Here is a 57671-nt window from a genome sequence, read left to right on the forward strand (position 1 = left end):
AGTTTGGCGCGTGGCGGAAATTACCGATGCTCAGGAAGTGCGCGCGATCCTCAAAGGGTACGAAGTCTGCGCTCGGCGGATCGAGCATCAGCGGGCACCAGTGCAGGGCGCTGGCCGGCAGGCTGAAGTGTTCCAGCAGCAACTGAATCTCGACTTCCGAGATCATCAGGTTGAGGTCGCAGCGAAACAGCGCGGCGATTTCCCGGCGGGCCAGGTCGGTGTCCGCCATCAGTGCGAACTCTTGCGCCAGGGCCGGGGCGAACAGTGAACTGAAGTCGTCCTGGTCATCGCTGGCCTTGAGCCGGTCTTTCAAGCGCTGATGGCGGGCATGCCGCAGGCTTTGCAGGTCCGAGGTTTCCAGCACGCGCACGGCGTCCGGGCAATGTTTCTCCACGCGCCAGCCGAACTGCTCCTCCATCATGAACTGGTCGAACAGCACGATGTCCGGCGCCAGTTCGCTGACGAAGCGGTCGAAACTGCTGTTGTTGAGCTCGATGGCGCATTCGCGAATGCCCATCGCCTGCAGGTCGGCCTTGTGCTCGCCGGGTCCGGCGGGGCTGCTGAAGGTGATGTCCCAGCCGGCCTTGAGGAACGTCTCGAGTATCTGCATGACATGCCCGCTGGCGGCGGACGAGCGCGGCTCGGGCCAGACGTAACCAATGACCAGGACCCTGGTTGCGCGAGACTGACTCATGAGCGGTATTTCCTTGAAACGACGGGGGGCGGCGGGCGAAGCGCGCTATTAAACCACAGGCCGCGGCCGCTCGATCAAGGCGTTGCCAGGATGCTCCTGACCTTGTCGCGCAATTGATCGATGGAGAACGGCTTGCCAATCACGTGCATTCCGTCAGGTACATCGATGGTCTCGGCATAACCGCTGGCGAACAGGATTGGCAGGGCCGGGCGCAGTGCGCGGGCCTGGTTGGCGAGCTCTTTGCCATCGATGTCCGGCAGGCCGACATCGGTCATCATCAAGTCGATCGTTTTGTCGGGGTCGCGCAGTATCGCCAATGCCGCTTCACCGTCGTCGGCTTCCAGTGCCTGGAATTCAAGTTCTTCCAGCACATCGACGATCAGCATGCGCACGATGTCATCGTCTTCGACTACAAGGAGAGTGGGATTGGCGTTAGACATAATGTGAGATCTCGACATGGGTGAGCGCAGGCGGGCAAAAAAATGACCCTAATGCCGCCCCTGTAGGAGCAGCATTAAAAACACAGTCCTTTTCATCAGTAAGTTGCAGGTCCCGACAAGTTCCCCAGGCGGTAAAAAAAGACCTTTGATGCAGTTCCCGACAGGATACCCGTAGCGCTGCAGGAATGGAGGGTAATGTAGGAAAATGCTGGCTAAGCTGTCAGAAAATTGCATGTCGAGCGCAATTTTGCGGCAGACTCCTTCATTTATGCCCGTTCACCAAGGTCTGCAAATGAACCCTTCAGCATCCGTCGATGAGCAAAGCTTCCGCAAACTCCTGAGTCGCAACATTGGCTTACCCTTGGCGGTGGGCGCGCTCAGCGTGGTGTTTTTCGTGGCGCTGATCACCTATTTGATGTCGACCATCCAATGGGTCGAGCACACCGACCGGGTGATCAATAATGCTAATGAAGCGGTGAAACTGACCGTGGACCTGGAAACCGGCATGCGCGGCTATCTGCTGACCGGCGACGAGCATTTTCTCGACCCCTACGAAATTGCCCGCCCGCGCATCATCGTCTCGCTCAAGACCCTGCAGGAGCTGACTGCCGACAACCCGGTGCAGGTCGACCGCCTGCGCCGGCTCGAAGCCATGCAGGAGCAATGGAACAGCTACGCCCAGGAAATGATCGAGTTGCAGCGCAGCAGTGGCGATTACCGCTCCGAGGTGCGCAACGGCCGAGGCAAGCGCCTGACCGATGAAATCCGCAAGCAGTACGAAGATGTCATCGACATGGAGCAGCAGTTACGCACCGCGCGCAATGAAGAGGTGCGACGCACCACGCTCTGGAGCATTTCCCTGTACGTGCTGTTCATCATCGCGATCAGTGGTTTGCTGGCCTACATCGGTCGTCGCGACTTGCTCAGCCTGTCCGCCAGTTACGCTGCCAACCTGGCGGCCCAGCAAAAGAGCGCGCGACGCCTGGAGCAGCAAGCCTGGTTGCGCAGCGGCCAGACCCAACTGGCGGAGCAGGTGCTCGGCCAGCTGTCGCTGAATCTGTTGGGGCGCAATATCCTGCAGTTCTGCGGGCAATACATGGGCACTGCGGTCGCCGCGGTCTACGTGCGCGAAGACCACGGCGGCCTCAGTCGAGTGGCGACCTATGGCTTGTCGCACGAACAGGAAACGCATGAGCAGGCGCTCTACAACGGCGAAGGCATTGCCGGGCAAGCGGTCCAACAGGGACGAATCATTCGTCTGGACGAGCTGCCGCAGGACTACTTCAAAGTCAGTTCCGGGCTCGGAGACGGCCTGCCGCGCAGTGTGCTGGTGGTGCCCACCCGCGATGACGGGCGAGTCAACGGGGTGATCGAACTGGGGTTCCTGCGTCCCCTGGAAGAGCGCGACATCGAGTTGGTGGAGTTGATTGCCGGCAACATCGGCACCTCGATCGAGGCCGCGCGCTACCGCCAGCGCCTGCAGGAAGTGTTGGCCGAGACCCAGCAGCTCAACGAAGAGTTGCAGGTGCAACAGGAAGAGCTCAAGACCGCCAACGAAGAGCTGGAAGAGCAATCGCGGATTCTCAAGGAGTCCCAGGCCCATCTGGAAACCCAGCAGGTGGAGTTGGAGCAGACCAACGAACAACTCGCCGAGCAGGCCGAAACCCTGGCCGAGCAGCGCGACGCCATGGACCTGAAAAATACCGAGCTCAACCAGGCGCAGATTCAGCTTGAAGAGCGTGCGCAGGAGCTGCAGCGCTCCAGCAAGTACAAATCCGAATTCCTCGCCAACATGTCCCACGAACTGCGCACGCCGCTCAACAGTTCGCTGATCCTGGCCAAGTTGCTGGCCGAGAACCCCCAGGAAAACCTCAGCGCCGAACAAGTGAAGTTCGCCGAGTCGATCTACTCGGCCGGCAACGACTTGCTCAACCTGATCAACGACATTCTCGACATTTCCAAGGTCGAAGCCGGCAAGTTGGAGGTACGCCCGGAAAACACCAGCGTCGCGCGCCTTGTAGATGGTTTGCGCGGGATGTTCGAACCCCTGGCTGCCGACAAGCACCTGGCGTTCACCGTGCAGGTGCAGGCGGACGCACCGTCCTTCCTGTTCACTGATCGCCAACGCCTGGAGCAGGTCCTGAAAAACCTGCTGTCCAACGCCATCAAATTCACCGACCAGGGCACCGTCAGCCTGGTGGTCAGCGCCCAGCGTGGCGGCGGCATTGCCTTCGCTGTACGAGATTCGGGAATTGGCATTGCCCGCGATCAGCACGAAAGTATTTTCGAAGCCTTCCGCCAGGCCGATGGCACCACCAACCGTCGCTTCGGCGGCACCGGCCTGGGGCTGTCGATTTCCCGTGACCTGGCGACCTTGCTCGGGGGCACCATTACGGTCAGCAGCGAGCCGGGGCAGGGCAGTCTGTTCACCCTGGTGCTGCCTGAAGAGTTCGCTGAAAACGCCGAGGCGCCGGTGGCGCCGTTGATCAACGAGCCACTGCCCCTGCTGCCCGTGGCACGACCGCCCGCGCCGGCTGAAGTGAAGATTGCGCGTTTTGCCGATGACCGTGACCTGGCGCCGTTCAACAGCCGCTGCATCCTGGTGGTGGAGGACGAAGCCAATTTCGCGCACATCCTCTACGACCTGGCCCATGAACTGGGCTACCAATGCCTGGTGGCCCATGGCGCCGACGAAGGTTACGACCTGGCCAGCCAGTTCCTGCCCGACGCCATTCTGCTGGACATGCGCCTGCCGGACCACTCCGGACTGACCGTGCTGCAGCGCCTCAAGGAACATCCCGAGACCCGGCATATCCCGGTGCATGTAATCTCGGTCGAGGACCGTGTCGAAGCGGCCATGCACATGGGCGCCATCGGTTATGCCGTGAAGCCGACCACCCGCGAGGAACTCAAGGATGTGTTTGCGCGCCTGGAAGCCAAGCTGACGCAGAAGGTCAAGCGTGTGTTGCTGGTCGAGGATGATGACCTGCAACGCGACAGCATTGCCCGGCTGATTGGCGACGATGACATCGAAATCACTGCCGTCGGCCTGGCCCAGGAGGCCCTGGAGCTGCTGCGCGAGAACATTTACGACTGCATGATTATCGACCTCAAGCTGCCGGACATGCTCGGCAACGACCTGCTCAAGCGCATGTCCTGCGAGGAAATCTGCTCGTTCCCGCCGGTGATCGTCTACACCGGACGCAACCTGACCCGGGATGAGGAGGCGGAGCTGCGCAAGTATTCGCGCTCGATCATCATCAAGGGCGCACGTTCGCCGGAGCGATTGCTCGATGAAGTGACATTATTTCTGCACAAAGTCGAATCGCGGTTGTCCCATGAGCGCCAACGCATGCTCAAGACCGCTCGCAGCCGCGACAAAGTCTTTGAGGGGCGCAAGGTGCTGCTGGTGGACGACGATGTGCGCAACATCTTCGCCCTCACCAGCGCCCTGGAGCACAAGGGCGCGATCGTGGTCATTGGGCGTAACGGTCATGAGGCGATCGACAGACTTAATGAGGTCGAGGACATCGACCTGGTACTGATGGACGTGATGATGCCGGAGATGGACGGTTTTGAAGCGACGGTGGAGATCCGCAAGGATCCGCGCTGGCGCAAACTGCCGATCATCGCCGTGACCGCCAAGGCCATGAAGGACGATCAGGAGCGCTGCTTGCAGGCCGGAGCCAACGATTACCTGGCCAAGCCGATTGACCTGGACCGGTTGTTCTCGCTGATTCGCGTGTGGCTGCCGAAGATGGAAAGAATTTAGTGGAACGCGATACCGACATTGAACTGCGGCTGTTGATCGAGGCGATTTACCTCAAGTACAGCTATGACTTTCGCGATTACTCTGGCGCTTCGATCAAGCGCCGGGTCAATCACGCCTTGAATCAGTTCGAGTGCAAGACCATCTCCGCGTTGCAGGAACGGGTGTTGCACGACCCCCGGGCGTTCATGCAGCTGCTGCAGTTGCTGACGATTCCGGTCAGCGAGATGTTTCGCGATCCCTCGCACTTCCTCGCGATTCGCCAGGAAGTGGTGCCGTTGCTCAGGACCTGGCCCTCGATCAAGATCTGGATCGCTGGCTGCAGCACGGGCGAGGAGGTGTATTCGATGGCGATTCTGTTGCGCGAGGAAGGCCTGCTCGAACGCACTATCATCTATGCCACCGACATCAACCCGCGCTCGCTGGAAAAGGCCAAGCAGGGGATCTTCTCCCTGGAGAATATTCGCGCTTATACCCGTAACTATCAGCAGGCCGGTGGGCAGTGCTCATTCTCCGACTACTACACGGCGGCCTACGACTACGCGATTTTTGACAAGAGCCTGCGCGACAACGTGACCTTTGCCGATCACAGCCTGGCGACGGACAGCGTATTCTCAGAAACTCAATTAATCTCATGCCGTAATGTGTTGATTTATTTCAATAAAAAATTACAGGATCGAGCCTTTGGGCTGTTCCATGAGTCGCTCTGCCACCGCGGCTTCCTGGTCCTGGGCAGCAAGGAAACACCGGACTTCTCGGCCTACGGCAAGCGGTTCGAGCCCTTGGTCAAACACGAACGGATCTACCGCAAATCATGACGACACAGCCGCCAGGCCCGCGCATCGAGGCCATTGTGATCGGCGCCTCCGCCGGTGGCGTGGAAGCCTTGCTGAGTATTTTCAGCGCCCTGCGGGCGGGTTTTCGCTTGCCGATCATTGTGGTCCTGCACCTGCCGGAGCAGCGCAACAGCCAATTGGCGGACGTCATGGCCAGGCGCGTACCGATGCCGGTGATCGAGGCGGGCGACAAGATGCCGATCGAGGCGGGCACCCTGTATCTGGCGACTCCGGGCTATCACCTGTCGGTGGAGTTGGACCGCAGCCTGTCGTTGAGCCTGGAAGAGCGCCTGCACTATTCGCGGCCGGCCATCGATTACCTCTTCGAATCGGCGGCCGATGCCTATGGCGCCGGGTTGCTGGCGGTGCTGCTGACCGGGGCCAACCACGATGGCGCCCGGGGGTTGGCACAGATCAAGCACCTGGGCGGCATCACTGTGGTCCAGGACCCGGACGAAGCCCAGGTCTCGACCATGCCTGACGCGGCGCTGGCCTTGCACGATCCCGATCATATTCTCCCTTTGCACGGCATTGGCCGTCTGCTTGTCGAGCTGGAACGAACCTCATGCTAAGTACTGTCCAGGCCAAACTACTGATTGTCGACGACCTGCCGGAAAACCTGCTGGCCCTCGAGGCGTTGATCAAGCGTGAGGATCGTGAGGTTCACAAGGCTTTATCCGCCGACCAGGCCCTGTCGTTATTGCTGCAACACGAGTTCGCCCTGGCGATCCTCGATGTGCAGATGCCGGGCATGAACGGCTTCGAGCTGGCCGAGTTGATGCGCGGCACGGAAAAGACCAAGAACATTCCCATCGTCTTCGTCAGCGCCGCCGGCCGCGAAATGAATTACGCCTTCAAGGGGTATGAGAGCGGGGCCGTGGACTTCCTGCACAAACCCCTGGATATCCACGCGGTGAAGAGCAAGGTCAACGTGTTCGTCGACCTGTATCGCCAGCGCACCGCGATCAAACTGCAGGTCGAAGCCCTCGAGCACAGCCGCCGTGAGCAGGAGGCCTTGCTCAAGCAGTTGCAGGCCACCCAGGGCGAACTGGAGCAGGCAGTACGGATGCGCGATGACTTCATGTCGATTGTCGCCCATGAGCTGCGTACGCCCTTGAACGGGCTGATCCTGGAAACCCAGCTGCGCAAGATGCACCTGGCCCGGGACAATGCCGCGGCCTTCACCCTGGACAAGATGCACGCGATGGTCGATCGCGATGAACGGCAGATCAAGAGCCTGATCCGCCTGATCGAAGACATGCTCGACGTGTCGCGGATCCGCACCGGCAAGCTGTCGATCCGCACCAGCCATTTCGACCTGGTGAAGCTGGTGGGCGATCTGTTGCACAACTTCGCCGCTCAGGTCGGAGCGGCCGAGGCGTCCGTGAGTTTCACGGGTGAGCAGCCGGTGGAGGGCGACTGGGACGAGTTCCGTATCGAGCAGGTGGTGTCCAACCTGTTGACCAATGCGCTGCGCTATGGCGGCAAGAGCTTGATCGAGGTGCGGGTCTATGCCCGGGACGGCCAAGCCTTTATCGAGGTTCAGGACCGTGGCATCGGCATCAGCGAGGAGAACCAGCAGCGCATTTTCCAGCAGTTCGAACGCGTCAGCGCCAAGACCGTGGTCGCCGGCCTTGGCCTGGGGTTGTTCATTTCCGAGCAGATTGTCGCCGCCCATGGCGGCGCAATCAGCGTCGAAAGTGCAATCAACCAGGGCGCATTATTCCGCGTGCGCCTGCCCCTGCAGGACTGTACGGAAAATTAAACGCAACCTCTGCATGACCGCATGGTCGTAATATCAGCTATTGACCGAACAAAGGCTTCCCATGAGTGATGATGCACGAGATGTCGTATTGATCGTCGAGGATGATCCATCGATCCTGATGGTCCTCAGCGCCTATCTGAGCGGCGAGGGTTACCGCGTCCTGGAGGCGGAGAACGCCGAGCAGGCGTTTGCGATTCTCGCCACCAAACCCAATCTGGACATGATGATCACCGACTTCCGCCTGCCCGGTGGAGTCAACGGAGTGCAGATTGCCGAGCCGGCGGTGAAGTTGCGCCCGGAACTGAAGGTGATCTTCATCAGCGGCTATGCCCAGGAAGTGCGCGAGACCGACAGTCCGATCACCCGCAAGGCGCCGATTCTCGACAAGCCGTTCGACCTCGACGAACTGCAGGATCTGATGCAGGACATGCTCTCCTGAGCCTCACGCGCTGATCATCTCGCGCACCTTGGCCGTCAGCAGGTCGAAGGTGAACGGCTTGGTGATCAGTTGCATCCCCGGATCGAGAAACCCGCCGCGTACTGCGGCGTGTTCGGCATAGCCGGTGATAAACAGGACTTTCAGATCAGGCCGGTACTGGCGGCCAATTTCCGCCAGTTGCCGGCCGTTCATGCCGGGCAGGCCGACATCGCTGATCAGCAGGTCGATGCGTTGTTCGGAGTCGAGGATCGGCAGCGCGCTGTCGGCATCCCCGGCCTCGACAAAGGCATAACCCAGTTCGCTCAAGACCGCACTGACCAGCACCCGCACCGCCGGATCGTCTTCGACAATCAACACGGTTTCGCCCGCTTCGGCGTTTGGCGCGTGCAGGGCCGTGGGCTGCGGCGGCTGGTCCAGATCGCCGCTGTAACGCGGCAGGTAGAGGTTGACCGTGGTGCCGACGCCGACCTCGCTGTCGATGGTCACATGTCCGCCGGACTGCTTGCTGAAGCCGTAGATCATTGAGAGTCCCAGGCCGGTGCCCTGGCCAATCGGCTTGGTGGTGAAGAACGGGTCGAAGGCCCGGCTGATGGTGCCCGCCGGCATGCCGCAGCCGTCGTCAACCACGCTCAGGACCACGTAGTCACCCGGTTGCAGATTGCCGTGGGCTTCGCTGAAGGCGTTGTCCAGGTATCGATTGAGCGTTCGCACGGTCAAGGTGCCGCCGTCGGGCATGGCGTCACGGGCATTGAGCACCAGGTTGAGCAGTGCGCTTTCCAGTTGATTGGCATCGGCCTCGGCCACCCATAGCGCCTCGCTCAGTTGCATATTGAGTCGGATGCGCTCATCGATGCTGCGCGTCAACAATTCGGACATCGACTGCACAAGGCTGTTGATGATCACGGGCCTGGAGTCCAATGACTGGCGCCGGGAGAACGCCAGCAGGCGATGGGTGAGGGCGGCGGCACGGTTGGCGGAGGTCACGCCGAGGTCGATCAGCCCGTCGAGATCCTCGGTACGCCCCCGGGCCAGGCGCCGGCGCAGCAGCTCCAGACTGCCGATGATACCGGTGAGCATGTTGTTGAAGTCGTGGGCGATACCGCCGGTGAGTTGGCCGACCGCTTCCATCTTCTGCGACTGGCGCAGGGCTTCTTCATTGTGCCGCAGCTGCGCGGTGCGCTCCTCGACTTGCTGTTCGAGGGTATCGAGGGCCTCCTTGAGGCGCAGTTCACTCTGGTACAGGTCGATCAGCCGGTCTCGGGCCTCGTATTGGCGGCGGCGGCCACGCAGGGCGGTGGTCACCAGGCTGATCAGGGTCACCGGATGAAACGGCCGTTCGAGGAAGGTGATGTTGCCCAGTTGCGGGCCGAAGCGCGAGATGGGATTGTGCTCGCTGCCGCCGTGGTGCGTCAGCAGCACGATCGGCAGGTCGGACCAGGTCGGTTGTTGGTCGATCAGGTCAAGCAAGGGACTGATGTCGACATTGAGCAGGGCCTCGGAAGCGATCAGCAACAGGCCGGCGCCTTTTTCCAGTTCATCGCACAGCGCGCTCAAGCCCGGAGTGATCAGGCCGTCATAGCCGGCCTGGTTGAGCAGGCGCAGGGCAATCTGGCTGTCCCGCCCCAGTGGCGCGAGGATCAGGGCACGCTCGGCCAGCACCTTGGACGCACTCAATGATCGATATCCATCAGTAGCGGGGCGTTGGCGCCAAGGTAGGTCGGCACGCCACGCAGCACGCCCTGGAACGCATCCAGCGGTTCGCCGATGGTCATGCCGCTACGGCTGATGCGGTATTCACGAATGGTCGACTCATGGGCGCCGGTGCGTTTCTTGATGATCGAGATCGCCCGGCGTACCTTGCCCAGGGCTTCGAAGTAGCGCAGCAGGATCACTGTGTCGGCCAGGTAAGTGATGTCCACCGGGGCCTGCATGTCGCCAACCAGGCCGTGTTGGGCCACGGTCATGTAGGTCGCTGCGCCCTTGCGGTTGAGATACAGCAACAATTCATGCATGTGCAGCACCAGAGCGTTTTCCTCGGGCATCGCCGCCTGGTAGCCGTTGAGGCTGTCAATGACTACGGTCTCGATTCCATGCTCGTCGACGCAGCGTCGGACCCGGTGGGAGAACTCGCCGGGAGTCAGTTCTGCGGCGTCGACCTGTTCGATGATCAGGTCGCCGGTGTCCTGCAACGCCTGCAAATCGATGCCCAGGTGGCGCATGCGCTCGTACAGCAGGCCCAGTTCTTCATCGAAAATAAACAGTGCGGCCTTTTCGCCCCGGGCAACCGCGGCGCTGGCGAAAATCATCGAAATCAGCGATTTGCCGGTGCCGGCCGGCCCCAGGATCAGGCTGCTGGAACCGGTCTCGATACCGCCACCCAGCAGCGCGTCCATTTGCGCAATACCGCTGCTCAACTGCCGGCGGGTATAGGTGCCGCGATGCTCGGCGGCCACCAGGCGCGGGAATACCTTGACTCCGCCTTCGACGATGGTGAAGTCATGGAAGCCGCCACGGTACTTCTGACCCCGGTACTTGACTATCCGCACCCGTCGGCGTTCGGCGCCGTAGCTGGGGGTCAGTTCCTCCAGACGAATGACGCCGTGGGCGACGCTGTGCACGGTCTTATCGTTCGACTCGGTGGTCAGGTCATCCAGCAGCAGGACGGTGGCGTCGTAGCGCACAAAGTAGTGCTTGATCGCCAGGATCTGCCGGCGATAGCGCAGGGAACTCTGGGCCAGCAGACGGATTTCCGAGAGGCTGTCGAGCACCACTCGGGTCGGTTTGATCCGTTCCACCTCTTCGAAAATCTGCTTGGTCGATTCACCCAACTCCAGGTCGGAGGAGTGCAGCAACGATTGATGCTGCTCGGTGTCGAGCAGGTTTTCCGGCGGCGTCAGCTCGAACACATGGATGTTTTCATCCAGATCCCAGCCATGTGATTTCGCACCCTGGCGCAACTCACGCTCGGTTTCCGACAGGGTGATGTACAACGTGCGTTCACCGGCGCGGGCGCCAGCCATCAGGAACTGCAAGGCCACCGTGGTTTTACCGGTACCGGGTTCGCCTTCGAGCAGGAACATGTGCCCTCGGGACAGGCCGCCAGCGAGGATATCGTCGAGGCCCTCGATACCGATTTCGGCTTTGACACTCAGCAACTCATTGGATGTAGACAAAAAACGCCCTCTCATGGCTAGGGAAGTGCTACAGCCTGACAAACAGGCTGACATTTCACTGGACCTCGGGGCGCGGCAAACAGTTCAACTCGGCCGAGCATTCGCCGCAGGCCCCGACCTGATGATCATAGACCCTGCTGTAATGCCGGGTCGTCGGGGTTCATCTGTTCCAACTGAGCCAGCAGCACCTGGACGTTCTGCAGTTGCCCGCTCTCTTTCCAGTAGTTGATCAGCAGCACTCGGGCCTTGCGGTCGGCGGGATGGCGCTGGACGATCTCCTGCAACTGTTTTTGGGCCGCTTCCAGTTCCTCGGCGGCGTGCAGGGTGGTTGCCAGGTCGTAGCGGTAGACCCGATTGTCCGGTTCGAGCTCCACCGCCTTGGACAGGCCGAGCAGGGCGAATTCTTCCTGGTCGTGATGCAGCAGCCAGAGGCCGAGGGCGTGTTGCAGGTAGGCGGAATTCGGTTGCTCTTGCAGTTGTTTGGCGAGCAATTGCTGGGCGGCATCGGTTTGCCCGAGCTTGTCCAGCACCTCGATCTGCATCACCAACGCCGGCAGGTTGCCCGGATCCAGTTGCAGGGTCGCATCGAGCGCCGCCTGGGCTTCCTTGAGCTGGGCATTGTGCAGGTGCAGGCGCGCCAGCTGGTATTGGTTGTGGGCCGTGGCGGGCTGCGCTTGCAAGGTTTTTTCGTATTCATCGATAACCTGTTCCAGCGGGCCGAAGTACAGGCCCAGGTCATCCGGCGACAGGCCGAGCAGGGCCTCGGAAGCGCTGAAGCGCACGGCTTGCTCGTCGTCGTCGAGCAACGGGCCGAGCAGCAGGCTGCGCTGGCCGCTGGGGACCAGGCCGACGATGCTGTGGATGGCGGCCTGGCGTACTGCGACCGAGGGGTGATGCAAGTCGGCGTCCGCCAGTTTCAGTGCCTGCGGGCTCGGGTAGTTGGGCAGTTCGGCGTGCAGCCAGAGGCGGCGTTTGTCGGAGATGTCCGGGCGCGCCAATTGCTGGTAGAGCACCCGCGCCGCGCCAGGCTTGCCATTGCGCGCCTGCTCCAAGGCTTCGCTGTAGCCGCGCTTGATCGCTTCCGGGATCTGCGGTGTGGCGCTGCGTAGGGAATACCACGCGATGGCGATGGCCAGCACGGTGAGCAGGCTGATAAACAGGTAGCGGCGCGGCTTGGACATTCGAAGGATCCGGGAACGGGCGGGCCAGACAGGGTTGCCAGCTTCGGTCAGTGTGGGGGTTGAGTCAAATTTCGATAGGGCTGCTTCAGGGTGCAACTATCCATTCCTGCAGTAGGGCGAGCCTGACTGTGGGAATGGATAGGTCCACCGTGAAAATGCCATCGCTGCCAGCCCACCTACAATCCCAACTCCGACAAGCCCGGATGATCATCCGGACGCCGGCCCAGGGGCCAGTGGTATTTGCGCTCGCTCTCCTTGATTGGCATGTCGTTGATGCAAGCGAAGCGGCGAGCCATCAGGCCGTTTTCGTCGAATTCCCAGTTCTCGTTGCCGTAGGAGCGGAACCAGTTGCCCGAGTCGTCGTGCCATTCGTAGGCGTAGCGCACGGCGATGCGGTTGTCGGTGAAAGCCCAGAGTTCCTTGATCAGCCGATAATCCAGTTCCCTGGCCCATTTGCGTGTCAGGAAGGCCTTGGCTTCTTCGCGGTTGTGGGCGAATTCGGCGCGGTTGCGCCACTGGGTGTCGAGGGTATAGGCCAGCGATACCCGCTGCGGATCGCGGGAGTTCCAGCCGTCTTCGGCCAGGCGGATTTTTTCGATGGCCGACTCACGGGTGAACGGCGGCAGGGGTGGACGAACTTCGGCAGATGACATGTGATATCTCCCAGTGACAGTGAGTGTTGCTACGACAAGCAGGGGGTTACAGATCCAACAACGTACGCGCCACCGATTGCGCATCGTCGGCGGCGTCAGGGTTACCCGTTATCAGGGCAACGGTAATCGCGCCATCGATCAGGATCAGCAACTGGCGAGCCAGTGCCTGCGGGTCCTGTACGCCATGTTCGGTGCAAAGCTTGAGCACAAAGTCGAACAGTTTCTGTTTATGTTGCCTGGCCACCTGGCGCACGGGATCCTCGGGATCACCGGTCTCGCCGCTGGTGTTGATAAAGGCGCAGCCGCGAAAGCCGTCGCTGGCAAACCAGTCCTTGAGTACTTCGAACAGGCCGAGCAAGCGCTCGCCCGAGGTCGGCGCCAGTTCCACCTGGCTGGTAAACCAGTTCATCCAGCGCAGGTCGCGGCGTTGCAGGGCGGCGACGATCAACTCGTCCTTGTTGGCGAAGTAGCGGTAGATGCTTTTTCTGGAGACGCCGGCGGTTTTCACCAGAAGATCCATGCCCGTGGCGGCGATGCCACTCTTGTAGATCAACTTTTCGGTGACATCCAGAATAATGTCGCGTGTGTCAGTGCTGGTTATCTGATTCATGTTTTCTACAGTAGAACGATCGTTCTCCTTGGTCAAGCGTGGATTCGAAATGTCCATTTGCGCGGACATGGTGTAAGCTCCGGGGCTCTTCGGATTCGACCCATTTGCGAGCCCTATGCCGTTGCTTTTCAAACGTTCCCTGCTGCCAAAACTGCGCAGTTTCCCGCTGTCTGCCGATGGCGTGAGCATTCTGTCCGGCGCCGCCGAGTTCCGTCGCTGCCTGCTGGAGAAGATCGCCCAGGCGACCCGGCGCATCTATATCGTCGCGCTGTACCTGCAGCAGGACGAAGCCGGCCAGGAAATCCTCGATGCCCTGCACGCCGCCAAGGCCGCGCGTCCCGAGTTGGACATCGTGGTGGTGGTCGACTGGTTGCGCGCCCAGCGCGGCCTGATCGGTGCCGGCAAGCAGCCGGGCAACTCGGCCTGGTATCAGCAAATGACCCGCGACCACGCCAGCGAAGTGCCGATCTACGGTGTGCCGGTGCAGACCCGCGAACTGTTCGGCGTGTTGCACCTCAAGGGTTTCGTGATCGATGACAGCGTGCTCTACAGCGGCGCCAGCCTGAACAACGTGTACCTGCACAAGTTCGACAAGTACCGCTTCGACCGCTATCACTTGCTGCACAACGAGGCGCTGGCCGACTCCATGCAGCACCTGGTGCAGCACGGCCTGGTCGCCTCCAAGGCGGTGCATCGCCTCGACCTGCCGAACCTGCCGACCACCCGCAGCCTGCGCAACGACATCGGCGATTTGCGCAGCCGCCTCAAGTACGCGGCCTACGACACCAGCCAGGGCCGGGTCGACAAGACTGGATTGTCGGTCAGCCCGCTGCTCGGTGTCGGCAAGAACAACCCGTTGAACCGAGTGATCTGCGAACTGATTGCCAGTGCCCAGAAGCAACTGACGATCTGCACCCCGTACTTCAACCTGCCATTGCCGATCACCCGCGAAATCAACCGCGCGCTGGCCCGTGGGGTCAAGGTCGATATCGTGGTCGGCGACAAGACCGCCAACGACTTCTACATTCCGCCGAGCGAGCCGTTTCGGGTCATCGCGGCGTTGCCGTACCTTTATGAGATCAGCCTGCGGCGCTTCGCCAAGCGCCATCAGAAGGTAATCGACAGCGGCCTGCTGAACCTGCATCTGTGGCGCGACGGCGACAACACCTATCACCTCAAGGGCATGTGGGTCGATGCGCGCTACACCCTGTTGACTGGCAACAATCTCAATCCGCGAGCGTTCCGCCTGGACCTGGAAAACGCCTTGCTGATCGACGATCCAAAAGGCGAATTACTGACGCCGCGCAGCGCCGAGTTGACGGAGATTTTCCGCCATACCAACCGCATCGAACGTTACCAGCAACTGGAAAGCCTGGTGGATTACCCGCCGGCCGTGGGCAAGTTTCTGCGTCGGGTCAGTCGGGTACGGATCGAGCGTCTGCTCTATCGCATCCTCTAGGGTTCAGCGCGCTGCCCGGCTCGGCCACAGCGCCACCAGTACCAGCAGGACGGCCGCGCACAGGTAGGGCAGGCGCGGCTCGATGGCGTAGACCAAAGTCCCGGCCAGCGGCCCGATGACCACGCCAAAACCCTGAGCGGCGCCGATGCTGCCGGCCGTGGCGCCTTGCTCGGAGGCCTCCACGGCATTCGCGGCAAGCGCGGCGAAAGACGGGAAGACCCAGCCCATACCCGCTGCCGAGACAAAAAAGCACAACCACAATCCCCAGGCGGTGTCGGCCAGCATGCTGCCGGCATAACCGCAGGCGGCGATCAGCGCACCGATGCGGATCAGCCGCTGCGGCGTCCAGTCCAGTCGGCGCACCAGCAATTGCGCGCAGATCAGCGCCACCCCGACCATGGTCAAGGCGATGCCGGCGGTTTGCGCCGCTTCTGCCGGAGCCATGCCCAGGCGATCGATGGCGTAGAAGCCGACGGTGATCTGCGCAATCGACACACAAAGCATGGCGACAAAGGCTACTGCCATCGGCCGGCGCAGGCGCGGATCGCTCAGCCGAACGCTGCGCGGTGTCTGCTTGAGGTGCAGTTCCTGTCCCTTGAGTTTGAAGCGCAGCACCAGGAACGCCAGCAACGGCAAAATCGCCATGGCATAGAACGGCAGGCTCAGGCTGTAACGGGAGAGCAGGGCAGCGATGGCCGGGCCGATCACCAGGCCGCAGGCGTTGGCCGCCCCTAGCGCCGCCATGGCGGAGGCGCGGCGCTGCGGTTCGATGTTGTCGGCGATCAACGCATTGCAGCCCACCGGAATCGCGGCGTAGAACACCCCGATAATCCCGCGTCCGAGCATGATCCCGATAAACCCCAGCAACGCCGACGGCAGTACCTGCAATGAGACGTCGATGAACAGACAGAGGGCCCAGTAAGCGAGGGTGAAGCCTGCGGTGCCGAGCAGCAGGATATGCCGGCGTCCACGGCGATCACTGGCCTGGCCCCAGGGCCGAGCAAGGAGCATCCACAACACCCCGGACACCGTCACTGCAGCCCCGGCCTGCCAGGTCGGCATGCCCAGGATCCGGGAGATCGGGCCGATCATCGAGACAAACGCCATCATCGCCATGGTGCAGGCCATGTTGGCGATGAGGAGCGGGCGCAGGTCGAAGGTGTGGAGGGTGGTGGCGGGTGTCGTCATGACAAAAATCTTCCTTGGAGCTCAAACAAGCCCCTGTGGGCAGCGCTTGTGGGCGCAATTAGATGCCTCGGAGCTTGCAGGGCCCTGTGGGAGCCAGCCTGCTGGCGATGAAGCTGATGGCCTCATCGCGAGCAAGCTCGCGCCGACAAGGGGGAGTGGCGTTCAGCTCTTAGATCACCACACCCTGGCTACGCAGGTAATCATCATAGGTGCCGCTGAAGTCGGTCACGCCGCTAGGGGTCAACTCGATGATTCGAGTGGCCAGGGACGATACGAACTCGCGGTCGTGGCTGACGAAGATCAGCGTGCCCGGGTAGTTTTCCAGCGCCAGGTTCAGCGCTTCGATGGATTCCATGTCCAGGTGGTTGGTGGGTTCGTCCATCACCAGCACGTTCGGCTTTTGCAGGATCAGCTTGCCGAACAGCATGCGACCTTGCTCACCACCGGAGATGACTTTGACCGACTTGAGGATCTCGTCGTTGGAGAACAGCATCCGGCCGAGGGTGCCGCGCACCAGTTGCTCGCCGCCCTGGGTCCAGCGACCCATCCAGTCGAACAGGCTCGATTCGTCTTCGAAGTCCGAGGCGTGGTCCTGGGCGTAGTAGCCGATTTCCGCAGCGTCGGTCCACTTCACGGTGCCAGCGTCCGGGCTCAGCTCGTTGACCAGGGTGCGCAGCAGGGTGGTCTTGCCGATACCGTTCGGGCCGATGATCGCCACGCGCTCGCCGGCTTCAACTTGGAAGCTGAAGTCCTTGAACAGCGTCTTGCCATCGAAACCTTTGGCCATGTTCTCGACCATCACGGCCTGGCGGTGCAGCTTCTTGGTTTGTTCGAAACGGATGAACGGGCTCACGCGGCTCGACGGCTTGACTTCGGCCAGTTGGATCTTGTCGATCGCCTTGGCGCGGGAGGTCGCTTGCTTGGCTTTCGAGGCGTTGGCCGAGAAGCGGCTGACGAACGATTGCAGTTCGGAGATCTGTGCCTTCTTCTTGGCGTTGTCCGACAGCAGTTGCTCGCGGGACTGGGTCGCGACGGTCATGTACTCGTCGTAGTTGCCCGGGAACAGGCGCAGCTCGCCGTAGTCCAGGTCGGCCATGTGGGTGCAGACGCTGTTCAGGAAGTGACGGTCGTGAGAGATGATGATCATCAGGCTCGAACGCTGGGTCAGCACGTTTTCCAGCCAGCGGATGGTGTTGATGTCCAGGTGGTTGGTCGGTTCGTCGAGCAGCAGCACTTCCGGATCGGAGAACAGCGCCTGGGCCAGCAGCACCCGCAGTTTCCAGCCTGGCGAAACTTCGCTCATCGGGCCGAAGTGTTGCTCGATACCGATACCCAGGCCCAGCAACAGCTCACCGGCACGGGATTCGGCGGTGTAGCCGTCCATTTCGGCGAACTCGGTTTCCAGCTCGGCCACGGCCATGCCGTCGTCTTCGGTCATTTCCGGCAGCGAGTAGATACGGTCGCGCTCGGCCTTGACCTTCCACAGCTCTTCGTGACCCATGATCACGGTGTCGATCACGCTGAATTCTTCGTAGGCGAACTGGTCCTGGCGCAATTTACCCAGGCGCACGTTCGGCTCGAGCATCACCTGGCCGCCGGAGGGATCGAGGTCGCCGCCGAGGATTTTCATGAAGGTCGACTTGCCGCAACCGTTGGCGCCGATCAGGCCGTAGCGGTTACCTGCGCCAAACTTGACCGAAACGTTCTCGAACAACGGCTTGGCGCCGAACTGCATGGTGATATTTGCTGTGGAGATCAATTACTTTACCTATCAATAGCTTAGGGTGCGCTTGGCTGGAGCCGGAACCGGGCTCGGGTCGTTCCAGCGCGCATGAGACGACAGCCGCATCGGCACGCCTTGGCCGTGAAGCTGGGAAATGAATGCGGGGTTGATGCCGGACATGAGGACTATTGTCGCATAGGTGTGACAACAGTTGTATGGCGGTCTGCAGCCCAACCCATGATTGAGCCCGCAAAACCCCACGAATGAGCTATACCCAAGGTCCCCCAACGCACTTCTTCCAATTCTGGAGGTCGGCAATGAAACCCTGTATCCCTCTCGCAACACTGTTGATCGCGGCAACTCTGGTTGGCTGCAGTAGTTCATCGAAACAATCCATGAGTCTGCCGCTGGCAGCCACCCACAACAATCCCGGACATATCGCCAATACCACCTTGACCGGCGTCGGCAATCAAACCAACTTCGACTTTTACATCACCGGCGTACCCGAGGGCACGCTGTTGCCCCCGCGCATTTATACCTTCATCAATAAAGGCGGCTGCCAGCAACCCGGGGCGACGGCCTTTGCCATGAACGACAAGGTCAATACCCAAAGTGCTGCCGGTACTAACGGCTGGACTTTTTATCGCAGTGCGCCTATTGCGCTGTCGGAGTTGATCTCCGGCAAGTATGCGGTGGTGGTGCGTACAGCCCCTGAAGACGGCAATCTGGATATTTTCTGCGGCGATGTGGCACACGCCACGCGATGACGCTGCCGTAGTCGCCGGCGATTGATTGCATGCAAATCTGTAATGACAACGTGCGACCAATCATCGCAATCGTCATTGGATTTTCAGCTCGGCACTAGACTCCTTCTGCGCCTGACCAGTACAGGGTCTTATCTGTACGCAGTACTTGGGCTATCGACTCGGTGGTCATTGCATCAAGGGTTGTGCCGTTGTGCACTCATCACCCGGTTGCCAACACCATGAAACACTGAGGAATCCTGGTATGGAACAGCTATCGGATCGTTTCAGGTTGTCTGTTGTATTCGCGGCACTGATGACACTCAGCGGACTGTCCCACGGGGCACAAACCGCCAAACCCAATATTCTGTTTATTGTCTCCGACGACACCGGCTATGGCGATCTCGGCCCCTATGGCGGCGGGGTCGGACGCGGCATGCCAACCCCGAGCATCGACGAACTGGCGGCAGAAGGGGTGACCTTCTTTTCGTTCTACGCCCAGCCCAGCTGTACCCCCGGCCGGGCAGCCATGCAAACCGGGCGGATACCCAATCGCAGCGGCATGACCACCGTGGCCTTCCAGGGCCAGGGCGGTGGTTTGCCGGCCGCCGAGTGGACCCTGGCTTCGGTGCTCAAGACCGGTGGCTACGAGACCTATTTCACCGGCAAGTGGCACCTGGGTGAAGCCGACTACGCGTTGCCCAATGCCCAGGGTTACGACGTGATGAAGTACGTCGGTCTGTATCACCTCAACGCCTACACCTACGCCGACCCGACCTGGTTCCCCGACATGGACCCGGAGACCCGGGCGATGTTCCAGCGGGTGACCCAGGGCGCGTTGTCCGGCAAAGCGGGGGAGAAGGCGGTCGAAGAGTTCAAGGTCAACGGCCAGTATGTCGACACGCCAGTGGTCGACGGCAAGCCCGGGGTGGTGGGGATTCCGTTCTTTGACAACTATGTCGAAAAAGCCGCACTGGAATTTCTCGACACGGCGGCCAAGTCAGACAAACCGTTCTTCATCAACGTCAACTTCATGAAAGTCCACCAACCGAACATGCCCGCTCCGGAGTTCGTCCACAAGTCGATGTCCAAATCCAAATACGCCGACTCGGTGGTGGAACTGGATACCCACATCGGCCGGATCATGGCCAAGCTCAAGGCACTGGGCCTGGATAAAAACACCCTGGTGGTCTACACCACCGACAACGGCGCCTGGCAGGACGTTTACCCGGACGCCGGCTACACCCCGTTCCGCGGCACCAAGGGCACGGTGCGCGAGGGCGGCAACCGGGTGCCGGCGATTGCCGTGTGGCCGGACAAGATCAAGCCGGACACGAAAAACCACGAGATCCTCGGTGGCCTGGACCTGATGGCAACCTTCGCCTCGGTGGCCGGGGTGAAACTGCCGGAGAAGGATCGCGAGGGGCAGCCGATCATCTTCGACAGCTATGACATGACTCCCGTGCTGACGGGCAGCGGTCCGTCGCCGCGCAAGGAGTGGTTCTACTTCACCGAGAACGAGTTGACGCCAGGGGCGGCGCGGGTGGGCAACTACAAGGCGGTGTTCAACCTGCGCGGTGACGACGGCGCGCAAACCGGTGGCCTGGCGGTGGATTCGAACCTCGGCTGGAAAGGCGCGGCAAAATACGTCGCCACCGTGCCGCAAGTCTTCGACCTGTGGCAGGACCCGCAAGAGCGCTACGACCTGTTCATGAACAACTTCACCGAGCGCACCTGGACCATGGTGCCGATCAGCCAGGCGATCGGCAAACTGATGCAGACCTACCTCAAGTACCCGCCGCGCAAACTGCAGAGCATGGGGTATGACGGGCCGATCGAACTGTCGCAGTACCAGAAATTCCAATGGGTACGCGAAGTGCTGCAAAAAGAAGGGGTCAACCTGCCGCTGCCGGTCGGCAACTGAGTCCAGCCACTGAACAGGGCGGCCCGGACAGGGGCCGCCGTTTCAGTAGGGGGTGCGTGGTCGCAGTTCGTGATGATCAGCGGCTCAAGATTGGCTTGGAATCGACAACGTCGCCCGCAAGCCACCTTCGGCACGATTGACCAAGGTAATGCGCCCGCCCAACTGCGTCGCGATGGTGTTGACGATGGTCAGTCCCAGTCCTGCTCCCTGGGCATTACCACGGCTGTAAAAGCGCTCGAACAATCGCTCGCGATCCGCTTCGTCAATGCCTGGCCCCTGGTCTTCGACACTCAGATGACAAAAGCCCTCGGCCTGTTCCAGCTTCACGGTGATGACGCCGTTGTCCGGGGAGAAGTTGGCGGCATTGGTGATCAGGTTGCCCAGGGCGATCTCGATGGCGGCGCGGCTGGATGACACCTGAATTGAGTGCTCGGTTTCCTCGAACGCCAGTTCCAGGTTTTTACTCAATAGCCACGGCGCCAGTTGCACCAGGCTGTTGCGCACGGTTTCGCCGAGGTCGATGCTGGGCATGGCGCTGGCGCCGGGCTTGGGCTCGAGACGGGCCATGGTCAGCAATTGATTGACCAGGCGACTGGTGCGGTCGACCCCGGCGATCAGAAACGCCAGCGACTCAAGGCGCTGCGCTTCGGTGCCGGCCTCCTGCAGGTTTTGTGCGTGGACCCGCAGCACCGCCAGCGGCGTGCGCATTTCATGGGCGGCATCGGCGATGAAGCGGCGCTCGCGACCGAGCACCTCCTGAATCTGCGCGAGCATGCGGTTGAGGGCCGCCTGCATCGGTTCCAGTTCGCTGGGTAGCGGGACCAGTTGCAGCGGTTCGAGCGAGCCACTGTGTCGGGCGCGCAGGGTCGCGGCCATGTCGGCCAGCGGCTTGAGGCCCCAGCCAATGGCAAACCAGACCATGGCCGCCAACAGCAGACTGCCTATCACGTTGGGCCACAGGGTGTGGCGGACGATGCGGTCCACCAGATCGGCCCGCACGTCATCGCGCTCGCCGACCCAGATGCGCAAGCCATTGTCCTGGTCCTGGAGCATAAAGGCGCGCCAATGCCGGTTGTTCAGGTCCACCACGTCGCTGAACCCCGGGATGCCCGGCGGTGTAGCGAAGGACGGCGCGCTGGCGGTATGGACCAATACGTTGCCTGCCGGGTCCCAGACCTGAAAGGCAATCTTGCGCTCGTAAGGATGGCCGTCGCCGTGCGGTACCGCTTCCCCCAGGGCCGCGTTGAAGGCTCGGTACAGGTCGGCGTGTTGTTGGCCCGCCAACGGCATGCGCATCACCCCTTGCAGCAATCGGGCGTTCTGCGCCAGTTGGGCGTCGTAGACTTCGGCGATCTCGTGATTGCTGTCGTGGACGTTGAACACGCTGAGCACCGCCAGCCCGGCCAGCAGCAAGCCGATGATCAGGGTCAGCGTACGTCGGCGGATCGAGGTCATTGGCGTTCCTCCACCAGATAACCCACACCGCGAATGGTGCGGATCAGATCGGTGGAGAATTTCTTGCGCAGGTGATGGATATGCACTTCCAGCGTGTTGCTTTCGGCTTCTTCGCTCCAGCCGTAGAGCAGTTGCATCAGCTGATCGCGAGTCATCACCCGCCCGGGTGGCGACAGCAGTTCGTGCAGCAGTTGATATTCCTTGGGGGTCAGCGCCACGGGCTGGCCGCGATAGCTGACCTGTTGGGTGCCGGGATTCAAACAGATGCCCGCGTGCTCGATCACGCTTTGCGCACGTCCGGCACTGCGCCGTAGCAGTGCCCGCAAACGCGCCTTGAGTTCCGCCAGATCAAAGGGTTTGACCAGGTAATCGTCCGCTCCGGCATCGAGCCCGGCGATGCGGTCCTCCGTGGCATCGCGGGCGGTGAGGATCAGCACCGGCAGAGTGGCGCCGCTGTCACGCAGGCGGCGCAGGACTTCAAGTCCATCCATGCGTGGCAGGCCCAGATCCAGTACCGCCAGATCGAAGGTTTCGCTGAGCAATGCATGCAACGCGCTGCTGCCGTCCTTCAGCCAGTCGACGGTATAACCCTCGCGGCCCAGCGCCTGGTGAATGCCTTCACCCAGCGCGAGATCATCCTCAATCAGTAGTAAACGCACGGAGACTCCTGTCATTCGAGTTTCTTGTTCACGTCCACCAGCAAGCTGGCAATTTCTTTGCGCCGCCCGGCGTCAGCACTTTCCCGGCCCGGTCTGGGCGCAGCTTGCAGGGCTTTGGTCAGCGCGGCCTTGGCTTCAGCGTAGCGTTTCTGACGAAACAGGTGATCGCCCCAGAAGTACAGGCTGTCGATGCCATCGGGATTGAGTTGCAGCGCCTGTTTCAGCAGTTGCTCGGCCTTGTCGCTGTCACCGAAGCCGATCGGCCAGCCTGGCACCCGATCATACAGCGCGGCGAGGCTGGTATAGGCTGAGCCTTGCAGGGCCTTGGGGTCGAGGGTCAGGGATTTTTCCAGATCGGCCTTGGCCTGCTTGGCCTTGCCCAGCGCGCCGAGACCGCCTTCGGCACCGGCCCAGCTGCTGGTGACGATGCCTTTCCAGATCCAGGCCTCGGCCACGGACGGACGCTCGGTGGTGAAGGTCGAGGCTTGGCTCGCCAGTTGCTCGAAGGCTGCGGCGCGCTGTTTTTCCGGGGTTTCATACTGGATGTGCGCCCAACTCTGCTGGATGCTGCCCAAGCGTTGTTGATCGGCGCTGTCCAGGGCCCAGCCACTTTGGCTGATAGCACCCAGCAGCAGGCATGCGAGGATTTTTTTCATGATTTTGGCCGCTCGTTTTCGGGTTTTTCACTCAGGCGACGGATCAACGGCAATTGCTTGCGCAGGCCGCGATCCACCAGGTTGGGCAACAGGCTGTTGAGGCGCACGAAAAATCGTTCCGGCCAGCCCAGGTAAAGCTCGCGTCGATCGCCAGCAATGGCATGTACCACCGCCTGCGCGACGGCTTGCGGATCGTCGACGTTGGCTTTGAGCGCCTCATTGAGGGCTTGTGCGGCGGCGCTGTTCATCGAGGTGCGCGTCGCGCGCGGGGCGACGTACAGGACGCTGACGCGAGTGTCCGCCAGCTCCCGGCGCAAGGCTTCGGAAAACCCGCGCAAGGCAAATTTGCTGGCGCAATAGCTGGCATAACCGGGGTAGCCGATCGAGCCATAGGTGGAGCCGACATTGACCACCATCGCGCTGTCGGCCTGCTTGAGCAGTGGCAGCAGCAGCCGGGTCAGGCAGATCGGGGCGCTGATGTTGACCGCCAGCATGGCGTTGATCTCGCTGTCATCGAGCTGTTCGAGCATGGCGAAGTGATTGACTCCGGCGGCGTTGATCAGCAGGTTGATGCCGCCGACAGCTTGCGCGGCGGCCAGCACGTTGCGCCGATCGTTTTCGACGGTCAGGTCGGCGGCGACCCAGCGCAGATGCTGCGGGTAACGCTTGAGCATCGGCAGCAGCGCTTGCGGATGTCGGGCGACGGCCAGCACCTGCGCACCTGCCGCGCACAGGGCGTGGGCGATGGCCAGGCCGATGCCGCCACTGGCGCCGGTCAATACCACGCGGGCGTCATGCAGCTGCATGCTGAGTCTCCACGTCGCGCGGCAGGCCACGGAACATATCGCTGTAGAGGCGATAGACGACTTTCGAGGCGTGGATCACCGCCGCCTGGTCGTCCGGATCCTGCAGTGTGTTCATCAGACGGCGGTAGGTGTGCATGTGTTCGATGTCCAGCGAACCGTGGGAATTGAGGTAGCTGAAGGCGCTTTCCGGCAGCGCCAGGCGTTCGCGAATGCTGCCCGCCGCGTGGGTCGCCAGGGCGATACTGGTGCCCTCGAGCACGTTGACCATGCCGAACAGTCCCACCGGGTTACCCCGGGCGATCTGGTCGTATAGAAAACTGACCATCAGTTCGATCGGCAGCGACGGCTGGCCGTCCCGAACGGCGTCGCGATCACCGCCACAGGCGGCGATATCATTGAGTACCCACTGTTCATGGCCATACTCGTCCTCGATGTACTCGCACACCGCCTTGCGCAGCCACTCCAGGCGAGTCGGCAGGCGTGCGCCACAGGCCATCATCAGGGGCACGGTGTGGCGCACGTGGTAGTAGGCCTGAGCGAGAAATGCCCGATAACTCTCCAGGCTGACCTCGCCTTGCAGGGCATCGCGGATGATCGGCAGATTGAACAACTCATGGCGTTCCTGCTGGGTGGATTCTTGCAGGGTGTCGAAAAAACTCATGATGGGGATTCCTCGTAAAGGGCGGATTCGGTCAGATGCTCGCGGTACAACGCGAGAATGGCCTCGCGACGCGGGCGTCCGTTGGCAGTCAGCAAACCGTTGGCGGCGCTGAAGGGGTGTGGCAGACGTGTCCAGTGATGGACCTGGGCGTAATCGGGCAAGGCTGCATTGGCCTCGGCCACGGCGGCTGCCAGTTCGGCATCGGTGCACTCCGCACGATGCGGCCAAAGCAGGGCGTGGTTGCGCGGCAGGGCTTCGCCATGGACGAACGCCTGGGCGATGAGGCTGCGCTGGGTCAGCTCCGACTCGACCCATTCCGGGTTGACGTTGCGCCCGTAACTGGTGACGAACTGATGTTTCTTGCGGCCCTTGAGGTAGAGAAAGCCGTCGGCATCGAACTCGCCCAGATCACCGCTCGGCCACCAGTCTTCGCCGGCCAGCGGCTCACCCAGATAACCGAGCAGCAGCGAGCCCTTGATCAGCACTTCGCCGTCCTCGGCCAGGCGCACTTCGACATGGGGCAGCGGTCGGCCGACGCTGCCCGGACGTTCGGCGTCGGGGCGGTTGAGGCAGACCACCGACGCGCACTCGGACAAGCCATAGCCTTCATAAACCGCAATGCCGACCCGTTGCGCGCGGCGCAGCAAGTCCTCGGCCACCCGCGCACCACCCACGGCGGCAAAACGCAGGGTGTGCGGATTGAAGGCGCGCTGTTCGGCGGCACTGACCAGCAGCAACAGCAACTGCGGCACCAGAATCAGGCTTTCGGGCTGACGGCTGGCCAGATAGCCAAGCAAGCGCGGCGCATCGACGCCACTGGCGCCCTGCAGGCCAAGGGTTTTCTGACTCGGCAGGCTCAGTGTCGCCGCAGCGTACAGCGCCGCGTAACAGCCAAGATTCTCCAGCAAAATCGCCAGCGGCAGCAGCGCCACATGGTGCTGTGGAGCCTTGGCGTGACTGGCTTGCTCCAGCTCCCGCGCGACCCGTAGCAGGCTGTCGGCGCTCAGGCACACGCCTTTGGGGGTGCCGGTGGTGCCGGAGGTGAAGGTCAGTTTGGCGGTGCCGGCGGGCAGGAGGCTGGCTCCGGTGAAGGCGCGACACCAGAATTCCCCCCGTGCCTCGTAGCCGGCAGCCGACAGTTCGGCGTGCAGGTGCGGCTCGGCAATCACCCGTTCGGCCTGGCTCTGCTCAAGGCAATGGGCCCGCTGCGCCGCACTGAAAAACGGTGGCAGGCTGACGCAGGTCAGGCCCTCGAACAGGATCGCCAGGTCCCAGAGCATCGCTTCGACGCCGTTATCCAGCGCGAGGGCGATGACCTGCACCTGCTCATCGCGCAAACGCTCCTGGCGATAGAGCAATTCGGCGTAGAGCGTGGTGTAGTCGATTTTCAGTGTGTCGCCCCAAAGGGCGACACGGCCGTCGTTGCGCCCGGCGTGGTCGCGCAAGGTTTCCTGGAAGCGTTGCAGTTCAAGCGACATGGAAGGCCCCTTCAAGCGAAGTTGGCAATCCCAGCCGGGTGAACAGTCCAATGTTGCGTAAATGGATGAAACCGGCGCGGATGTTGCCGACGTGTACCCAGGGTTTGCTCTCGTAGTAACTGCCCCAGTGGTGGCGATCTTCACCAAGGCGCTCCGGGTCGGCGGCGCACAGCGTGACCGGCTTCAGGCCCAGGCGATGAAAGCTGTTGACCAGACCGATGTTGCCGGTAAACGTCACCCATTCCAGGCCGCCCATGGCGAGCAGGTAGGTGATGGCGATGATGCTCAGGCGTGCGCTGCCGGTGTCGCTGGCGGCGAGGTTGCCGACTTCGACGATGTCCTGTCGTGGCACGGGACGTTCGGCGGTGGCACTGATCAGAGGTTCGATGGGATCGTCCAGGTAGCGCTCGAGAAACAGCGATTCAAGATGCGCCCGACGTACGCCGGCCACCGCGCACAGCTGGCCGCTGCTGTTTTGCACGCCGAACAACTCAGGCATGAACTGCCGGATATCGGCACCATGCGCCTTGCGAAAGCGCTGTTGGATGAAGGCCTCGAACAGCGCTCGCTGCGGATCGCCGGCCACAGCACCGGATAGGCTCATCTGCGGTGTTTCGGCCTCGCCGAAGTGCAGGGGCAGGGATAGGTTCCAGTCAGGATCGGGCATGGGCAGGACGCCTCCCTCAATAGGTTTGAGCGGAGTATCCGGTCCCTTTCTTAACGAAGTCTGAAGGTGAAAAAAGGTTAATGATTTGACCGTCTTCAGATTGGCTTAAGGCAGTCAGGGCAGGGTGGCACCGTCGGGTTGTCCTGCAACCGATTCGAGACGGCCGAATCACGAGGCCGTCGCTCACCCCATCACGAGGCGCTTATGACCCGCAACGTCGCCGTCACCCGTTATGCAAACCTGTCGATCATCCTGCACTGGCTGATGCTCGCGCTGTTCGTCGGCGTCTATGCCAGCGTCGAGCTCAAAGGCATGCTGCCCAGAGGCAGCAGCGCACGGAGTTTGCTGATGGGTTTTCATGGCTTGTTCGGCCTGAGTATCTTTGCCCTGGTGTGGCTGCGTTTGCTCGGCCGCCTGACCCCGCGCCCGCCGATCATCCCGAAGCCGCCCGCCTGGCAAACCGGTCTCTCCCATCTGATGCACCTGGCGCTGTACGGGCTGATGATCGCCACGCCAATCCTTGCATGGCTGATGCTGGCCGCTGGCGACAAAGGGTTTCCCTACTTCGGCTTCCACCTGCCAGCGCCGGTGGCCGTCGATCCGGACCTGGCCAAGCGCCTCAAGTACTGGCATGAACTGCTCGGCAGCAGCGGTTATTGGCTGATCGGCCTGCACGCAGCGGCGGGCCTGTTTCATCACTATTGGGTGCGTGACAACACCTTGAATCGGATGCTGCTTCAGCGTCACCGCTATTGAACCGAGCGGTTACGCCGGGATCCCCCAGCCGCGAGTCAGCCCTCGGCTCGATCAGCACCGGCACTGCGGGCCTCAGCGAGGGCGTCGCGGACCTTGACCAGCCGTTCGCTGATCTGGAACGGCTTGACCAGCATCTGCATGCCATCGTCAAGGGAGGGTTGGCGGTTGAGGGCATGGGCGATGCCGCCGGTGAGCTTGCCCAGGGCGTCGATTTTCTGCACCTGTAGGAGCGAGCCTGCTCGCGAAGAGCCTGAGACCGCCGCGCGTATTCAGGACAACTGCGTCATCGTTAACGACCATCGCCAGCAGGCTAGCGCCTCCAGTAGAGCGTTACTGCAGGGATTGAATATGTACACCGGAAAAATGCCATCGCGAGCAACGGAACGCCGCCCGGGCAACACCTACAGTTCAAAAATGCACCCACCACACGAAAAAAAAGGCCACCGCAACCCGACGTTGCGATGACCCGAGGGTGACACTTGGCTAACGCTCAGCCAGCAAACAATCAATGCGCCCCAGCGGCCTTGTTCAAATCGCTTTCCGCCCATTCGGTGTACACACAGGCATCCGCCGTGGCCCAGCGCACCCGCACCGGATCTCCGGCCTTGAGCGGCATGCCGGCAGCGGACAGCGCCTTGACGGTCATCGAGGTGCCGCCGGACGTCACCACGCTGCAGGTCTGGCTTTCACCGAGGAACAACACTTCCACCACTTTCGCCGAGACTTCGTTCCAGCCGGCGGCCAGCGGTTCTTCGGCGGCCTGGGCGACGCTCAGGGCCAGGGCTTTTTCCGGGCGGACCATCAGCAGGACATCCTGCTCGGTCTGCAGGCCGGCGGTCAGGCGGATCGACAGCGGTTGGCCTTCGAAGGAGGCCGCCGCGTTGCCCTGGGCCTTGAGCCGGAGGAAGTTGGAGTTGCCGAGGAACGAGGCGACAAAGGCGTTCGGTGGGTTCTGGTACAGGTCGTAGCCGCTGCCCAGGCCGACGATTTTGCCGTGGCTGAAGATTGCGATGCGTTGCGACAGGCGCATGGCTTCTTCCTGGTCGTGGGTCACGTAGACGATGGTGATGCCCAGGCGCCGGTGCAGCTGGCGCAGTTCGTCCTGCAGGTCTTCGCGAAGTTTCTTGTCCAGCGCGCCGAGGGGTTCGTCCATCAGCAGGATGCGTGGTTCGTAGACCAGTGCACGGGCGATGGCCACCCGCTGTTGCTGACCGCCGGACAGTTGCGAAGGGCGGCGATGGGCAAATTTGTCCAGTTGCACCAGCTTGAGCATCGCGTCGACCCGGCGCTCGCGTTCAGCGGCCGCCAGTTTGCGAATCTGCAAAGGGAAGGCGATGTTGTCGCGCACCGACAGATGGGGGAACAGCGAGTAACGCTGGAACACCATGCCGATGTCGCGTTTGTGCGGTGGCACGTTGACCAGCGACTGGCCGTTGACCAGGATCTCGCCGCTGCTCGGCGTTTCAAAGCCGGCGAGCATCGACAGGGTGGTGCTTTTGCCCGAGCCACTGGAGCCGAGGAAGGTCAGGAACTCACCGTCCTTGATGTCCAGCGAGATATTGTCCACGGCGGCAAAGTCGCCGTAGTGCTTGTTCAGGTTACGCAGGCTGACCAGTGGCTGGTCGTTGTGCCGGGCGCTGTCTTTGATCACTGCACTCATGTCGTACTCCTCTGCGCTCAGGCGCTGATTTCGTTGCGCCGGCGAAGGGCGGCGGCGATCACCATGACCAATACCGAAAGGCCGATCAGCAGCGTCGAAGCGACGGCGATCACCGGGGTCAGGTCCTGGCGCAGGGTGGTCCACATTTTCACGGGAAGGGTTTGCAGGGTCGGGCTGGCCATCATTACGCTGAGCACCACTTCATCCCAGGACACGAGGAAGGCGAAGAGGGCGCCGGCGACCATGCCCGGGCGGATCGCCGGAAAGGTCACCTTGAACACCGCCTGCAACCGCGAGGCGCCGCAGATGACGGCGGCGTCTTCGATCGACTGGTCGAACAGCTTCAGCGAGTTGATGATCGAGATAATGGTGAATGGCAACGCGACGATCACGTGGCTGACCACAAAGGCGAACATGGTCCCGGTGTACCCCAGTTTCAGGAATAGCGCGTAAACCGCCACGGCGATGATCACCAGCGGCACAATCATCGGCAGGGTGAACAGGCCGTAGAGCATTTCCCGGCCGGGAAAGCGCCCGCGCACCAGGGCGAAGGCGGTCGGCAGGCCGAGGGCGACCGCAAAGAAGGTGGTCAGCAGCGCCACCTTGAGGCTCGCCATGGCGGCGTTCATCCAGTCGGCATTGGAGAAGAACTGGCCGTACCATTTCAGGGTCCAGCCCGGAGGCGGGAACACCAGCCATTGCGAGGAACCGAACGACAGCAGGACGATAAACACGATCGGCAGCAGCAGGAACAGGCCGATCAAACCGGTGGTGGCGTATAGGCCGAAGCGCATCCGCCGGCTCATCGCATTGGGAGTCAGGAGCATGACGGCTTACCTCGCGTTACTGGCGCCAACCGGGGATTCCGGTTGCAGCTTCAGGTAGAAGTAAAACAGCACCAGGGTGATCACGATCAGCAACGCGGCGCCGGCGCTGGCCAGGCCCCAGTTGAGGAACGACTGCACCTGCTGAATGATGAACTCGGGCAGCATCATGTTCTGCGCGCCGCCGAGCAGGGCCGGGGTCACGTAGTAACCGAGGGACATCACGAACACCATCAGCCCGCCGGAAAATAGCCCCGGCCGGCACAGCGGCAGGAACACCCGGAAGAAGTTGGTCCAGGGGCTGGCACCGCAGATGGAACCGGCCTGCAGGATCATCGGGTCGATGGCCTGCATGGTCGCCTGCAACGGCAGCACGATGAACGGGATCATGATGTAGCTCATGCCGATCACCACGCCGGTCAGGTTATGCACCATTTCCAGCGGCTGATCGATGATGCCCAGGGCCATCAGGGTCTTGTTGATCACTCCCGAGGCTTGCAGCAGCACCAGCCAGGAATAGGTGCGGGCCAGCAGGCTGGTCCACATCGACAGCAGCACGATGTTGAGGATCCAGCGTCCCCAGCCCCGGGGCACCAGGGTGATTGCCCAGGCCAGCGGAAAGCCCAGCAACAGGCTGAAAATGGTCACCAGGCCGGCCACCGAAAAGGTGTTGAGCAGGACCCGGGCATAGGCCGAGTTGGCGAACAGTTGCTCGTAGTTGCCCAGCCCCGGCACCGGCTCCAGCACGCCACGCAGCAGCAGGCCGATCAGTGGCGCGAGAAAGAACAGGCCGAGGAACAGCAGCGCCGGGAGCAGGTTGCTAGAACCGCGCCAGCGCTGGGCCAGGGTCGGTGATTGATTCATCGCAGAGGCCTGGCCGGCAGCGCCAGCGGCGCTCCCGGCAGACGTGGATGGACGGGATGCAGGAACCGTCATTTTCATTTGACCAGCCATTCGTTCCACCGTGTCGCGATGGCCTGGCCGTTTTTGGCCCAGTACGCGAAATCAAGAGTGATCTGGTCCTTGGCGTAGGCCGTTGGCAGGTTGGGCGCCAGTACCGAATCCAGGCGCGCCACGCTGTCGACGTTGACCGGCGCATAGGCGGTGAGGTTGGAGAAGTCGGCCTGACCCTTGGCGCTGCTGGCGTTGGCCAGGAACTTCATGGCCGCGTCCTTGTTTTTCGAGCCCTTGGGGATGACCAGGATATCGGCCATGACCAGGTTCTGTTTCCAGCTCACGCCAACCGGCGCGCCGTCTTCTTGCAGGGCGTGGATGCGGCCGTTCCAGAACTGGCCCATGCTCGCTTCGCCCGAGGCCAGCAGCTGTTGCGACTGCGCGCCGCCGCCCCACCAGACGATGTCTTTTTTGATGGTGTCGAGTTTCTTGAAGGCGCGATCCAGATCCAGCGGATACAGCTTGTCGGCCGCTACGCCGTCGGCCAGCAGCGCCAACTCGAGCACGCCGGGGCTGGGCCATTTGTAGAGAGCGCGTTTGCCGGGGTAGGTCTTGGTGTCGAACAGCGCAGTCCAGTCCTGGGGCTTTTTGGCGCCCAGCTTGCCTTCGTTGTAGCCGAGGACGAAGGAAAAGAAGAACGAGCCGACGCCGTGATCGGAGACGAAACGCGGGTCGATCTTGCTGCGGTCGATGACGTTGAAGTCGAGGGGTTCGAGCAGGCCTTCGGCGGCGGCGCGCAGGGCGAAGTCGGCCTCAACGTCGACCACGTCCCACTGCACGTTGCCGCTCTCGACCATGGCCTTGAGTTTGCCGTAGTCGGTCGGGCCGTCCTGGACCACGGTGATGCCGCTGGCCTTGCTGAACGGGTCGGCCCAGGCCTGCTTCTGCGCATCCTGGGTACTCCCGCCCCAGCTGACGAAGTTGACGCTTTCAGCGGCCATCAACGCTTGGCTGGTCGCGCTCAGCAGGCCGGCGAACAGCACTGCGGTGACACGTTTGTTCAACACCATTTTTACGCCCTCATTGTTGTGTTTATGAGCGGGGCTTTGAGTGCCCGCCTATCGGGAGCAGAAGGTCCGTCGAGTCGCTGCGACTGTTCGGCCTATGGAATGACATATTATGGTATACCAAACTTTTTGCAAGCGTTTTGCCGTACCGGCTATCTGCTGGGATGGGTTTTTTCGCTACCTGGGCTGGCTGGATACGTGCGGCGCCCTCAGGTTTTTCGTCGCAACGCCGCCCGTAGCAAGCTCGCTCCTACACGGGCGCTATCGGCAACAACAAATGCAGGGTAGCGCTCAGGCCTTGTTCCGGCAGATGGGTGACCTGCAGTTCGGCGCCCAGTTGGCTGGCCAGGTGGCGGGCGAGGTTGAGGTCGAGGCGATTGCGGGGTTGCTCGGCCGTGCTTGCCTCGCGGGTGAGTTCCGTCAGGGAATAGGCGCGCTGCGGCTCGGTGCTGGGTTCGGGGCTGCCGCGAAAGGTCATGCGCACGCCGAGGTGAGTCTGCTTCGCGGTGCAGGCGAGGCTCAGCCGCACTTCGCCGGCCGGGCTCAGGTCGATGGCATAGCGGCCAAGGTGGCACAACAGTTCATGCAGGCGTGCGCGGTCGGCCATGACACTGGAGCGGGACAGGTTGTCGCTGTCGAGGAACAGGCTGATGTGCTTTTGCTCCGCCCGCCCGCGCAAGTCGCGCAACACCTGCACGGTCAGTTCCACGAGGTCTGTCCTGATCGTCGCCTGATCAGCAGGCTCCGGTGTGTGCAGTGCACGCTGCAACTGCTGCAGATGGCCCTGCAAATCTCGCAGCTGTTCGCTGGCTTGGGAGGGCAGTTGGCTGCCGTCAGCCGCAAGGGCCGCCCCGAGTTCCGCCAGTCCCGCGGTCATTTGCTGGCTGACACTGTCGAGCAATTCCAGCAGTTGCCGCTGGGCCAGTTCCGCGCTTTCGGCTCGGGCGCGCAGGGCGTCGAGTTGTTCGTAGCGCCGGGTGATATCGGTGCTGCAGCAGATCATCCCGAGCATCTGGCCTTGCGCGTCGCGGTACGGCGTGCCCCAGTGGTGCAGGACCCGGCGCTGGCCGTGGATGCTCAGCTCGATGTCTTTGTCGAAGGCGCGCTCCTCGGCGATGGCGCGCTGCAGGAACAGCAGCATGTTGCGCGCGTCGCCAGGCTTGTACCAATCGACTTCGGTGGTCAGGGTGCCGAGGATCTGTTCCAGTTGCGCGTGGTACATCGCAAGGTGCGCCGGATTGGCGTAAACCAGGCGCGCCTCGGTATCCCGTACGTAGAAGGCGGCAGGCAGGCTCTGCACCATGGAGCGCCACATCTCGGTGTCTTCGCTGTGTTCGGCAACGGGCGCGTGCAACTGACTGGCGGGCGCGGCAAGGCGGTTGCGCCGGGCAAAATCGAACAGGTCGAGCATGTTGTGCAAGTTGAGCTTGGCCCGCAATCGTGCGCGATAGGTGCTGACCGATTTCTCGCCAATGGTCAGTTCGTTGGCAATCTGCTGGTTGCTGTACCCACTGGCGAGCAGACTGAGCACGCTCAATTCGCGATTGGAAAGGGTGGCGATGCGCTCGGCATCATTCTCTTGCAGGCTGTTGCGGTGGACGCTGCCCAGCAGTTCGCTGGAGAAGTAAGTCTGGCCACGCAGCAGCACGGTGATGGCTTCCTTGAGCACATCGGGTTCCTGGTGCTTGCTGACGAAACCGGAAGCGCCGGCCTGTAGGAAACGGCTGACGAAATGCCGCGAGTCCTGGGTGCTGAACCCCAGGATGGGCTGTTGCACACCGCGCGCACGCAGGTGGCTGATGACGTCCAGGCCGGTAATGCGGGACAGATCGAGATCGATGATCAGTAAGTCAGGCCTCAGGCTGGTGGCCAGACTCAAGGCTTCAAGGCCGTCGCGTGCCTCGCCGACGATGCTGTGCAGTTGTTCCTGCAGCAGCAGGCGAAGCGCGAGCCGGGTCATCGGGTGTTCGTCTGCGATGAGAATCCGTGCCATCAGTCAACTCCAAGACGTTGCCCATCACTTTTAGCATGGCAGCTTGATCCGTGTAGTCATTTTCCTACAAGCACTGACTGATTTTTCCCTCGTCAGGGCGCAGGCGGTTGCGAAAAATACAACACGCAGAACTTCAACTAGTGCTCATCCAATGGAATCGACCTCATGAAACCTGCACGCTTGCTTTCCCTGGTCCTCGCGGCGTCCGTCTCCAGACTGGTGCTCGCCGGGGACAACGTCACCACGGTCCCGGTGAACTTCGCCAAGGGCGCCTCCAGTGCCGTACTCAAGGGCACCTTCAGCGGCTACGACAGCGTGCGCTATACCCTCGGCGCCAAGGCCGGGCAGCACATGAGCGTGCGCATCAGCGGCAGCAACAACGCCAATTTCAATGTCTTTGCCCCGGGCAGTGAGCCAGGTGCCGCGACGGCGCTGGGCAGCGGTTATGTGGGCGGCGACTGGAGTGCCGAACTGCCGGCCTCCGGGCAGTACAGCGTGCAGGTGTATCAGCCTCGCGCCACCGCGCGCCGAGGTACGACGGTGCCCTACAGCATCGAATTCCAGGTCAAGTAGACCGGCAATCCCGCGGTCCAGGAAGGTCCCATGAAACGCTCCAGAGTCAAACTGCGCGGCATGTTCCTCAGTGTGCTGGCCGTGCTGGTGCCGCTGGCAATCAGCGCCATGATCGGTTGGTGGTTGACGGTTTTCGCGGCCCAGGAACGCCTGGTGACGCTGGCGCAGATTGCTTCGCAGCGCGCCAGCCAGACCCTGGACCTGGCCTCCCGGGCCCTGAAGGACGTCGCCCTGACTGACCTGCAGCCCTGTTCACCGGAGGGTATCGAGCAGATGCGCATCGTCGCGATGAACAGCTTTTCGGTCGAATCGGTGGGCTACGAGGAAGATGTGTTTGCCTGTACCTCGTGGGGCGCCACGCCCCCCAGGTCGCAGGTGTTGCCCCACGATTTCATCACCGAGGACGGCGTCAGGGTGTCCATCGATGCCCCGCCCGAGAGCGAGGGCCTGAAACCGATGCTGGCCCTGCAGTACGCCGCGTTCAATGTGCTGGTGGATCCCGAGCAGTTTCGCGAGGTGACACTCGATGATGGAATCCGTGTCGCCATCGCCAGCAAACAGGGGCGCCTGCTGGGGCCAACCGATTCGACGACCGCGCACTTTCTGGCGTTGGTGCACCAAGGCCCGACTCACGGCCTCAAGGACGGATTCCTCTACACCCTGGTCCCGCAGCCTAACCTCAGCGTACTGGCGGCCATCCCTCGGGAATTCCTGCTACGCAGCTTCTGGAGGAACCAGTTGTACCTGCTGCCCCTGGGCTTGCTCGGCGCGGCGGGGCTGCTGACCCTGGTGATACGCGCCTGGCGCCGTGGCCTGTCGCCCCTGGCTGCGCTGGAGCGGGCGGTGCGTCGCCAGGAGTTTATCGTCTATTACCAACCGATTTTCGACATCGCCAGCCGCCGCTGCATTGGCGCCGAAGCGCTGATTCGCTGGCGCAAACCGGGCGGCGAGATCGTCGCGCCGGACCTGTTCATCCCCTTGGCCGAGGCCAGCGGGCTGATCCAGCCGATCACCGATCAACTGATTCACGCCATCATCGATGACCTGGGGCCGTTGCTGGTGCGTGACCGAGCCCTGCATGTCGCAATAAACCTGGCTGCCTCGGATGTCTGCTCCGGACGCTTCCTGCCAATCCTGCAGCGGCAGATCCAGCACGCCAACGTGCTGCCCGCGCAGATCTGGCTGGAGGTCACGGAGCGCAGCTTCATCGATCCGGCGGCGGCCAGCAGAACCATCGAACAGGCCCGCGAGGCCGGCTTCGTCGTGGCGCTGGACGACTTCGGCACCGGTTATTCGAGCCTGCAATACCTGCAGCAATTGCCGCTCGATGTGCTGAAGATCGACCGCTCCTTTATCGACCGCATCAGCCAGGCGCAACAGTCGGCGCCACTGGTCACCCACGTCATCGAAATGGGCCGTGCCCTGCATCTGGACCTGGTGGCCGAGGGCGTCGAGACCGTGCAGCAACTCGACTACCTGCGGGCCAACCACGTCAAGTATGCCCAGGGCTGGCTGTTCGCCAAGGCCATGGATTGCGAGCATTTCAAGCAGTTGTACCTGACGGCTGCAGTGCAGCCCTTGGGATTCGAGGAACAGGTGATCGGCGTGTGAGTGGCTACAGGTGTTGCCATTGCGTTGTTCTGCTGCGATCCATGACGATCGGCCTGTCATTCCTGTTGACGGAAAATCCGCAAAATATCAACGAAAACGTTAACGGTTGGGGGGCTGGATAGGCCCCCAACCTGCCGGGTCAGGTGTTGACGACCCTGGCCTTGGCGCCTGTTCTTTTATGGTCGCCCGCTACCTCATGCAGGGAAATCCGCGACGTTTCCGGCAGTGCCAACCCACCCGCCAGTGCCAATAAGGCAATCGCAATCAAGTAAAACGCCGGCGACAAGTTGCTGCCGCTGGTGCTGATCAGCCAGGTCGCCACCAGCGGCGCGGTGCCGCCGAAGAGGGTGTAGGCCATGTTGTAGGTGATGGCCGAGGCGGTGTACCGGGTGCGGGTCGGGAAGGTTTCCGAGAGCAGGGCGGCGGTGACCACGCCGCACAATACCGCGCCGACCGCCAGCAGCATGACGCCGACCACCGATGCGGCGAACGAGCCGGAGCTGGCCAGCATAAATGCCGGATACACCGCCACGATCAACAGGACGCAGGCGGTCACGACAGTCATTCGGCGGCCGACCCGGTCCGAGTACAGCCCGGCCAGCGGGCAGATCGCGGCAGCAAACAGCAAGGCAATCAGCGACACCAGCAACGCCGTTGCGCGACTCAGGCCTCCGGCCACTTGCAGGTAGGTCGCGAAGTAGGTGGTGAACATATAGAACGATAACGCCGTGAGCGAGACGAATGCGCCCAGGCAGCACATTGCCCCAGCATGGTTACGCAACGTTTCCTTGAGGGGCGAGTGGGCGACGGCATGCTCTTCGGTCACCGCCTGGAACGCCGGGGTCTCATCCAGTTTCCAGCGCAGGTAAAGCCCCACCAGACCCAAGGGCGCGGCAATCAGGAACGGCAGGCGCCAGCCCCAACTGCCCATGGCTTCGGCGGATAACGACGCCTCGAGGGCGTAGGCCACCACTGCGGCTGCAGCGAATGCGGAAAAGGTCGACACCGGAATGAAGCTGCCGTACCAGGCGCGTTTATCGTTCGGCGCGTGCTCCATCAGATAGGCACAGGCCCCGGCGTACTCGCCGCCGGCGGAAAAGCCCTGGGCGCAACGGATCAGCGACAGCAGGATCGGTGCCGCGACACCGATTGCGGCATAGGTGGGCAGCAAACCGATCAAGGTGGTGGCCGCCGCCATCAGCAGAATGGTCATCGCCAGGGTGCGCTTGCGACCAATCCGGTCACCCAGCATGCCGAAGAAAATCCCGCCTAGAGGCCGAAACGCAAAAGCTACAGCGAACACCGCAAAGGTCTTCAGCAGCGCCGCGCTGGGATCGCCGCTGGGGAAGAATTGCTGGGCGATGGTGGTGGCGAGAAACCCATAGACAGCAAAGTCGAACCACTCGACGAAATTGCCGATACCCGCGGCCACGATCACTCGCCTTAGCGTGGCGGGGCTTACTTGTTGCGCAGTGGTACTCGTCATGCTTGACCTCGACAGTTCGTCAGTGAGCTAACGATTATCGAGGCAGGCGCTGAAGCGGTTCAGTTCAAAACTGTCCCCTACGTAGTCAATACCGACGGGTTGCAACAATCAGTCGGCGCCGGATGGTGGGCCTGGATAAAGACTAAAAAAGCTGTAATGGATCCACTAAAGCCAGTTTAAGCGCAAATACCTTGACTTGAATCCGTTTCAACGCTTTAAATGGATCCATAAAAACAAGCCTGTCCCGGAGAGTCCCATGTATCCAAAGAACACTTGGTATGTCGCCTGCACCCCCGACGAGATCGCTGACAAGCCCCTGGGCCGGCAGATCTGTGGTGAGAAAATCGTTTTCTATCGCGGTCAGGAAGGCCGGGTGGCCGCCGTCGAAGATTTCTGCCCACACCGTGGTGCGCCGCTGTCGCTGGGTTATGTCGAGAACGGCAACCTGGTCTGTGGCTACCACGGCCTGGTCATGGGCTGCGACGGCAAGACCGTGGAAATGCCGGGCCAGCGCGTGCGCGGTTTTCCGTGCAACAAGACCTACGCGGTGGTCGAGCGCTACGGTTTCATCTGGGTCTGGCCGGGCGAGCAGGACCAGGCTGATCCGGCGCTGATCCATCACCTGGAATGGGCGGTCAGCGACGAGTGGGCCTACGGTGGCGGGCTGTTCCACATCAATTGCGACTATCGCCTGATGATCGACAACCTGATGGACCTCACCCACGAAACCTACGTGCATGCCTCGAGCATCGGCCAGAAAGAGATCGATGAAGTGGCGCCAGTGACCACGGTCGAGGGCGACGAGGTGGTCACTGCACGGCACATGGAAAACATCATGGCGCCGCCGTTCTGGCGTATGGCCCTGCGCGGCAACAACCTGGCCGACGATGTGCCGGTGGACCGCTGGCAGATCTGCCGTTTCAGTCCGCCCAGCCACGTGTTGATCGAAGTGGGTGTGGCTCACGCCGGCAAGGGCGGCTACCACGCCGAGCCGCAGCATAAGGCGTCGAGCATTGTGGTCGACTTCATCACCCCGGAAACCGAGACCTCGATCTGGTACTTCTGGGGCATGGCACGCAATTTCAATCCGCAGGACGATGCGCTGACTGCGACCATCCGCGAGGGCCAGGGCAAAATCTTCAGCGAAGACCTGGACATGCTCGAACAGCAGCAAAAAAACCTGCTGGCCAACCCTCAGCGCAACCTCCTCAAGCTCAATATCGATGCCGGTGGCGTGCAATCGCGACGGGTGCTGGAACGCATCATCGCCCGCGAACGCGCGCCGGCTGTCGAGCTGATTGCCACGGCCAACTAGCCTGCAGCGTCAGGCCCGGTGAATCCCATTGATCTTGTCTACGGCCACTGCGGTGGCCGGTCTTGAAGGTGCGTCATGATTGAAGTCGTCGTCAAATCCCGGCACAACGAAGCATTGGATATCTGCAGCTACGAGCTGATCTGCGCGCAAGGCGGGGAGCTGCCCGGCTTCAGCGCCGGCTCGCATATCGACGTGCACCTGCCCGGCGGCTTGATCCGCCAGTACTCGCTGTGCAATCACCCGCAAGAGCGCCACCGCTACCAGATCGGCGTGCTCAAGGACGCCGCTTCGCGCGGTGGCTCGCAGAGCATGCACGAGCAGATCAACAACGGTGACCGGCTGTTCATCAGCGAGCCGCGTAACCTGTTCCCGCTGGTGCCGGAAGGGGCGCGCAGTCTGTTGTTCGCCGGTGGTATCGGCATCACCCCGATCCTGTGCATGGCCGAACACCTGGCTGCCAGCGGTGCAGATTTCGAGCTGCATTACTGTGCGCGTTCCAGCGAGCGGGCGGCCTTTGTCGAGCGACTCAAGGGCGCTGCCTTCGCCGACCGGGTGCACCTGCATTTCGATGAAGACGCCGATTCGCGCCTGGATGCCGCCAAAGTCCTGGCCAATCCACGGGCGGACCTGCACCTGTATGTCTGCGGTCCTGCGGGGTTCATGCAGCACGTGCTCGACAGCGCCAAGGCCCAGGGCTGGGGCGAGGCTCAACTGCATCGCGAATACTTTGCCGCCGCACCGGTGGACACGGCAGGCGATGGCGCGTTCCAGGTGAAGCTGGGCAGCAGCGGGCAGGTGTTCGATATTCCGGCGGACAAGACCGTGGTGCAAGTGCTGGAGAGTCATGGGGTGGAGATTGCCCTGTCCTGTGAGCAGGGCATTTGCGGCACCTGCCTGACCCGTGTGCTGGAAGGGGTGCCCGATCACCGTGACCTGTTCCTCACCGAGGAAGAGCAGGCGGCCAATGATCAGTTCACGCCATGCTGCTCGCGGTCCAAATCGGCGCTGCTGGTGCTCGACATCTAATCCTCAGAGTCATTCACCACGAGCGATGACTTTCAGTCGCTCGTTGTTGCCGATTGCGCCGAACACCTCGGCGTAGCGCAGGGTGGCGTTGGCGTGTTCGCGCATGATCGCTTCCGCGCGTGCGCCCTGGCGGCTGACCAGTGCGTCGAACACCGAGTGGTGCTGCATGTGCGCAAAGTTGAAGCGCCGGTATTCCCGCGCCATGTCCTGACGATCGATCGCCAGCGCCGACACTGAGGCGAAGGGGCGATGGTCGTTGCGCGCCAGCGCTTCGGCAATCGCCGGGTTGGCGCTGCTGTCGACGATCACTTGATGAAAGCGCATGTTGAGGTCATGAAAGGCTTCGATGTCCTCTTCGGTGACGAAGCCCTTGTCGAACAACGCATCACCCTGCACCAGGCATTCGCGCAAGGCCGCCTGTGCTTCTTCGCTCAAGCCGCGCTCGGCGCTCTGCCGTGCTGCCAGGCCTTCCAGTACGCCGCGCACCTCCACGGCGCCGGCGATGTCGTCGGCACTCACTGAACGTATCTGATAACCCCGTCCGCCATGGCGCACCAGCAAGCCTTCCTGCTCAAGGGTGACGAAGGCCATGCGCACTGGCATACGCGAGACGCCGAAACGCTCTGCGGTGGGGATTTCCATCAGCCGCTCGCCGGCGGCCAGTTCGCCCGAGGCGATCATTTTGCGCAGTGCGACCAGCACCATTTGACCCGGTTTGCTCATGCAGGCGACTTCCAGAAAGGGATTGGCCATAGTAACGCAGGTCGGCAAGGAGATGCAGGGGCGGTGTGCGCCCCTGGCGGGAGGATCAGAACGACAGGGGGTAGCTGACAATGACCCGGGTCTGATCGAAGTCGCTGTTGAAGCTGCGACGGTTGGTGGCGTTGTTGACGCGCAGGCTGAGGTTTTTCAGCGCGCCGCTTTGCAGGGTGTAGCTGACTTCGGTATCCCGTTCCCATTCCTTGCCGTTGCTGCCGGCCTTGGTCGTGGCGTTTTCACCGTGACCGTAGCGGGTCATCAGTTGCAGGCCGGGGATGCCCATGGCGGCGAAGTTGTAGTCATACCGCGCCTGCCAGGAGCGCTCGTCAGCGTTGCTGAAATTGCCGTTGAACATGTCGTTGCCCAGGGTCCGGCCGCTGCTGCCATACACCGACATCCAGCCGGTGTCGCCGCTGACCTTTTGCAGCCCGAGGTACAGGGTATGGCCACCGAGGTTGGCGGAGAACAGGCCGTAGGCGGTATGGCTCTGCACTTCGCCGATTCGCGCACTGCCATCGTCCTTGTCGATGAAGTAGCCGAGGTTGGCGCCGAGGGTCCAGGCGCCAAAGGTCTGTTTGTGCAGCAGGTTCAGATAGCTTTGCTGGTAGATGTCTTCGAGCTGCGAGTGCCAGGCGCCGATCAGGGTCTGTTGCGCGTTGAAGCGGTATTCGGCGCCGACATAGTTGAAACCGTCGGACATCACGGTGGGCGCGGCCCAGGCCGAGAGGTCCTGCATGTTCGACGAGTTGCGCAGACTGACGGCGGTGTAACGACCGCCCTGCAGGTTCAGCCCCGACAGCTCGCGGGACGCCAGCATGCCGCCCTGGAAAGTCTGTGGTAGCAGGCGGCCGTCGTCGTAGCGCAGCAGCGGCACATCCGGCATCAGCTCGCCAAGCATCAGCTCGGTCTGCGACACGCGCATTTTTGCTGCCAGTCCGGCACGTCCGTAGTTGTCGGCGGCGCGACCATCGTCGTGCACCGGCAGCAGTTCCGAACCGCTGCGTTGTGGGCCGCTGTCGAGCTTGACGCCGAGCATGGCGATGCCGTCCAGGCCGAAGCCGACCACGCCTGGGGTGTAGCCGGAACTGAACTTGAGGATCGCGCCCTGGGCCCATTCTTCGATCTTGCTTTTACTCGCGCCAGAATCGTTGAAGTCGCGATTGAAGTAGTAATTGCGCAGGGTCAGGCTGGTCTTTGCGTCTTCGAGGAAGCCACCGGTTTCGGCGTTTACCGAGGAACTCAAGGCAAGGGCGATTGCACCGCCGAGCAAGGCCCGGGGAGGGAGGGGGAGGACAGTCATTATTGTTGTATTCCTGGAGGATGAAGTGGGTAGCGAGAGCACGGCCCTCGCTACCGGTTTTGCAGGGGATCAGGCCCGGCTGAGTTCGCTGCTCGGCTGCGCCTGAGTGCCGGGACGCAACTGCAGCAGAACGATGGCGGCAATCACGAACACCACGGCAAACACGCCATACAGGTGCAGGGGTTGCCAGCCGCTGTCGAGCAGCACACCGGCAACGGTTGGCGAGAGGATCGCGCCGATACGCCCGATGCCAATGCCCCAGCCGACCCCGGTGGTGCGCACCGAAGCGTCGTAGACAATCGGCGACAGCGCGTAAAGACCCGCCACACAACCGTTGACGAACAACCCGATCAGCAGGCCGAGGCCGAGGGCCATCGACACCGAAGACGCCGAGCCGACAAACAGCACCAGCAAGACCGCGGAGATCAGCATGAATAGCGCCAACACCCGGGTCAGGCGCCAGCGCGAGGCCAGGGCGCCAATCAGTGCCGCACCGAAGATCCCGCCGACGCTCAACAGCACGCCGCCGCTGATCCCCTGTTGCGCCGACAAGCCGGCAGCCACCAGCAGCTTCGGCGTCCAGCTCATGACAAAGTAGAAGCCGAACATCACCAGGAAGAACAGCAGCCAGATCAGCAGGGTGGTGCGTCGCGATTCAGGTGCGAGCAACTGGGCCAGGCGGCCCTTGCCGGCGTTCGGCGTCGAAGGGATCAAGGGCAGTTCGCCCAGTGCTGGCTGACCTAGGCGGGCGGCCAGGCGATTGATCCGCGCCAGGGCATTGACCGGGCGACGGGTGATCAGGAAGTCCAGCGATTCGGGCAAGAACAGCAGCACCAGGGGAATCACCGCCAGGGTCACGGCGCCGCCAAAAATGAACACCGAACGCCAGCCAAAGTGGGTCAGCAACCACACCGACAACAGCCCGCCCAGGGTCGCACCCAGGGCATAGCCGGTGGATTGCAGACTCACCGCCAGCCCGCGCCAGCGCTTGTTGGCAAACTCACTGGCAATCACGTTGCTGCTGGCCAGAATGCCGCCGATGCCCAGGCCGGTCAGGCCGCGCAACAACGCCAGTTGCAGCGGCGTCTGGCTCAGCGACGACAACAGCATGCCGACGCCCGAAAGCAGCAGGCAAAACAGGATCAACGGCACGCGGCCGAAGCGATCCGCCCAGGGCGCAATAAACAGCGATCCCGCCGCCATGCCAAACAGCCCGGCACTTAACAGCAGCCCGACTTGCGCGCCGTTCAACGCCCATTCGGCAGACACTGAGGAGGCGGTGAAGGCCATCACCAGTACGTCGAAGCCATCGATCATGTTCAGGACAATGCAGATGCCGATGGCCAGCCACTGGAAGCGGGCCATCGGGCCGTCATCGACGACTTTCTTCAGGTCGATACTCATGACCGACCCTCGGCGTGGGGCAGGGTAAAGGCAAAACGCATCAGGCACACACAGGTGGCTGCAAGCCGAAGCTTGAGCCCGATTGAGCAGTCATTCATCTCGACACCCTTGTTATTTTTATCAGCGGGCAGGCGCGACGCCTGACACCGAGGGGTGCAAGTCAATCAAGTTATGGATCCATTGAGAAGGGGTGGTTTTTGGATTTTGTTTGGATTTCTTCTTATAAGAATTAAAAAAACCATTAAAAACAGATAGTTAAAGGTATTAAAAGATGTTCGATTATCGGTCACCTATGATAATTGGGATCCAATTTGCGATTGGTACAACCTCGCGTCACCGGGCTCTTGTGTATTCTGCCCCCGACCTCGCCAGGCTTCGCGCGTTGACTGAAGGAAGGGATCTGCCTATACAGTCCGCTTTTCCTTCTGTTGATTCGAAAAGCCATGAGCGAAGAACGAGATATCCCCGAGCCCGAGCACGATCACCTGCTTGATCAAGAATTCCACGATGACGAACCCTGGGGCGAAGCCGACGCTCAGGGCATTCTTGATGCGGATGACGAAGAAGATGATGAGGTTGATTATCTGGATCAGATTGATGAGGAGGAGTGAGGAGGGCGTAGGGTGCCAGAAGCAGGCGGGTGTTCGACTGACCCGGTCGGGCTGAATCACAGGTAAATCCAATACAGTGTGGCTAAAGGCGAATAATCCTCGCTAACACACAACAAAGGGGATTTACCCTCTCAGTCCTCAGAGCCTGCTTGTCCCACCGAAGGCGCCGCCGTGCTCTCACGTATCGTCAGTTCAAACGGCAGGGTCACATGCTGCTGCGGATTGGGTTTTTTCTCGATCAGGTTGATTAGCATCTCCACAGCCCTGCGGCCAAAGCCTTCGGCGGGCTGGGCAATGGTGGTCAGCGGCGGATCACAGTATTGCGCCAGCGGAATATCGTCGAAGCCTACTAAAGAAATATCTTCCGGCACCCGCAGGCCGGCGTCCTTGATGCGCTTGAGCGCACCTATGGCCATCTCGTCGTTCTCACAAAACAGCGCTGTCGGGCGGTCCGCCATCGCCAGCAAGGTGGCGGCGCCGTCGTAGCCGGCGCGCAAGCTGAAGTCACCGTGGCAGATGATCTCCGGGTCGCTGGGAATGCCTGCCTGATCGAGAGCGGCCTGGTAACCGGCTACTCGATCCTGGGTCAGGGGACTGCTTCGAGGGCCCTTGATCAGGCCGATCCGCCGATGGCCCAAGCCAATCAAGTGTTCAGTCATGGCCTTGGCGGCCGCCTGGTTGTCGAGGCTGATGCTGGGGTGGCGTCCGCCCTGGATGACTTCACAGGCATTGACCATCGGTGGCAGTTCAGCACTGTCAGCCGGGAAGGGGTCGTAAGCGCGCAACTGGATCACGCCATCGGCCTGGTGGGCGTAGACCAGTTCGGCGAACTCGCGCTCGATGTCTTCGCGGCCTTGGGTATCGCATAGCAGCAGTCGGTAGCCGGCGGCCTGGGCGGCCGATTGTGCGCCGCTGATCACTTGGGCAAAGAAGGTATTGGCAATTTTCGGCACCAGGATCACCAGGTTGGCGGTGCGCCGTGAGCGGAACTGCACCGCCATCAGGTTGGGCCGATAACCCGCTTGCTCGACGGCGGCGTTGACCTTGTCGCGAGTCGCCTGGCGCACGCGTTCGGGGGATTGCAGGGTGCGCGACACGGTGGCCACCGAGACACCGGCAAGCCGGGCAACTTCACGGATATTCGACAAAACCACCTCAACTTCATATTCAGCGTCGGGCGAGCTTAACAGCAGCGTGGTCTGCGCTGAAATCTTTGCAGGTGTCGATTCCCTATTTGACAGTCTGCGTGACAGCGCCTAGATTGACGCAAAAATGTAACCGGTTACATTTTCATCTCAAGCAGTCGCCCAGCCGACTCGAACCGAGAAGATCAGTGATGAGCACAGTGATACCTAAAATAAGAATGGGTTTTGTCGGCGGCGGCGAGGGCTCTTTTATTGCCCAGGCCCATCGTCAGGCGGCGGGGCTTGATGGACGCTTTGAACTGGTCTGCGGTGCGTTCAGTCGCGACCCCGAGAACAACCAGCGTACCGGTCAGCACCTGGGCCTGGCGCAATCACGCCGCTACAGCACCTGGCAATCGATGCTTGAAGCCGAGCGCGCTCTACCGGCCGAGCAGCGCATGGAACTGCTGGTGATCGTCACCCCCAATCATCTTCACGCGCCGGTGGCCGCTGAGGCGCTCGCGGCCGGTTTTCATGTGTTCAGCGAGAAGCCCGCCGCGCTGAACCTCGCTGAATTGCAGGCCCTTGCCACTCGCTTGCACAGCAGTTCCGGGCTGTACGGCCTGGCCCATACCTACCTCGGTTACCCCATGGTCTGGCAAGCGCGGGAGATGGTGCGCAGCGGCGTCATCGGCAGCGTGCGCAAGGTGTTGGTGGAGTATCCCCAGGGCTGGCTCAGCCAGGACGTGGCCGGGCAAGGCAACAAGCAGGCCGAGTGGCGCGGGCAGCCGGCGTTCTCCGGGCTGGGCGGTTGCATTAGCGATATCGGCACCCATGCCTTTTCCCTGGCGGAGTTTGTGGCAGATCAACACGTCACTCATCTGTGCGCCACGTTGGGCGTGCACATTGAGGGCCGCCAACTGGATGACGACGCCGCCATGCTGTTCAAGATGGAGCAGGGCGCCAGTGGTGTGCTGATCGCCAGCCAGGTCTGCGCGGGGGAAGAGAACCCGCTGAGCATTCGTGTCTACGGCGACAAGGGCGGCCTTGAATGGCGCCAGGAACAACCCGCCAGCCTGATTCATCGCTCACTGGAGCAACCGCTGCGTGTTTTGCGTTCCGGCACCGGACAGCCCTGGCTGTGCGCGGCCGCGACCCAGCGTATGCGCCTGCCTGCCGGCCATCCCGAAGGCTATCTGGAAGCCATGGCCAATCTGTACGGCGATTTTGCCCAGGCCATTCGCGGGGACGTGAAAGGCCATACCGCCCCGGGTGTGCCGGGGATCGAGGTCGGCCTGCGCGGCATGGCGTTTATCGAGGCGGCCATCGCCAGCCACAACAGCGACACCAAGTGGACCCCTCTGGAGTGCAACCCATGAACCCGCAAAAGCCCGGCATCACTGCGAATGCCTCAACCACCCAAGGCCTGCGCGGCCCGGGGATATTTCTGGCGCAGTTCATCAGCGATGAAGCGCCTTTCGACACCCTGGCTAATATCGCCCAATGGGCCGCCTCCCAGGGTTACAGCGCGATTCAACTGCCGACGCTGGGTACGCGCTACATCGATCTTGAGCGCGCAGCCGAAAGCCAGAGCTATTGCGATGAACTGAAGGCCGTGTGCGCCAGCGCGGGGGTTGAAATCAGCGAACTGTCCACTCACCTGCAAGGGCAGTTGGTGGCCGTGCACCCGGCGTTCGATACGCTGTTCGATGACTTCGCACCGGCTCATCTGCGCGGCCAACCCGAGGCGCGCACCGAGTGGGCGATCGAGCAATTGAAGCTGGCTGCGCGTGCCAGCCAGCGCCTGGGCCTCACCGCGCACGCGACCTTTTCCGGCGCCTTGCTCTGGCCGTTCATGTACCCCTGGCCACAGCGTCCGGCTGGCCTGGTAGAGCAAGGTTTTGCCGAACTGGCCAAGCGCTGGTTGCCTATCCTCGATTGCTTCGATGAGGCCGGTGTCGACCTGTGCTACGAAATCCATCCCGGTGAAGACCTGCACGACGGTGCCTCTTTCGAGCGTTTTCTCGAGGCGGTCGATCATCATCCCCGTGCGGCAATCCTCTATGACCCCAGCCACTTGCTGCTGCAGCAAATGGATTACCTGGGCTTTATCGACCGTTATCACTCACGCATTCGCATGTTCCACGTCAAGGACGCGGAGTTCCGTCCCGACGCGCGCTCGGGCGTCTATGGCGGTTATCAGGGCTGGGTTGAACGCCCGGGACGTTTCCGTTCGCTGGGTGATGGTCAGATCGATTTCAAGTCGATCTTCAGCAAGCTCACACAATACGGTTTTAGCGGCTGGGCGGTGCTGGAATGGGAATGCTGCCTGAAGGACTCCGCCCAAGGCGCCGCCGAAGGTGCAGCGTTCATTCGCCAACATATGATCACTCGAAGCCAAAAGGCCTTTGACGACTTTGTCAGCGTGGCCAGCGATGCGGCGTCCAACCGGCGTTTGTTGGGATTACCCGTCGCCTGAGCTGGACCTTTTTCTTCGATAACACCCTTCAATAAAAACAAGACGGTGACTGTTATGACGTGGATGAGTGCGCGCTTGAGCGCGATGATGTTTCTGCAGTTTTTTATCTGGGGGAGCTGGTTCGTCACCCTGGGTACTTTTCTGTCCAGCCAACTGGGCGCCAGCGGTGGCCAGATCGGCATGGCGTTCTCGACTCAGTCTTGGGGCGCGATCATTGCGCCGTTTGTGATTGGGCTGATCGCCGACCGTTTTTTCAATGCCGAACGCATTCTGGCGGTGCTGCATCTGGTGGGGGCGGTGTTGCTTTATCAGCTCTATCAGGCGCCAGATTTTTCCGCGTTCTACCCCTACGTGCTCGCCTACATGATGATCTACATGCCGACCCTGGCATTGGTCAACTCGGTGGCCTTCCGGCAGATGCGCGACCCGGCGCTGGAGTTTTCGCGCATTCGTGTGTGGGGCACCGTGGGCTGGATTGTCGCCGGTGTGGTGATCAGCTTTGTCTTTGCCTGGGACGCCAAAGCGGCGATTGCTTCCGGTGCGCTGCGCAACACCTTCCTGATGGCGGCCCTGGCGTCTCTGCTGCTGGGCGTCTACAGCTTCACGCTGCCGAGTACGGCACCGCTGAAAGCGGCGCAAACTCGAACCGGTTTTAAACAGATCCTCGGCCTGGATGCCCTGGGCCTGTTGAAAGACCGCAGCTACCTGGTGTTTTTCATCGCCTCGATCCTGATCTGCATCCCGCTGGCGTTCTATTACCAGAATGCCAACCCATTCCTTGCCGACATCGGCATGACCAATCCCACGGCAAAGATGGCCATCGGGCAGGTCTCCGAAGTCCTGTTCATGCTCCTGCTGCCCCTGTTCATTCACCGCTTCGGCATCAAGATCGCGTTACTGATGGGCATGCTGGCCTGGGCCTTGCGCTATGTGCTGTTCGCCTACGGCAATAATGCCGACCTGGCCTTTATGCTGTTCACCGGCATTGCCCTGCACGGTATCTGCTACGACTTTTTCTTTGTGTCCGGGCAGATCTATACCGACGCGAAAACCCCCGAGCGCTTCAGAAGCTCGGCCCAGGGCTTGATAACCCTGGCCACCTACGGTGTAGGCATGCTGATCGGTTTCTGGGTCGCGGGCCATGTCTCCGACTACTACGCCACCCCTGCGGGCCATCAGTGGCAGAGCATCTGGCTGTTCCCGGCCTTTTTCTCTCTGGTTGTGGTGCTGGTGTTCATGTTTGCCTTTCGCGATGCGCGACGATCGGAGTTGGCGGCTGGGAGCGCAACCACCCACCATTCCTGACGTTGGAAGGTTCATCTCACTACAGTTCCAGTGGATTATCTCTGCCCAGCCGCCGCCCGACGACCACTCATGAAGCACAGGAATCCACCCAGCGCGGTCAGCGTGCTCAAGGCATAGAACATCGTCGGCGCGGGTGTGTGCATCAATAAATAGCCACAAATCACCGGGCTCAGGGCGCCACCCAGGGCCGCCAGGTTCTGCGCACCGTAATAGCTGCCGCGTAGCTCCTCAGGGGCCAGGGTGTCGACGAAGAGGAATTCCGCCGGATAAATGATCATTTCACCGAGGGTGAAGATGAACATGGCCACGCACCAACTCAACAGGCTGTCGGCCAGGCTGAAGCCGATCAGCCCAAGGATGAACAGGCTGCTGCCTGCGGCAATCCAGTAGCGTAGTTTCTCGCGATTGAGGAACCGGCCGATCTGGTACTGCAACAGGATCACGCTGATGGCGTTGCAGGCGAGCAGGGCGGCCATGATTTCCAGGGCGCGCCTGGAGTCGTGGGTCACCAGCAGGTATTGCGACAGGTAGAGGGTGTAGCGCCCGTGCACCACGGTGCTGAGTAGGCAACCACACGTAAACATGATCAGGGTGCGGTCGTTTTTCAGGGTGACCAGGGTTTTCAGGAAGCTCTGGGATTGTCCGATGGCCGGTGCCCGCGCTGAATCGCCGGGTATGCCTATCATCAGGAAGATGCTGAAGAAAGCGATGCCGCCGGCAATCAGGAACGGTGCGATGGGGTAGTGCCCGGCAATCACCACGCCGAGCATGGGGCCTGTGGCATAGCCGATGTTGGTCAGCGTGTAGCGCAGGGAAAACGCCTTGGCTCGTTGGCCCATGGGCAGGTTTTCGCTGAGGATCGCTTTGGAACAGATGAGAAACATGGCTGACGCGGTCTCGGTGATCACCAGGGTGGCGGTGGTCAGGAAGAGATTTTCGGCAAAGGTCAGCAGCACGAAGCCGATGGCGCTGGAGAGCATCGCCAGGATCAGCAGCCGGCGTTTTTCCAGGCGGTCGATGATATAGCCGCCATAAAGCGCCAGCAGGGTTGCGATGAACACCGCGATCCCGAGGAGCAAGCCAACGTCCTGTTGGTTGAGGCCCAGCTTGTTGCTCAGGAACAGCGTGAGCAAGGGGCTGGTGATGGCGCGGCTGACGACGATGGTCAGTGACGCGATCATCAAGCGACGGATAACGAGTGAGTACGTGGCCACGGTGGTGCAAACGTCCTTATTCGGATGGTGAGTGTTTGTCTATGTACCGGGTCGCTGCCAATCGCGAGCAGGTTCGCTCCCACAGGTGCAAGGCGATCCCCTGTAGGAGCGAGCTTGCTCGCAATGAGGTCATACCAGGTAATCCCGATAATGGCGTTCATACACCGCCGCCGGATGATCCTGCGTGACCTGCGTCGCCGATTGCGCCCACCACTGCGCGACCTCGGCACCGGTGGCGATCCACACGTCGTCACGCCCTTGAATGCCGCGCAGCAACTCACGCAGCACACCGATGCGTCCCGGGGTGGCGATGATTTCCGGATGCAGGCGCAACACATAGCACAGGCCAAACCGGTGGAACCCGGCGAAGTCCATCTGCAGATTGCCCAGGGTGTGGCTGTAGGAAGCAATCCGCGACTGTGCCGGCGGTACGGCCGGGCTCAGGTTGAAGGCAAAGTAGGGTTCGTCTTCCAGTTCGTAATGCAGGGGCAACTCGATCACGCCGGGCGCCGTCGGGTGGGCGAACGGCAAGTCATCACCACGCCAGGACGACGACCAGTGAATGCCTTGCTCCCTCAATGCCTCGATGAAGCCCGGTGCACCGTTGCCAGCGGGGATACGGAAACCGCTGGGGCGCCGGCCGGTCAGCGTCATCAATGCTTCACACCCCCTGGCAATGTCCGCGCGCTGTGTGGCCAGGTCGAGGTTGTCGTAGTTCTGATGGTGATACCCGGCGCAGGCGATTTCATGCCCGCCTGCCAGAATCTCGCGGATATGCCCGGGGTTTTCCTCGGCGACGATGCCGGGTACGAACCAACTGCTGGTGACGTTGAGTTCTTTGAACAAGCCCAGCAGTCGTTCGACGCCACGCTGGGTGCCATAACGCCAGACCGACAGGGTCTTGTCGCGTCCGGCGACTTCCGGGGCCTGGGTGAGAATGCCGTGGATGTCGTTGTAGTCGACGGTCAACACGACGGCGCAGCGGTAGCCCTCGGGCCAGACTGAAATGGGTTCAACCATGGTGATGCTCCTTCAGCCACCACTGGGCGACGTCACGGCACGTGGCGAACCACACGTCATCGCGCTGGCGCATGTGTTCGAAGAGTTTCTCCAGCAACAGGATGCGTCCCGGTTTGCCGGTGATTTTCGGGTGGAACAGGGTGGTCAGGCACAACCCTTCGTCCATTGCACCGTCGTACTCGCGCTGCCAGTTGTCGAGGGTCAGTTCATAACTGGCCGTGCGGTCGAGACCGGAAGGGAAGTTCGGTGAGCGGGTGTAGGCGAGGGAGGCGTAATCATCCATTTCCCAGCGGCCGGGAATTTCCACCAATGGGGTATCGTGGCCAGGTACGTTGACCAGATACGGTCGGTCATCGCCGCGCATGCTGCTGGAGTAAGTCACGCCGGCTTCCACCAGCATGGCCGGGGTCTCGGCTCGCCAGTCGCCGGACGGTGTGCGGAAACCTTTGGCGCGGATGTTCAGGTAGTTCCAGAACACCTCGCGGGAGCGCTTCATCACGTCCTTCTGCTGTTCCAGCGTCAGGCCGTAAAAGGATTCGTGTTTGTAGCCGTGATACGCCACTTCATGCCCGCGCTCGACAATCGCCTGGCACTGTTTCGGCCAGTTTTCCACGACCCAGGCCGGGACGAAGAACGTGGTTGGCAGGCGGAATTCGTCGAGCAGATCAAGAATCCGCGGCAGCGCCCGATACGGGCCATAACCGCCGAAGCCGAAATACTCGGGCTGGCGCCAGATCGAGCCGTTGAGCATGGCATCGCCGGTGGGGCCGTCGAGGTCGAAGGCCAGGGCCAGACAAGCTTTGTGCTGATCGGGCCAGGTGGGCTTGAGTGAGGAGGACATCGTGGTGCTCCAGCTTTCTATCGGCAAAACACAATCCCTGTGGGAGCAAGCAGGCTCGCTCCCACAAGGGCGGGGTTGTTCCAGGTTGTTTATTTGCCGGCGTTAATGCTCACCGTCTTGATCGCCCCCAACTCCAGATCCCATTTCTTGAGGATCGCCTGGTAGCTGCCGTCGTCGATCATGCTCTGCAAGGCGACCTTCACCGCTTCGCTCAATTGCGGCTTCTTCTTGCTCACGCCAAGACCGGTGAACTGCACGGAGATCGGCAGGCCCACGGTCTTGTACATGTCTTTTTCCTGAGTTTTCAGGTACGACAGCGTCTCGCTGCCCTGCATCGCCGCGTCAATGCGGCTCTGGCGCAGTTGCGCGCGGGCGTCGGCGGAGCCTTCGGTGCCGATCACGTTGATTGCTGGCTTGCCGGCAGCCTCACAGTTCGCCTTGCTCCACGCGGCGATCTCCGCCGGGAAAGTGGTACGGCGGCTGGTGCCGACTTTCTTGCCGCACAGATCGATGATCTCGTTGGTGTCCTTGTTTTTCTGCAAGGTGTAGAACTGCGGGCCGCTGGTGAAGTAGTCGACAAAGGTCACGCTGGCCTGACGCTCGACAGTATCGGTCATGCCCGACAGCACCATGTCCACGCGGTCGGTGGTCAGGGCATTGATCATTTGCTCGAAACCGGTTTCCTGCCATTTGATCTTCACCCCCAAACGTTCGGCCAGAGCATTGCCCAGGTCGTAGTCGAGGCCGGTGAGGGTGTTGGTGGCCGGGTCCTTGAAATCCATCGGCGGGTAGTTCGGCATGATCGCTACGACGATTTCGCCCTTGGCCTTGATGTTGGCCGGGAGCTCGGCGGCAAAGGTGAAGCCAGATGCCATAACGCCGGCGAGTACTGCTGGAATAATGAAGTTCTTCATGGGTCGTTCTCTTTTGAGTGTTTTTAACGCCAACCGGCATTCAGGTTCGAACGGCAGAAATGAAGCTTTGGGTGCGTGGGTTTTGTGGATTTATTAGTATTTCTTCGGGGCTTCCTGCCTCCACGATCTGCCCGCCGTCCATGAACACCATGCGATTGGAGACTTCGCGAGCGAAGCCCAGTTCATGGGTGACGACGATCATGGTCATGCCGGTCTGCGCCAGATCGCGCATCACCGACAGCACCTCTCCGACCAGTTCCGGGTCGAGTGCCGAAGTGGGTTCATCGAACAGCATCAGCTTGGGGCGCATGGCCAGGGCGCGGGCGATGGCGACACGTTGCTGCTGACCACCCGAGAGTTCGATCGGGTAGCTGTTGCGTTTGTCAGCAAGGCCGACGCGAGCGAGCAGCTCCAGGGCTTCTTCGTTTGCCTCTTTGGGCGAACGCTTGAGCACCTGGCACGGCCCTTCGATGATGTTTTGCAGCACAGTCATGTGCGGAAACAGGTTGAAGCGCTGGAACACCATGCCGGTGGACAGGCGCTGGCGGGCGATCTGGGTTTCGGTGAGTTCGTGCAGTTTGTTGCCGACCACGCGGTAACCCACCAGTTCGCCGTCGACCCACAGGCCACCCTTGTCGATCTTCTCCAACTGGTTGACGCAGCGCAGCAGGGTGCTCTTGCCCGAGCCGGACGGGCCAATGATGCACAGCACTTCACCTTGCTCGACTTCGATGTCGATGTCCTTGAGCGCGTGGTACTGGTCGTAATATTTGTTCAGGCTCACGGCCTTGACGATGCTTCTCATATTCAACTCCTCAAGAACGCTTGCCGGCGCCGCGAGCGAAACGACGCTCCAGACGGCTTTGACCGAAGGACAGGACGGTGACGGTGGCCAGGTACCAGATACCGGCAACGATCAGCAGCTCCATCACGCGGGCGTTGGCGTAATAGATGTTCTGGGCGTTGTAGAGCAGTTCCGAATACTGGATGACGCTCGCCAGCGAGGTCATTTTCACCATGCCAATGAACTCGTTGCCCACCGGCGGAATGATGATCCGCATGGCCTGGGGCAGGATGATCCGGCGCAGCGCTTGCAGGCGCGGCATGCCGATCGACTTGGCGGCTTCGTACTGTCCGGTGTCCACCGACAGCAGGCCGGCACGCACCACTTCAGCGGTGTAAGCGCCCTGGTTGATGCTCAAGCCGAGCAGGGCCGCCACGAACGGCGTCATCAGGCTCACGGTGTCCAGTTCGAACACCCCGGGGATACCAATGGTGGGGAAAATCAGCGCCAGGTTGAACCACAACAGCAGTTGCAGGATCAACGGCGTGCCACGAAACAGCCAGGTGTAGGTCAGTGCCACATAGCGCAGGATCGGGTTGGCCGACATGCGCATGATCGCGGTGATCACGCCGAACACGATGCCCAGCGCCATGGCCAGTACCGCCATGACGATGGTGTTGAGCAAGCCCCACATAATCGCCTGAGACGTGAGGAATTGGCCGATGTACGACCATTCGATCTTGCCCTCGGCGAAGGCCTGCACCAGGCCCAGCAGGGCGACGACGATGACCGCAGCGAAAAACATCCGTCCGTAGTAGCGCCGTGGTACGTGTTGATACTGGGTGATATCGAACTGGTTTTCCGCCAGCTTGCGCTCCGCCTGGAGTCGTTGTGCCTGTGTCTGGCTCATGGTGTTTCTCCGTACACGGGTGATTCAGGTTAAATACAATCCGTGCAGGAGCTGGCAAGCCAGCTCCTGCAGGGTTTTGTGTGGCGGCCGTTAGAGGCGAAAGCCCTGGTAGTTTTCGGTCCACTGCTGTTGCGCGGCGAGGGCGGTTTTCAGGCGGCCGATCTGCTCGCGCACCTGCTGCGGCGCGGTGCCGCCCCAGCCACTGCGGGCGGCGATGGCGGCCTCCAGGGTCAGGCTGTCGCGGACTTCGGGAGTCAGGCGTGGGTCGATCTCGGCCAGCAGCGCCGGGGATGCTTCCCACAGTTCAATGTCGTGTTGCTCACAGGCCTTGACCAGCGCGCCGGTGATTTCGTGGGCTTCCTTGAACGGCACGCCGCGCACCGCCAGCCAATCGGCGACCTCAGTGGCGAGGGTGAAACCCATTGGCGCCTGGCGACGCAGTTCTTCGACGTTGACCGTCATGGTCGCGACCATCCCGGCCATCGCCGGCAACACCAGCAGCAGGGTGTCGACGCTGTCGAGCACGTGATGCTTGTCTTCGCTCAAGTCGCGGTTGTACGACAGGGGCAGGGATTTAAGGGTGGACAGCAGACCGGTCAAGTTGCCGATCAGGCGACCCGCCTTGCCCCGTGCCAGTTCGGCGATGTCCGGGTTCTTCTTCTGCGGCATGATCGAGCTGCCTGTGGCGTAGGCATCGTCCAGCGCGATCCAGCGAAATTGCCGCGATGACCACAGGCAGAATTCTTCGGCGAGGCGGGAAATGTTGACCCCGAGCATGCTGGAGATGAACAGGAATTCGGCAACGTGGTCGCGGCTGGCGACGGCATCGATGGAGTTTTCGCACACCCCGCTGTAACCCATTTCCTGCGCGGATTGCTGTGGCAGGCGGGCGATGGCCGAGCCCGCCATGGCCGCCGCACCGAGTGGCGACAGCGACGTGCGCGCGTCCCAGTCCACCAGACGCTGTACATCGCGCAGCATAGACTGGGCGTGGGCCAGCAGGTGATGGGCGAACACGATCGGCTGCGCCTGCTGCAAGTGGGTGAAGCCGGGGCAGATGCTCTCGACGTGCTGTTCGGCCTGGTTCACTAGCGCCTGTTGCAAGGCCAGCACTTCGACGGCCAGGGTGCGGACGTGATCACGCAGGAACAGTCGCAGGTCGTTGGCTGTCTGGTCATTGCGCGAACGGCCGGCGCGCAGCTTGCCGCCCAGGGCGCCGAGGCGTTCGGTCAGCAGGCGTTCGATGAAGGTGTGGACGTCTTCGTCGTCCAGGGTCGGAGCGATGCTGCCGGCGCGGAAATCGCTGCCAATCTGCTCCAGGGCGTCGAGCATGTTGCGGGTTTCCTGCTCGCTCAACAGGCCTGCGCGCTGCAATTCCCGGGCATGGGCCTTGGAACCGGCGAGGTCATACGGCGTCAGGCGGAAGTAGCGCTCGGGGCAGCGGGAGAGGGCGGCCAAGGCTTGCGAAGGACCACTCTTGAAGCGAGCACCCCAGAGACGGTCGGTGGTTTGAGACATTGTTGTTTTCCTCGTCGGTAACGCGAACTGAAAGGGGTGTGCCAGGCCGCTATGTCGCTGAAAAGTCAGCGAGCGAAATCAGGCCAGGGCAGTTTTCAGGAGGGCAGTTGCAAAGGAGAGAGAACTGATCGAAGTGTCAGCTTTTAATGTTTTGAGATCAGCGATTTGGCACTGATGTTCGGGATTTATTGGCGGTTGCCAAGCCCGGTTTTCTGTGTTCATTATTATTAGGCCAGCTATGTTTTTGTTGTTGAGCACAGATTGATAAATAGAGCGCCAGAGGTAAATAAGCATTATGGAAACCCCACTTTCCAATTCCGGAAACCCGCCGCCGAAAGCGCTGCAACGGGCACCGCTGGCCCTCAGCGGGCTGGACTTCAAACTGCTCAAAGTGTTCAAGGCCGTGGTCGAGGCAGGAGGCTTCAGTGCCGCGCAAAATGAGCTGAATGTGGGGCTGGCAGCCATCAGCAAGCAGATCTCCGACCTGGAGATTCGCATCGGTATGCGCCTCTGTACGCGGGGTCGAGAGGGCTTTCACCTGACCGAGGAGGGGCGTCTGGTGTATCAGGCGTCGATAGACTTATTTGCCTCGGTCGATAACTTTCGCGACCGGCTTAGTTCGGCGCAAAACGAACTTGTCGGGGATCTTGGTATAGGGGTAATTGATAATACGATCACAGACGAAAAATCACCGTTAGTTGCCGCGCTTAGGCGTATGAACGAAGAGTCTCCGAAGGTGAGGTTTCAACTTCAGGCCGCGCAACTTGATGAGGTTGAAAGAGGTGTCGTGGAAGGGCGGTTAGTGGCGGGAGTTGTGCCGGTTTATCAAAAGCGTGAAGAATTTGATTACTACCCGCTATACGAAGAACGCTCGGAGGTTTATTGCGCGCTCGGCCACCCGCTGTTCACCATGGCGGACGCGGATCTGGGGAGTCACGTACTCAAGGATTACCAGTGCATCAACCATCGCTACGCGATTCATCGTGACAAACTGGAATTTGCCCACTACGACAGCTTTTCCGCTTCGGCCACCCAGGTGGAGGCCGTTGCGCTGCTGATCAAAACGGGGCGTTTCGTGGGTTTCCTGCCGCAGCATTATGCCGCCCCGATGGTCGCGCAGGGGGAGTTGCGCGCGGTGTGCCCGAACCTGATCAACATCGTCACGCCGTTCAGTCTGATCCTGCGCCATAACACGGTACGCAGCCCTTTGGTGAAGGCCTTTGTCCAGGCACTGGGCGTGGATTTAAAAGCCTCGGTTTGATTGTTCAGCGCATTGAACGTCAAATACGAAAACGGGCAGTCAA

52 protein-coding genes and 1 pseudogene (1 of these 53 only partly in view) are annotated in these 57671 nt (G+C 61.5%); 18 read left to right on the plus strand and 35 right to left on the minus strand.

Going from position 1 to position 57671, the window contains the following annotated elements:
• Positions 1–694, minus strand: partial view of a glycosyltransferase gene (locus NR126_RS12520; RefSeq protein ID WP_256830335.1) — the 5' portion only. 602 nt of this gene lie to the left of the window's left edge; the window shows 694 of its 1296 coding nt (coding positions 1–694); its start codon is at positions 692–694; its stop codon lies off the left edge, out of view.
• 74 nt (positions 695–768) lie between these two features.
• Positions 769–1134, minus strand: coding sequence for a response regulator (locus tag NR126_RS12525; RefSeq protein WP_256830336.1), 366 nt, complete (start codon positions 1132–1134; stop codon positions 769–771).
• A 292-nt stretch (positions 1135–1426) separates the two neighbouring features.
• On the opposite strand from NR126_RS12525, the gene NR126_RS12530 reads away from it, so the two are divergent.
• The 5 genes from NR126_RS12530 to NR126_RS12550 all read left to right on the plus strand — a co-directional run bounded on the left by NR126_RS12530 (position 1427) and on the right by NR126_RS12550 (position 7943).
• On the plus strand, positions 1427–4906 hold the full coding sequence (locus NR126_RS12530) for a response regulator (RefSeq protein ID WP_027616302.1): 3480 nt from the start codon (positions 1427–1429) through the stop codon (positions 4904–4906).
• The gene (locus NR126_RS12535; protein WP_105754617.1) at positions 4906–5721 is read left to right on the plus strand and encodes a protein-glutamate O-methyltransferase CheR; all 816 of its coding nucleotides are present in this window, start codon (positions 4906–4908) and stop codon (positions 5719–5721) included. The genes NR126_RS12530 and NR126_RS12535 overlap by 1 nt, the downstream gene beginning before the upstream one ends.
• Positions 5718–6311, plus strand: a complete 594-nt coding sequence (locus NR126_RS12540) for a chemotaxis protein CheB (protein WP_027616304.1) — start codon at positions 5718–5720, stop codon at positions 6309–6311. Before NR126_RS12535 ends, NR126_RS12540 begins: the two co-directional genes overlap by 4 nt.
• Positions 6305–7504, plus strand: coding sequence for a hybrid sensor histidine kinase/response regulator (locus NR126_RS12545; protein ID WP_027616305.1), 1200 nt, complete (start codon positions 6305–6307; stop codon positions 7502–7504). Before NR126_RS12540 ends, NR126_RS12545 begins: the two co-directional genes overlap by 7 nt.
• Positions 7505–7565: 61 nt before the next feature.
• Positions 7566–7943: a response regulator gene (locus tag NR126_RS12550; RefSeq protein WP_105754616.1), complete on the plus strand. Its 378-nt coding sequence runs from the start codon at positions 7566–7568 to the stop codon at positions 7941–7943.
• A gap of 3 nt (positions 7944–7946) precedes the next feature.
• On the opposite strand, the gene NR126_RS12555 is transcribed toward NR126_RS12550, so the two are convergent.
• The 5 genes from NR126_RS12555 to NR126_RS12575 form a co-directional block, all read right to left on the minus strand.
• A complete protein-coding gene (locus NR126_RS12555) occupies positions 7947–9617 on the minus strand; it encodes an ATP-binding protein (RefSeq protein ID WP_256830339.1) in 1671 nt (556 codons plus the stop codon).
• On the minus strand, positions 9614–11116 hold the full coding sequence (locus NR126_RS12560) for an ATPase domain-containing protein (protein ID WP_027616308.1): 1503 nt from the start codon (positions 11114–11116) through the stop codon (positions 9614–9616). The genes NR126_RS12555 and NR126_RS12560 overlap by 4 nt, the downstream gene beginning before the upstream one ends.
• 125 nt (positions 11117–11241) lie before the next feature.
• Positions 11242–12297, minus strand: coding sequence for a tetratricopeptide repeat protein (locus tag NR126_RS12565; RefSeq protein WP_256830340.1), 1056 nt, complete (start codon positions 12295–12297; stop codon positions 11242–11244).
• 176 nt (positions 12298–12473) lie between these two features.
• Entirely contained in the window at positions 12474–12950 is a 477-nt protein-coding gene (locus NR126_RS12570; RefSeq protein WP_105754612.1) for a nuclear transport factor 2 family protein, read from the minus strand.
• A gap of 46 nt (positions 12951–12996) precedes the next feature.
• Complete coding sequence (locus NR126_RS12575) at positions 12997–13560, minus strand: TetR/AcrR family transcriptional regulator (RefSeq protein WP_105754643.1); 564 nt, start codon at positions 13558–13560, stop codon at positions 12997–12999.
• 115 nt (positions 13561–13675) lie between these two features.
• Here NR126_RS12575 and pssA point away from each other — a divergent pair, with 115 nt between their 5' ends.
• Entirely contained in the window at positions 13676–15019 is a 1344-nt protein-coding gene (gene pssA / locus NR126_RS12580) for a CDP-diacylglycerol--serine O-phosphatidyltransferase (protein WP_027616312.1), read from the plus strand.
• 3 nt (positions 15020–15022) lie between these two features.
• On the opposite strand, the gene NR126_RS12585 is transcribed toward pssA, so the two are convergent.
• The 3 genes and pseudogenes from NR126_RS12585 to NR126_RS12595 form a co-directional block, all read right to left on the minus strand.
• Positions 15023–16207 (minus strand): MFS transporter, encoded by a 1185-nt coding sequence (locus tag NR126_RS12585; RefSeq protein ID WP_256830341.1) that lies wholly within the window; start codon positions 16205–16207, stop codon positions 15023–15025.
• Between the two features lie 169 nt (positions 16208–16376).
• A complete protein-coding gene (locus tag NR126_RS12590; RefSeq protein WP_081786275.1) occupies positions 16377–17966 on the minus strand; it encodes an ABC-F family ATPase in 1590 nt (529 codons plus the stop codon).
• 51 nt (positions 17967–18017) lie between these two features.
• Positions 18018–18167, minus strand: a pseudogene (locus NR126_RS12595) (site-specific integrase); the annotation flags it as partial.
• A gap of 80 nt (positions 18168–18247) precedes the next feature.
• Here NR126_RS12595 and NR126_RS12600 point away from each other — a divergent pair.
• Positions 18248–18697 (plus strand): hypothetical protein, encoded by a 450-nt coding sequence (locus NR126_RS12600; RefSeq protein WP_027616315.1) that lies wholly within the window; start codon positions 18248–18250, stop codon positions 18695–18697.
• 241 nt (positions 18698–18938) lie between these two features.
• Positions 18939–20597, plus strand: coding sequence for an arylsulfatase (locus tag NR126_RS12605; protein ID WP_027616316.1), 1659 nt, complete (start codon positions 18939–18941; stop codon positions 20595–20597).
• An 84-nt stretch (positions 20598–20681) separates the two neighbouring features.
• Here the strand turns inward: NR126_RS12605 and NR126_RS12610 are convergent, their stop codons facing one another.
• From NR126_RS12610 to NR126_RS12640, 7 genes are read right to left on the minus strand one after another with little or no spacing between them, the layout of a single operon-like run.
• On the minus strand, positions 20682–22052 hold the full coding sequence (locus NR126_RS12610) for an ATP-binding protein (protein ID WP_027616317.1): 1371 nt from the start codon (positions 22050–22052) through the stop codon (positions 20682–20684).
• Positions 22049–22711 carry a response regulator gene (locus NR126_RS12615; protein WP_027616318.1) on the minus strand — a complete coding sequence of 221 codons (663 nt, stop codon included), beginning with the start codon at positions 22709–22711 and terminating at the stop codon, positions 22049–22051. Before NR126_RS12615 ends, NR126_RS12610 begins: the two co-directional genes overlap by 4 nt.
• An 11-nt stretch (positions 22712–22722) precedes the next feature.
• Positions 22723–23367: a tetratricopeptide repeat protein gene (locus tag NR126_RS12620; RefSeq protein ID WP_256830344.1), complete on the minus strand. Its 645-nt coding sequence runs from the start codon at positions 23365–23367 to the stop codon at positions 22723–22725.
• The gene (locus NR126_RS12625; protein WP_256830345.1) at positions 23364–24173 is read right to left on the minus strand and encodes an SDR family oxidoreductase; all 810 of its coding nucleotides are present in this window, start codon (positions 24171–24173) and stop codon (positions 23364–23366) included. The genes NR126_RS12620 and NR126_RS12625 overlap by 4 nt, the downstream gene beginning before the upstream one ends.
• The gene (locus NR126_RS12630) at positions 24160–24834 is read right to left on the minus strand and encodes a TenA family transcriptional regulator (RefSeq protein WP_027616321.1); all 675 of its coding nucleotides are present in this window, start codon (positions 24832–24834) and stop codon (positions 24160–24162) included. Before NR126_RS12630 ends, NR126_RS12625 begins: the two co-directional genes overlap by 14 nt.
• Positions 24831–26312 carry an AMP-binding protein gene (locus tag NR126_RS12635; RefSeq protein WP_027616322.1) on the minus strand — a complete coding sequence of 494 codons (1482 nt, stop codon included), beginning with the start codon at positions 26310–26312 and terminating at the stop codon, positions 24831–24833. The genes NR126_RS12630 and NR126_RS12635 overlap by 4 nt, the downstream gene beginning before the upstream one ends.
• Positions 26302–26979, minus strand: a complete 678-nt coding sequence (locus tag NR126_RS12640) for a thermostable hemolysin (RefSeq protein ID WP_105754606.1) — start codon at positions 26977–26979, stop codon at positions 26302–26304. Before NR126_RS12640 ends, NR126_RS12635 begins: the two co-directional genes overlap by 11 nt.
• Before the next feature lie 204 nt (positions 26980–27183).
• Between NR126_RS12640 and NR126_RS12645 the strand changes: the two genes are divergently transcribed.
• Positions 27184–27735 (plus strand): cytochrome b, encoded by a 552-nt coding sequence (locus tag NR126_RS12645; protein ID WP_027616324.1) that lies wholly within the window; start codon positions 27184–27186, stop codon positions 27733–27735.
• 35 nt (positions 27736–27770) lie between these two features.
• Here the strand turns inward: NR126_RS12645 and NR126_RS12650 are convergent, their stop codons facing one another.
• The 6 genes from NR126_RS12650 to NR126_RS12680 form a co-directional block, all read right to left on the minus strand.
• Positions 27771–27956, minus strand: a complete 186-nt coding sequence (locus tag NR126_RS12650) for a hypothetical protein (protein WP_027616325.1) — start codon at positions 27954–27956, stop codon at positions 27771–27773.
• Positions 27957–28240: 284 nt separating this feature from the next.
• Positions 28241–29395, minus strand: a complete 1155-nt coding sequence (locus NR126_RS12660; RefSeq protein ID WP_027616326.1) for an ABC transporter ATP-binding protein — start codon at positions 29393–29395, stop codon at positions 28241–28243.
• A 17-nt stretch (positions 29396–29412) separates the two neighbouring features.
• Positions 29413–30222 (minus strand): ABC transporter permease, encoded by an 810-nt coding sequence (locus tag NR126_RS12665; protein WP_027616327.1) that lies wholly within the window; start codon positions 30220–30222, stop codon positions 29413–29415.
• Between the two features lie 6 nt (positions 30223–30228).
• Positions 30229–31161: an ABC transporter permease gene (locus NR126_RS12670; RefSeq protein WP_027616328.1), complete on the minus strand. Its 933-nt coding sequence runs from the start codon at positions 31159–31161 to the stop codon at positions 30229–30231.
• Positions 31158–32183 carry an ABC transporter substrate-binding protein gene (locus NR126_RS12675; protein WP_256830347.1) on the minus strand — a complete coding sequence of 342 codons (1026 nt, stop codon included), beginning with the start codon at positions 32181–32183 and terminating at the stop codon, positions 31158–31160. Before NR126_RS12675 ends, NR126_RS12670 begins: the two co-directional genes overlap by 4 nt.
• Before the next feature lie 247 nt (positions 32184–32430).
• Positions 32431–34173, minus strand: a complete 1743-nt coding sequence (locus NR126_RS12680; protein WP_256830348.1) for a response regulator — start codon at positions 34171–34173, stop codon at positions 32431–32433.
• 165 nt (positions 34174–34338) lie between these two features.
• Here NR126_RS12680 and NR126_RS12685 point away from each other — a divergent pair, with 165 nt between their 5' ends.
• A complete protein-coding gene (locus NR126_RS12685; RefSeq protein ID WP_256830349.1) occupies positions 34339–34746 on the plus strand; it encodes a hypothetical protein in 408 nt (135 codons plus the stop codon).
• 30 nt (positions 34747–34776) lie between these two features.
• The gene (locus tag NR126_RS12690; protein ID WP_256830350.1) at positions 34777–36357 is read left to right on the plus strand and encodes an EAL domain-containing protein; all 1581 of its coding nucleotides are present in this window, start codon (positions 34777–34779) and stop codon (positions 36355–36357) included.
• 139 nt (positions 36358–36496) lie between these two features.
• On the opposite strand, the gene NR126_RS12695 is transcribed toward NR126_RS12690, so the two are convergent.
• Entirely contained in the window at positions 36497–37843 is a 1347-nt protein-coding gene (locus NR126_RS12695; RefSeq protein WP_027616331.1) for an MFS transporter, read from the minus strand.
• A gap of 256 nt (positions 37844–38099) precedes the next feature.
• On the opposite strand from NR126_RS12695, the gene NR126_RS12700 reads away from it, so the two are divergent.
• Positions 38100–39158: an aromatic ring-hydroxylating dioxygenase subunit alpha gene (locus NR126_RS12700; protein WP_027616332.1), complete on the plus strand. Its 1059-nt coding sequence runs from the start codon at positions 38100–38102 to the stop codon at positions 39156–39158.
• A 75-nt stretch (positions 39159–39233) separates the two neighbouring features.
• Positions 39234–40184, plus strand: coding sequence for a PDR/VanB family oxidoreductase (locus tag NR126_RS12705; protein ID WP_027616333.1), 951 nt, complete (start codon positions 39234–39236; stop codon positions 40182–40184).
• Positions 40185–40193: 9 nt separating this feature from the next.
• Here the strand turns inward: NR126_RS12705 and NR126_RS12710 are convergent, their stop codons facing one another.
• The 3 genes from NR126_RS12710 to NR126_RS12720 all read right to left on the minus strand — a co-directional run bounded on the left by NR126_RS12710 (position 40194) and on the right by NR126_RS12720 (position 43647).
• Positions 40194–40907 (minus strand): GntR family transcriptional regulator, encoded by a 714-nt coding sequence (locus NR126_RS12710; protein WP_027616334.1) that lies wholly within the window; start codon positions 40905–40907, stop codon positions 40194–40196.
• 85 nt (positions 40908–40992) lie between these two features.
• Entirely contained in the window at positions 40993–42243 is a 1251-nt protein-coding gene (locus NR126_RS12715; protein WP_105754597.1) for an OprD family porin, read from the minus strand.
• A gap of 69 nt (positions 42244–42312) precedes the next feature.
• Positions 42313–43647 (minus strand): MFS transporter, encoded by a 1335-nt coding sequence (locus NR126_RS12720; protein ID WP_256830351.1) that lies wholly within the window; start codon positions 43645–43647, stop codon positions 42313–42315.
• A gap of 443 nt (positions 43648–44090) precedes the next feature.
• On the opposite strand from NR126_RS12720, the gene NR126_RS12725 reads away from it, so the two are divergent.
• Positions 44091–44258 (plus strand): hypothetical protein, encoded by a 168-nt coding sequence (locus NR126_RS12725; protein WP_256830352.1) that lies wholly within the window; start codon positions 44091–44093, stop codon positions 44256–44258.
• Positions 44259–44389: 131 nt separating this feature from the next.
• Here the strand turns inward: NR126_RS12725 and NR126_RS12730 are convergent, their stop codons facing one another.
• Positions 44390–45406 (minus strand): LacI family DNA-binding transcriptional regulator, encoded by a 1017-nt coding sequence (locus NR126_RS12730; RefSeq protein WP_256830354.1) that lies wholly within the window; start codon positions 45404–45406, stop codon positions 44390–44392.
• Between the two features lie 188 nt (positions 45407–45594).
• Between NR126_RS12730 and NR126_RS12735 the strand changes: the two genes are divergently transcribed.
• The 3 genes from NR126_RS12735 to NR126_RS12745 are packed head-to-tail and all read left to right on the plus strand — an operon-like array spanning position 45595 to position 49166.
• Positions 45595–46761, plus strand: coding sequence for a Gfo/Idh/MocA family protein (locus NR126_RS12735; protein WP_256830355.1), 1167 nt, complete (start codon positions 45595–45597; stop codon positions 46759–46761).
• Positions 46758–47861 (plus strand): sugar phosphate isomerase/epimerase, encoded by a 1104-nt coding sequence (locus NR126_RS12740; RefSeq protein WP_256830356.1) that lies wholly within the window; start codon positions 46758–46760, stop codon positions 47859–47861. Before NR126_RS12735 ends, NR126_RS12740 begins: the two co-directional genes overlap by 4 nt.
• Positions 47862–47915: 54 nt before the next feature.
• Positions 47916–49166 carry a nucleoside permease gene (locus NR126_RS12745; protein ID WP_256830358.1) on the plus strand — a complete coding sequence of 417 codons (1251 nt, stop codon included), beginning with the start codon at positions 47916–47918 and terminating at the stop codon, positions 49164–49166.
• A 35-nt stretch (positions 49167–49201) separates the two neighbouring features.
• Here the strand turns inward: NR126_RS12745 and NR126_RS12750 are convergent, their stop codons facing one another.
• From NR126_RS12750 to argH, 7 genes are all read right to left on the minus strand, one after another.
• Positions 49202–50380 (minus strand): MFS transporter, encoded by a 1179-nt coding sequence (locus NR126_RS12750; RefSeq protein WP_027616342.1) that lies wholly within the window; start codon positions 50378–50380, stop codon positions 49202–49204.
• A gap of 129 nt (positions 50381–50509) precedes the next feature.
• Positions 50510–51400, minus strand: a complete 891-nt coding sequence (locus tag NR126_RS12755) for a polysaccharide deacetylase (protein WP_105754594.1) — start codon at positions 51398–51400, stop codon at positions 50510–50512.
• The gene (locus NR126_RS12760) at positions 51393–52241 is read right to left on the minus strand and encodes a polysaccharide deacetylase (RefSeq protein WP_105754593.1); all 849 of its coding nucleotides are present in this window, start codon (positions 52239–52241) and stop codon (positions 51393–51395) included. Before NR126_RS12760 ends, NR126_RS12755 begins: the two co-directional genes overlap by 8 nt.
• 89 nt (positions 52242–52330) lie before the next feature.
• Complete coding sequence (locus NR126_RS12765) at positions 52331–53155, minus strand: ABC transporter substrate-binding protein (RefSeq protein ID WP_027616345.1); 825 nt, start codon at positions 53153–53155, stop codon at positions 52331–52333.
• A gap of 40 nt (positions 53156–53195) precedes the next feature.
• Positions 53196–53960, minus strand: a complete 765-nt coding sequence (locus NR126_RS12770) for an amino acid ABC transporter ATP-binding protein (RefSeq protein WP_027616346.1) — start codon at positions 53958–53960, stop codon at positions 53196–53198.
• 10 nt (positions 53961–53970) lie between these two features.
• Entirely contained in the window at positions 53971–54849 is an 879-nt protein-coding gene (locus NR126_RS12775) for an amino acid ABC transporter permease (protein ID WP_027616347.1), read from the minus strand.
• 90 nt (positions 54850–54939) lie between these two features.
• Positions 54940–56367 (minus strand): argininosuccinate lyase, encoded by a 1428-nt coding sequence (argH, locus tag NR126_RS12780; protein ID WP_105754592.1) that lies wholly within the window; start codon positions 56365–56367, stop codon positions 54940–54942.
• Positions 56368–56662: 295 nt separating this feature from the next.
• On the opposite strand from argH, the gene NR126_RS12785 reads away from it, so the two are divergent.
• Positions 56663–57628 (plus strand): LysR family transcriptional regulator, encoded by a 966-nt coding sequence (locus tag NR126_RS12785; protein ID WP_027616349.1) that lies wholly within the window; start codon positions 56663–56665, stop codon positions 57626–57628.
• Positions 57629–57671: the final 43 nt, after the last annotated feature.

Origin of the sequence: Pseudomonas sp. Pse1 (assembly GCF_024519635.1) — a bacterium.
Lineage (GTDB): Bacteria > Pseudomonadota > Gammaproteobacteria > Pseudomonadales > Pseudomonadaceae > Aquipseudomonas.

Bases quoted from the DNA above. Each gene is read 5' to 3' on its own strand.
- NR126_RS12525 (WP_256830336.1), bottom strand. From the start codon at position 1,134: ATGTCTAACGCCAATCCCACTCTCCTTGTAGTCGAAGACGATGACATC.
- NR126_RS12530 (WP_027616302.1), top strand. From the start codon at position 1,427: ATGAACCCTTCAGCATCCGTCGATGAGCAAAGCTTCCGCAAACTCCTG.
- NR126_RS12540 (WP_027616304.1), top strand. From the start codon at position 5,718: ATGACGACACAGCCGCCAGGCCCGCGCATCGAGGCCATTGTGATCGGC.
- NR126_RS12545 (WP_027616305.1), top strand. From the start codon at position 6,305: ATGCTAAGTACTGTCCAGGCCAAACTACTGATTGTCGACGACCTGCCG.
- NR126_RS12550 (WP_105754616.1), top strand. From the start codon at position 7,566: ATGAGTGATGATGCACGAGATGTCGTATTGATCGTCGAGGATGATCCA.
- NR126_RS12565 (WP_256830340.1), bottom strand. From the start codon at position 12,297: ATGTCCAAGCCGCGCCGCTACCTGTTTATCAGCCTGCTCACCGTGCTG.
- NR126_RS12570 (WP_105754612.1), bottom strand. From the start codon at position 12,950: ATGTCATCTGCCGAAGTTCGTCCACCCCTGCCGCCGTTCACCCGTGAG.
- NR126_RS12575 (WP_105754643.1), bottom strand. From the start codon at position 13,560: ATGAATCAGATAACCAGCACTGACACACGCGACATTATTCTGGATGTC.
- pssA (WP_027616312.1), top strand. From the start codon at position 13,676: ATGCCGTTGCTTTTCAAACGTTCCCTGCTGCCAAAACTGCGCAGTTTC.
- NR126_RS12585 (WP_256830341.1), bottom strand. From the start codon at position 16,207: ATGACGACACCCGCCACCACCCTCCACACCTTCGACCTGCGCCCGCTC.
- NR126_RS12600 (WP_027616315.1), top strand. From the start codon at position 18,248: ATGAAACCCTGTATCCCTCTCGCAACACTGTTGATCGCGGCAACTCTG.
- NR126_RS12605 (WP_027616316.1), top strand. From the start codon at position 18,939: ATGGAACAGCTATCGGATCGTTTCAGGTTGTCTGTTGTATTCGCGGCA.
- NR126_RS12610 (WP_027616317.1), bottom strand. From the start codon at position 22,052: ATGACCTCGATCCGCCGACGTACGCTGACCCTGATCATCGGCTTGCTG.
- NR126_RS12620 (WP_256830344.1), bottom strand. From the start codon at position 23,367: ATGAAAAAAATCCTCGCATGCCTGCTGCTGGGTGCTATCAGCCAAAGT.
- NR126_RS12625 (WP_256830345.1), bottom strand. From the start codon at position 24,173: ATGCAGCTGCATGACGCCCGCGTGGTATTGACCGGCGCCAGTGGCGGC.
- NR126_RS12630 (WP_027616321.1), bottom strand. From the start codon at position 24,834: ATGAGTTTTTTCGACACCCTGCAAGAATCCACCCAGCAGGAACGCCAT.
- NR126_RS12635 (WP_027616322.1), bottom strand. From the start codon at position 26,312: ATGTCGCTTGAACTGCAACGCTTCCAGGAAACCTTGCGCGACCACGCC.
- NR126_RS12640 (WP_105754606.1), bottom strand. From the start codon at position 26,979: ATGCCCGATCCTGACTGGAACCTATCCCTGCCCCTGCACTTCGGCGAG.
- NR126_RS12645 (WP_027616324.1), top strand. From the start codon at position 27,184: ATGACCCGCAACGTCGCCGTCACCCGTTATGCAAACCTGTCGATCATC.
- NR126_RS12660 (WP_027616326.1), bottom strand. From the start codon at position 29,395: ATGAGTGCAGTGATCAAAGACAGCGCCCGGCACAACGACCAGCCACTG.
- NR126_RS12665 (WP_027616327.1), bottom strand. From the start codon at position 30,222: ATGCTCCTGACTCCCAATGCGATGAGCCGGCGGATGCGCTTCGGCCTA.
- NR126_RS12670 (WP_027616328.1), bottom strand. From the start codon at position 31,161: ATGAAAATGACGGTTCCTGCATCCCGTCCATCCACGTCTGCCGGGAGC.
- NR126_RS12675 (WP_256830347.1), bottom strand. From the start codon at position 32,183: ATGGTGTTGAACAAACGTGTCACCGCAGTGCTGTTCGCCGGCCTGCTG.
- NR126_RS12680 (WP_256830348.1), bottom strand. From the start codon at position 34,173: ATGGCACGGATTCTCATCGCAGACGAACACCCGATGACCCGGCTCGCG.
- NR126_RS12685 (WP_256830349.1), top strand. From the start codon at position 34,339: ATGAAACCTGCACGCTTGCTTTCCCTGGTCCTCGCGGCGTCCGTCTCC.
- NR126_RS12690 (WP_256830350.1), top strand. From the start codon at position 34,777: ATGAAACGCTCCAGAGTCAAACTGCGCGGCATGTTCCTCAGTGTGCTG.
- NR126_RS12695 (WP_027616331.1), bottom strand. From the start codon at position 37,843: ATGACGAGTACCACTGCGCAACAAGTAAGCCCCGCCACGCTAAGGCGA.
- NR126_RS12700 (WP_027616332.1), top strand. From the start codon at position 38,100: ATGTATCCAAAGAACACTTGGTATGTCGCCTGCACCCCCGACGAGATC.
- NR126_RS12705 (WP_027616333.1), top strand. From the start codon at position 39,234: ATGATTGAAGTCGTCGTCAAATCCCGGCACAACGAAGCATTGGATATC.
- NR126_RS12710 (WP_027616334.1), bottom strand. From the start codon at position 40,907: ATGAGCAAACCGGGTCAAATGGTGCTGGTCGCACTGCGCAAAATGATC.
- NR126_RS12715 (WP_105754597.1), bottom strand. From the start codon at position 42,243: ATGACTGTCCTCCCCCTCCCTCCCCGGGCCTTGCTCGGCGGTGCAATC.
- NR126_RS12720 (WP_256830351.1), bottom strand. From the start codon at position 43,647: ATGAGTATCGACCTGAAGAAAGTCGTCGATGACGGCCCGATGGCCCGC.
- NR126_RS12725 (WP_256830352.1), top strand. From the start codon at position 44,091: ATGAGCGAAGAACGAGATATCCCCGAGCCCGAGCACGATCACCTGCTT.
- NR126_RS12735 (WP_256830355.1), top strand. From the start codon at position 45,595: ATGAGCACAGTGATACCTAAAATAAGAATGGGTTTTGTCGGCGGCGGC.
- NR126_RS12740 (WP_256830356.1), top strand. From the start codon at position 46,758: ATGAACCCGCAAAAGCCCGGCATCACTGCGAATGCCTCAACCACCCAA.
- NR126_RS12745 (WP_256830358.1), top strand. From the start codon at position 47,916: ATGACGTGGATGAGTGCGCGCTTGAGCGCGATGATGTTTCTGCAGTTT.
- NR126_RS12755 (WP_105754594.1), bottom strand. From the start codon at position 51,400: ATGGTTGAACCCATTTCAGTCTGGCCCGAGGGCTACCGCTGCGCCGTC.
- NR126_RS12760 (WP_105754593.1), bottom strand. From the start codon at position 52,241: ATGTCCTCCTCACTCAAGCCCACCTGGCCCGATCAGCACAAAGCTTGT.
- NR126_RS12765 (WP_027616345.1), bottom strand. From the start codon at position 53,155: ATGAAGAACTTCATTATTCCAGCAGTACTCGCCGGCGTTATGGCATCT.
- NR126_RS12770 (WP_027616346.1), bottom strand. From the start codon at position 53,960: ATGAGAAGCATCGTCAAGGCCGTGAGCCTGAACAAATATTACGACCAG.
- NR126_RS12775 (WP_027616347.1), bottom strand. From the start codon at position 54,849: ATGAGCCAGACACAGGCACAACGACTCCAGGCGGAGCGCAAGCTGGCG.
- argH (WP_105754592.1), bottom strand. From the start codon at position 56,367: ATGTCTCAAACCACCGACCGTCTCTGGGGTGCTCGCTTCAAGAGTGGT.
- NR126_RS12785 (WP_027616349.1), top strand. From the start codon at position 56,663: ATGGAAACCCCACTTTCCAATTCCGGAAACCCGCCGCCGAAAGCGCTG.